Source organism: Micromonospora mangrovicola, assembly GCF_047200535.1.
Taxonomy (GTDB): Bacteria; Actinomycetota; Actinomycetes; order Mycobacteriales; family Micromonosporaceae; genus Micromonospora.
Window position 1 is genome coordinate 1 of sequence record NZ_JBJZOG010000031.1, and the last position, 56951, is coordinate 56951.

The 56951-nt window shown below is 72.6% G+C and carries 52 protein-coding genes and 1 pseudogene (1 of these 53 running past the window's edge); 33 read left to right on the forward strand and 20 right to left on the reverse strand.

The genetic code is table 11. From position 1 onward, the window contains the following. Positions 1–151: 151 nt before the first annotated feature. Positions 152–814, reverse strand: a complete 663-nt coding sequence (locus ACL02O_RS14995) for a hypothetical protein (protein ID WP_412818670.1) — start codon at positions 812–814, stop codon at positions 152–154. Positions 815–837: 23 nt separating this feature from the next. On the opposite strand from ACL02O_RS14995, the gene ACL02O_RS15000 reads away from it, so the two are divergent. Together ACL02O_RS15000 and ACL02O_RS15005 are read left to right on the forward strand one after the other, a co-directional pair. After that, positions 838–1356 (forward strand): acyl-CoA thioesterase, encoded by a 519-nt coding sequence (locus tag ACL02O_RS15000; protein WP_412818671.1) that lies wholly within the window; start codon positions 838–840, stop codon positions 1354–1356. Between the two features lie 181 nt (positions 1357–1537). After that, a complete protein-coding gene (locus ACL02O_RS15005; RefSeq protein ID WP_412818672.1) occupies positions 1538–3526 on the forward strand; it encodes an acetoacetate--CoA ligase in 1989 nt (662 codons plus the stop codon). Between the two features lie 109 nt (positions 3527–3635). Here the strand turns inward: ACL02O_RS15005 and ACL02O_RS15010 are convergent, their stop codons facing one another. Beyond that, positions 3636–4325, reverse strand: coding sequence for a TIGR03089 family protein (locus ACL02O_RS15010; RefSeq protein WP_412818673.1), 690 nt, complete (start codon positions 4323–4325; stop codon positions 3636–3638). A gap of 151 nt (positions 4326–4476) precedes the next feature. Here ACL02O_RS15010 and ACL02O_RS15015 point away from each other — a divergent pair, with 151 nt between their 5' ends. Then, entirely contained in the window at positions 4477–5622 is a 1146-nt protein-coding gene (locus ACL02O_RS15015; RefSeq protein ID WP_412818674.1) for a glycosyltransferase family 4 protein, read from the forward strand. Between the two features lie 64 nt (positions 5623–5686). Beyond that, a complete protein-coding gene (locus ACL02O_RS15020; RefSeq protein WP_412818675.1) occupies positions 5687–6778 on the forward strand; it encodes a mannose-1-phosphate guanylyltransferase in 1092 nt (363 codons plus the stop codon). Positions 6779–6853: 75 nt separating this feature from the next. Here the strand turns inward: ACL02O_RS15020 and ACL02O_RS15025 are convergent, their stop codons facing one another. Next, positions 6854–7429, reverse strand: a complete 576-nt coding sequence (locus tag ACL02O_RS15025) for an NUDIX hydrolase (protein WP_412818676.1) — start codon at positions 7427–7429, stop codon at positions 6854–6856. A gap of 422 nt (positions 7430–7851) precedes the next feature. On the opposite strand from ACL02O_RS15025, the gene ACL02O_RS15030 reads away from it, so the two are divergent. Then, positions 7852–8838 carry an ArsR/SmtB family transcription factor gene (locus ACL02O_RS15030; RefSeq protein ID WP_412818677.1) on the forward strand — a complete coding sequence of 329 codons (987 nt, stop codon included), beginning with the start codon at positions 7852–7854 and terminating at the stop codon, positions 8836–8838. Positions 8839–9017: 179 nt separating this feature from the next. Here the strand turns inward: ACL02O_RS15030 and ACL02O_RS15035 are convergent, their stop codons facing one another. Together ACL02O_RS15035 and cofD are read right to left on the reverse strand one after the other, a co-directional pair. Next, positions 9018–10106: a coenzyme F420-0:L-glutamate ligase gene (locus tag ACL02O_RS15035; RefSeq protein WP_412818678.1), complete on the reverse strand. Its 1089-nt coding sequence runs from the start codon at positions 10104–10106 to the stop codon at positions 9018–9020. Next, positions 10103–11095 (reverse strand): 2-phospho-L-lactate transferase, encoded by a 993-nt coding sequence (cofD, locus tag ACL02O_RS15040; protein ID WP_412818679.1) that lies wholly within the window; start codon positions 11093–11095, stop codon positions 10103–10105. The genes ACL02O_RS15035 and cofD overlap by 4 nt, the downstream gene beginning before the upstream one ends. Before the next feature lie 99 nt (positions 11096–11194). Between cofD and ACL02O_RS15045 the strand changes: the two genes are divergently transcribed. The 6 genes from ACL02O_RS15045 to ACL02O_RS15070 all read left to right on the forward strand — a co-directional run bounded on the left by ACL02O_RS15045 (position 11195) and on the right by ACL02O_RS15070 (position 17830). Next, a complete protein-coding gene (locus ACL02O_RS15045; protein ID WP_412818680.1) occupies positions 11195–12112 on the forward strand; it encodes a hypothetical protein in 918 nt (305 codons plus the stop codon). A gap of 188 nt (positions 12113–12300) precedes the next feature. Continuing rightward, positions 12301–14808, forward strand: coding sequence for a bifunctional FO biosynthesis protein CofGH (locus tag ACL02O_RS15050; RefSeq protein ID WP_412818681.1), 2508 nt, complete (start codon positions 12301–12303; stop codon positions 14806–14808). A 151-nt stretch (positions 14809–14959) separates the two neighbouring features. After that, a complete protein-coding gene (locus ACL02O_RS15055; protein ID WP_412818682.1) occupies positions 14960–15238 on the forward strand; it encodes a hypothetical protein in 279 nt (92 codons plus the stop codon). Positions 15239–15333: 95 nt separating this feature from the next. Further along, positions 15334–16731 (forward strand): DUF4331 domain-containing protein, encoded by a 1398-nt coding sequence (locus ACL02O_RS15060; RefSeq protein WP_412818683.1) that lies wholly within the window; start codon positions 15334–15336, stop codon positions 16729–16731. Between the two features lie 10 nt (positions 16732–16741). Next, positions 16742–17077 carry a phospholipase gene (locus tag ACL02O_RS15065; protein ID WP_412818684.1) on the forward strand — a complete coding sequence of 112 codons (336 nt, stop codon included), beginning with the start codon at positions 16742–16744 and terminating at the stop codon, positions 17075–17077. Positions 17078–17569: 492 nt separating this feature from the next. After that, positions 17570–17830, forward strand: a complete 261-nt coding sequence (locus ACL02O_RS15070; protein WP_013284161.1) for a WhiB family transcriptional regulator — start codon at positions 17570–17572, stop codon at positions 17828–17830. 69 nt (positions 17831–17899) lie between these two features. Here ACL02O_RS15070 and ACL02O_RS15075 read toward each other — a convergent pair whose 3' ends face one another. Continuing rightward, on the reverse strand, positions 17900–18349 hold the full coding sequence (locus ACL02O_RS15075) for a metallopeptidase family protein (protein ID WP_265005471.1): 450 nt from the start codon (positions 18347–18349) through the stop codon (positions 17900–17902). A 154-nt stretch (positions 18350–18503) separates the two neighbouring features. Between ACL02O_RS15075 and ACL02O_RS15080 the strand changes: the two genes are divergently transcribed. Continuing rightward, positions 18504–18872 carry a DUF3499 domain-containing protein gene (locus ACL02O_RS15080; RefSeq protein ID WP_412818685.1) on the forward strand — a complete coding sequence of 123 codons (369 nt, stop codon included), beginning with the start codon at positions 18504–18506 and terminating at the stop codon, positions 18870–18872. Positions 18873–18922: 50 nt separating this feature from the next. On the opposite strand, the gene ACL02O_RS15085 is transcribed toward ACL02O_RS15080, so the two are convergent. From ACL02O_RS15085 to ACL02O_RS15100, 4 genes are all read right to left on the reverse strand, one after another. Then, a complete protein-coding gene (locus ACL02O_RS15085; RefSeq protein ID WP_412818686.1) occupies positions 18923–20299 on the reverse strand; it encodes an NAD(P)/FAD-dependent oxidoreductase in 1377 nt (458 codons plus the stop codon). Then, positions 20299–20988, reverse strand: coding sequence for a pyridoxamine 5'-phosphate oxidase family protein (locus ACL02O_RS15090; RefSeq protein ID WP_412818687.1), 690 nt, complete (start codon positions 20986–20988; stop codon positions 20299–20301). Before ACL02O_RS15090 ends, ACL02O_RS15085 begins: the two co-directional genes overlap by 1 nt. Beyond that, positions 20973–22319 carry an aspartate aminotransferase family protein gene (locus ACL02O_RS15095; protein ID WP_412818688.1) on the reverse strand — a complete coding sequence of 449 codons (1347 nt, stop codon included), beginning with the start codon at positions 22317–22319 and terminating at the stop codon, positions 20973–20975. Before ACL02O_RS15095 ends, ACL02O_RS15090 begins: the two co-directional genes overlap by 16 nt. 260 nt (positions 22320–22579) lie before the next feature. Further along, a complete protein-coding gene (locus ACL02O_RS15100) occupies positions 22580–23092 on the reverse strand; it encodes an Lrp/AsnC family transcriptional regulator (RefSeq protein WP_412818689.1) in 513 nt (170 codons plus the stop codon). A 209-nt stretch (positions 23093–23301) separates the two neighbouring features. On the opposite strand from ACL02O_RS15100, the gene ACL02O_RS15105 reads away from it, so the two are divergent. The 7 genes from ACL02O_RS15105 to speB are packed head-to-tail and all read left to right on the forward strand — an operon-like array spanning position 23302 to position 31050. Beyond that, positions 23302–24486 carry an ABC transporter substrate-binding protein gene (locus ACL02O_RS15105; RefSeq protein WP_412818690.1) on the forward strand — a complete coding sequence of 395 codons (1185 nt, stop codon included), beginning with the start codon at positions 23302–23304 and terminating at the stop codon, positions 24484–24486. Between the two features lie 5 nt (positions 24487–24491). Then, positions 24492–25646: an ABC transporter ATP-binding protein gene (locus ACL02O_RS15110; protein WP_412818691.1), complete on the forward strand. Its 1155-nt coding sequence runs from the start codon at positions 24492–24494 to the stop codon at positions 25644–25646. Beyond that, positions 25643–26554 (forward strand): ABC transporter permease, encoded by a 912-nt coding sequence (locus ACL02O_RS15115; RefSeq protein WP_412818692.1) that lies wholly within the window; start codon positions 25643–25645, stop codon positions 26552–26554. Before ACL02O_RS15110 ends, ACL02O_RS15115 begins: the two co-directional genes overlap by 4 nt. Continuing rightward, complete coding sequence (locus ACL02O_RS15120) at positions 26554–27420, forward strand: ABC transporter permease (protein WP_412818693.1); 867 nt, start codon at positions 26554–26556, stop codon at positions 27418–27420. The genes ACL02O_RS15115 and ACL02O_RS15120 overlap by 1 nt, the downstream gene beginning before the upstream one ends. Further along, complete coding sequence (locus ACL02O_RS15125) at positions 27417–28838, forward strand: NAD(P)/FAD-dependent oxidoreductase (protein WP_412818694.1); 1422 nt, start codon at positions 27417–27419, stop codon at positions 28836–28838. Before ACL02O_RS15120 ends, ACL02O_RS15125 begins: the two co-directional genes overlap by 4 nt. After that, positions 28838–30040, forward strand: a complete 1203-nt coding sequence (locus ACL02O_RS15130; RefSeq protein WP_412818695.1) for a saccharopine dehydrogenase family protein — start codon at positions 28838–28840, stop codon at positions 30038–30040. Before ACL02O_RS15125 ends, ACL02O_RS15130 begins: the two co-directional genes overlap by 1 nt. Further along, the gene (gene speB / locus ACL02O_RS15135) at positions 30037–31050 is read left to right on the forward strand and encodes an agmatinase (protein ID WP_412818696.1); all 1014 of its coding nucleotides are present in this window, start codon (positions 30037–30039) and stop codon (positions 31048–31050) included. Before ACL02O_RS15130 ends, speB begins: the two co-directional genes overlap by 4 nt. Positions 31051–31103: 53 nt before the next feature. Here the strand turns inward: speB and ACL02O_RS15140 are convergent, their stop codons facing one another. From ACL02O_RS15140 to ACL02O_RS15150, 3 genes are read right to left on the reverse strand one after another with little or no spacing between them, the layout of a single operon-like run. Further along, entirely contained in the window at positions 31104–31466 is a 363-nt protein-coding gene (locus tag ACL02O_RS15140; protein WP_412818697.1) for a DUF779 domain-containing protein, read from the reverse strand. Continuing rightward, positions 31466–32971, reverse strand: a complete 1506-nt coding sequence (gene adh / locus ACL02O_RS15145; RefSeq protein WP_412818698.1) for an aldehyde dehydrogenase — start codon at positions 32969–32971, stop codon at positions 31466–31468. Before adh ends, ACL02O_RS15140 begins: the two co-directional genes overlap by 1 nt. Positions 32972–33012: 41 nt before the next feature. After that, positions 33013–34296 carry a GAF domain-containing protein gene (locus ACL02O_RS15150; RefSeq protein WP_412818699.1) on the reverse strand — a complete coding sequence of 428 codons (1284 nt, stop codon included), beginning with the start codon at positions 34294–34296 and terminating at the stop codon, positions 33013–33015. Between the two features lie 168 nt (positions 34297–34464). On the opposite strand from ACL02O_RS15150, the gene ACL02O_RS15155 reads away from it, so the two are divergent. Beyond that, entirely contained in the window at positions 34465–35322 is an 858-nt protein-coding gene (locus ACL02O_RS15155) for an SCO6745 family protein (RefSeq protein WP_412818700.1), read from the forward strand. A gap of 365 nt (positions 35323–35687) precedes the next feature. Beyond that, positions 35688–36371 carry a hypothetical protein gene (locus ACL02O_RS15160; protein WP_412818701.1) on the forward strand — a complete coding sequence of 228 codons (684 nt, stop codon included), beginning with the start codon at positions 35688–35690 and terminating at the stop codon, positions 36369–36371. A 69-nt stretch (positions 36372–36440) separates the two neighbouring features. On the opposite strand, the gene ACL02O_RS15165 is transcribed toward ACL02O_RS15160, so the two are convergent. The 5 genes from ACL02O_RS15165 to ACL02O_RS15185 form a co-directional block, all read right to left on the reverse strand. Continuing rightward, entirely contained in the window at positions 36441–37430 is a 990-nt protein-coding gene (locus tag ACL02O_RS15165) for a transporter (protein ID WP_412818702.1), read from the reverse strand. Further along, positions 37427–38314 (reverse strand): ABC transporter ATP-binding protein, encoded by an 888-nt coding sequence (locus ACL02O_RS15170; RefSeq protein ID WP_412818703.1) that lies wholly within the window; start codon positions 38312–38314, stop codon positions 37427–37429. The genes ACL02O_RS15165 and ACL02O_RS15170 overlap by 4 nt, the downstream gene beginning before the upstream one ends. Before the next feature lie 11 nt (positions 38315–38325). Continuing rightward, complete coding sequence (locus ACL02O_RS15175; protein ID WP_412818704.1) at positions 38326–38742, reverse strand: GntR family transcriptional regulator; 417 nt, start codon at positions 38740–38742, stop codon at positions 38326–38328. Positions 38743–39105: 363 nt separating this feature from the next. After that, entirely contained in the window at positions 39106–40377 is a 1272-nt protein-coding gene (gene gabT, locus ACL02O_RS15180) for a 4-aminobutyrate--2-oxoglutarate transaminase (RefSeq protein WP_412818727.1), read from the reverse strand. Positions 40378–40382: 5 nt separating this feature from the next. Then, a complete protein-coding gene (locus ACL02O_RS15185; RefSeq protein ID WP_412818705.1) occupies positions 40383–41819 on the reverse strand; it encodes a gamma-aminobutyraldehyde dehydrogenase in 1437 nt (478 codons plus the stop codon). A gap of 140 nt (positions 41820–41959) precedes the next feature. Here ACL02O_RS15185 and ACL02O_RS15190 point away from each other — a divergent pair, with 140 nt between their 5' ends. Continuing rightward, positions 41960–43399 carry an aldehyde dehydrogenase family protein gene (locus ACL02O_RS15190; RefSeq protein WP_412818706.1) on the forward strand — a complete coding sequence of 480 codons (1440 nt, stop codon included), beginning with the start codon at positions 41960–41962 and terminating at the stop codon, positions 43397–43399. A 37-nt stretch (positions 43400–43436) separates the two neighbouring features. On the opposite strand, the gene ACL02O_RS15195 is transcribed toward ACL02O_RS15190, so the two are convergent. Next, positions 43437–44669, reverse strand: coding sequence for a helix-turn-helix domain-containing protein (locus ACL02O_RS15195; RefSeq protein ID WP_412818707.1), 1233 nt, complete (start codon positions 44667–44669; stop codon positions 43437–43439). A 216-nt stretch (positions 44670–44885) separates the two neighbouring features. On the opposite strand from ACL02O_RS15195, the gene ACL02O_RS15200 reads away from it, so the two are divergent. Together ACL02O_RS15200 and ACL02O_RS15205 are read left to right on the forward strand one after the other, a co-directional pair. Continuing rightward, complete coding sequence (locus tag ACL02O_RS15200; protein WP_412818708.1) at positions 44886–45032, forward strand: hypothetical protein; 147 nt, start codon at positions 44886–44888, stop codon at positions 45030–45032. Between the two features lie 63 nt (positions 45033–45095). Beyond that, the gene (locus ACL02O_RS15205) at positions 45096–47264 is read left to right on the forward strand and encodes a CHAP domain-containing protein (protein WP_412818709.1); all 2169 of its coding nucleotides are present in this window, start codon (positions 45096–45098) and stop codon (positions 47262–47264) included. Between the two features lie 62 nt (positions 47265–47326). Here ACL02O_RS15205 and ACL02O_RS15210 read toward each other — a convergent pair whose 3' ends face one another. After that, on the reverse strand, positions 47327–48559 hold the full coding sequence (locus tag ACL02O_RS15210; protein ID WP_412818710.1) for an SUKH-3 domain-containing protein: 1233 nt from the start codon (positions 48557–48559) through the stop codon (positions 47327–47329). A gap of 80 nt (positions 48560–48639) precedes the next feature. On the opposite strand from ACL02O_RS15210, the gene ACL02O_RS15215 reads away from it, so the two are divergent. The 9 genes and pseudogenes from ACL02O_RS15215 to ACL02O_RS15255 form a co-directional block, all read left to right on the forward strand. Next, positions 48640–49053 carry a YbaB/EbfC family nucleoid-associated protein gene (locus ACL02O_RS15215; protein WP_412818711.1) on the forward strand — a complete coding sequence of 138 codons (414 nt, stop codon included), beginning with the start codon at positions 48640–48642 and terminating at the stop codon, positions 49051–49053. Positions 49054–49058: 5 nt separating this feature from the next. Then, on the forward strand, positions 49059–49415 hold the full coding sequence (locus ACL02O_RS15220) for a hypothetical protein (protein WP_412818712.1): 357 nt from the start codon (positions 49059–49061) through the stop codon (positions 49413–49415). A 19-nt stretch (positions 49416–49434) separates the two neighbouring features. Continuing rightward, the gene (locus ACL02O_RS15225; RefSeq protein WP_412818713.1) at positions 49435–53715 is read left to right on the forward strand and encodes a toxin glutamine deamidase domain-containing protein; all 4281 of its coding nucleotides are present in this window, start codon (positions 49435–49437) and stop codon (positions 53713–53715) included. Beyond that, positions 53715–54155, forward strand: a complete 441-nt coding sequence (locus ACL02O_RS15230; protein WP_412818714.1) for a hypothetical protein — start codon at positions 53715–53717, stop codon at positions 54153–54155. The genes ACL02O_RS15225 and ACL02O_RS15230 overlap by 1 nt, the downstream gene beginning before the upstream one ends. Before the next feature lie 57 nt (positions 54156–54212). After that, positions 54213–54488 (forward strand): annotated as a pseudogene (locus ACL02O_RS15235) (mycothiol transferase); the annotation flags it as partial. A 55-nt stretch (positions 54489–54543) separates the two neighbouring features. Beyond that, on the forward strand, positions 54544–54720 hold the full coding sequence (locus ACL02O_RS15240; RefSeq protein ID WP_412818715.1) for a hypothetical protein: 177 nt from the start codon (positions 54544–54546) through the stop codon (positions 54718–54720). 44 nt (positions 54721–54764) lie between these two features. Then, on the forward strand, positions 54765–55448 hold the full coding sequence (gene nfi / locus ACL02O_RS15245; RefSeq protein ID WP_412818728.1) for a deoxyribonuclease V: 684 nt from the start codon (positions 54765–54767) through the stop codon (positions 55446–55448). Between the two features lie 270 nt (positions 55449–55718). Next, entirely contained in the window at positions 55719–56714 is a 996-nt protein-coding gene (locus ACL02O_RS15250; RefSeq protein WP_412818716.1) for a hypothetical protein, read from the forward strand. A 195-nt stretch (positions 56715–56909) separates the two neighbouring features. Further along, positions 56910–56951: the start of a Trm112 family protein gene (locus tag ACL02O_RS15255; protein ID WP_412818717.1), read on the forward strand. 171 nt of this gene lie beyond the right edge of the window; the window shows 42 of its 213 coding nt (coding positions 1–42); its start codon is at positions 56910–56912; its stop codon lies off the right edge, out of view.

The following is a 56951-nucleotide window of genomic DNA, read 5'->3' on the forward strand; positions in this document are numbered from 1 at the left end:
GGGGTGGCGGGGGGGGGGGGGGGGGGGGGGGGGTGTCGGGAGGGCGGGGGGGGGGGGGGGGGGGGGGCGGGGGGGGAGGGGGGGGGGGGGGGGGAGGGTGGGGGGGGGGGGGGGGGGGGGGGGCGGGGGCCCCCGCCCCCCCCGCGGCGTTTCAACGGATTCCGGCGGTGCCCTCCGGCCGGCCGGTCGAGCGCGGGGGCGCGGACCATGGCGACTCGCCGCTGGCGCGGCGGGGCAGGGGTTCGGTGGGGGTGGGGTCGGGATAGCCCAGGGTGGGCGGGACGGTGTCGGCGTCCTTCGTCGCGTCGGTCGGGGGCCAGTCGCCGAACGAGTGGGGGGTCTCGATCGGCTTGTCGACCGGGGTCAGCTCCGCCTCGTCGGCCGGCTGCCCGGGCCACTGCCGCCAGCGCTGCACGCTGAACACGGCCATCAGCAGCAGCACGCCGATCAGGAACAGCGTGCCGTTCTCCAACGGCTGGCGCAGCGGCAGCGGATCCCCGAGCATCTTCCAGCCCGCGGGGATCCGGTCACGGATGGTGAACGGCGCGACGAACATCCCGAGGTACGGGACGGCCAGCAGCAGTCCGGCCACCAGCGGGCCGAGCGGCGAGAAACGCAGCGTGGCGAGCAGGCCGAGCAGGATGCCGGCGACGCCCAGATAGACGGCCGGCTCGATCAGGTTGGGCGTGCTGTACGTACCGAGTTCCACCCAGCGGTGGATGGTGCGTCCAGATCCATCCTGACCGAGGGTGACGAGCACCCAGGTGACGGGTGCCACCACCACCCCGGCGAGGAAGCTCCAGAGATGTCGCATCCGCGCACCGTACCGTTTCTGGCATGACAGATCACCCCTCCACCGGGCTGGCGGGCAAGCCGACCCCCTACTCGCGGGTCACGCTCAGCCGGATCATGACCGCGGTCGACGTCAATCTGTACGGCACCGTGCACGGTGGGGTACTGATGAAGTTCGTCGACGACGTCGCCGGGGCGGCCGCCGCGCGGCACAGCGGCGGGACCGCGGTCACCGCCTCGATCGACGAGATCGTCTTCTCCGAACCGGTCCGGGTGGGCGACCTGGTGCACGCGCACGCCCAGGTCAACTGGACCGGGCACACCTCGATGGAGGTGGGGGTGAAGGTGGTCGCCGAGCGCTGGGACTCGGCCGAGGACGAGCCGGTCCGGGTGGCCACCGCGTACCTGGTCTTCGTCGGGGTGGACGTGAGCGGCGCGCCCCGCCCGGTCCGGCCGGTGCTGCCGGAGACCCCCGAGGACCAGCGGCGCTACCGGGAGGCGGAGATCCGCCGGGCGCACCGGCTGGCCCGCCGCCGGGCGATCCAGGCGCACCGCGCCGGCTGAGACCGCGCGGCGGGGCGCCCGGGCGCGGGCGGGCGGCGGCCACACACCTGCGGGCCACGCGGTGTGGGCCGCCCACGCCCCCTCGGCGGCACCCGGTGCGGACAATGGCCTGGCGAGGTAGGGCAAGATGGCGCCACGGCCCATGCACAGTGTCGTGACGGGCCTCAGGGAGGGTGGAGCTGTGGGTGACGTGCTGTGGACGCCGCCGGTCGACGTGCGTGAGCGGTCCCGGATCGGCGACTACCTGCGCTGGCTGGCCGAGCACCGTGGTCTGGAGTTCACCGACTACGACGCGCTGTGGCGCTGGTCGGTGACCGATCTCGACGCCTTCTGGCAGTCGATCTGGGACTACTTCGAGGTGATCGCGCACACCCCGCCGGCCGCCACGCTCGCCGACCGGGGCATGCCGGGCACCCGGTGGTTCCCCGACGCCACGCTCAACTACGCCGAGAACGTGCTGCGGATGCCGGGCCGGGGCGACGACGAGCCGGTGGTGATCGCGCACGGGCAGACCCGCGCGCCCGAGACGTTGACCGCCGGGCAGCTGCGCGAGCAGGTCCGTCGGGTGGCGGCCGGGCTGCGCCGGCTCGGTGTCGGCCGCGGCGACCGGGTGGCGGCGTACGCGCCGAACATCCCGGAGACCTTCGTGCTGCTGCTGGCCACCAGCAGCCTGGGCGCGATCTTCTCCTCCTGCGCCCCCGAGTTCGGCACCCGCAGCGTCACCGACCGCTGGCAGCAGATCGAGCCGAAGGTGCTGGTCGCCGTGGACGGCTACCGGTACGGCGACAAGCCGGTCGACCGGCGGGGCGAGGTGGCCGCGATCCGGGCCGCCCTGCCGTCACTGGCGCACACCGTCAGCATCGCGTACCTCGACCCGGCCGGCTCGCCACCCGAGGGCGTGATCTCCTGGGCCGAGCTGGCGGCGGAGACCGATGAGCCGCTGACCTTCACCCCGGTGCCGTTCGACCACCCGCTCTACGTGCTCTACTCCTCCGGCACCACCGGCCTGCCGAAGCCGATCGTGCACGGCCACGGCGGCATCCTGCTGGAACACCTGAAGATGCTGGCCCTGCACCACGACCTGGGCCCGGCCGACCGGTTCTTCTGGTTCACCACCACCGGCTGGATGATGTGGAACTTCCTGGTCTCCGGGCCGGCGGTGGGCGCCACGATCGTGCTCTTCGACGGCAACCCGGGCCACCCGGACCTGGGCGAGCTCTGGCGGCTGGCCGCCGAGACCGGGACCACGTACTTCGGCACCTCGGCGCCGTTCCTGCTGGCCTGCCGCAAGGCCAACCTGGTCCCGAAGGCGATCGCCGACCTCTCCGCGCTGCGCGGGGTCGGCTCGACCGGCGCGCCGCTGCCCGTCGAGGGCTTCACCTGGGTGTACGAGAACGTCGGCGACCGCCTCCAGCTCCAGTCGCTCTCCGGCGGCACGGACGTCTGCACCGGCTTCGTGGGTGGTGTGCCGCTGCTGCCGGTGCACGCCGGGGAGATCACCTGCCGCGCGCTCGGGGCCAAGGTGGAGGCCCGCTCGGCCGACGGCACCCCGGTCGTCGGGGAGCTGGGCGAGCTGGTGATCACCGAGCCGATGCCGAGCATGCCGGTGGGCTTCTGGAACGACCCGGAGGGCAGCCGGTTCCGGGAGGCGTACTTCGAGGTCTACCCGGGCGTATGGCGGCACGGCGACTGGATCACCATCAACGAGCGGGGCGGCTGCGTGATCACCGGCCGCTCCGACGCCACGCTGAACCGGGGCGGCGTCCGGCTCGGCACCGCCGAGTTCTACTCGGTGGTCGAGGGGCTGGACGAGGTGGTCGACTCGGTGGTCGTGCACCTGGAGGACGACCAGGGCGGGGCCGGCGAGCTGCTGCTGTTCGTGGTGCTCGCCGAGGGCCTCGAACTGGACGACGAGCTGCGCAAGAAGATCAACCGTGAGCTGCGTACCGCGCTGTCGCCCCGGCACGTGCCCGACGAGATCCACCAGGTCCGCGCCGTTCCGCGCACGCTCTCGGCGAAGAAGCTGGAGGTGCCGGTGAAGAAGATCCTCACCGGCACCCCGGTGGACTCGGCGGCGGCCAAGGGCGCCCTGGCCAACCCCGAGTCCCTCACCGCCTTCGCCGCGCTCGCCCAGCGCCGCGCCCGCACCGGCGACCCCACCCCCGCCTGACCCCGGCACCTCGCGCCGGCGATCCCGGGGTTCCTGCCCCTTGGGTAGGGGGGTGAACGCGGCCTTCCGGGTGCCACGACTCCATCGTCGGGGGAGGCAGGGGCCGGGGTCAGAGAAAGGCGTGGTGGATGCGTTCGGCCTTGGCGCGGGATTCGAGCCGGGTGCGGTCGAGGTTGCCGCAGAGGACCATGCTGGCGCCGGACAGCAGGGGGGCGAGCAGCCAGTCGACCGGGTCGGGGTGGGCTGACACGTCGATCAGCACCCGGTCACCGGCGGCGAACCGCTCGTCCGACATCCGTCGGGCGGCCCGGGCCAGCAGCTCCGCGTCCGCCGCGCCGGGCTGCGGCACCGGGGTGAAGTGGTCGCCGTGCCCGCGCACCGTCGAGACGAAGTCGGCGAACCCGGCCGGCACCTCCCGCATCGGCAGGGCGAACGGGTCGAGCGCCAGGACGTACCGCTCGCCGGCCGACCAGCCCGCCGCCGCGTCGACCCGGGACGCGGCGGCGAAGAGCACGTCCACGTCGCCCGGGGCGTCGACCACGGTCAGCTTCGCCGACCAGCAGCCGAGCAGGACGGCGGCGGTCTGCCAGTGCGGAGGCAGCAGCACGGCCGCCGGGTCGCCGGGAGCGAGGGCGGCCTCGTCGACGAGCAGGTTGGCCGTCTTGGCCACCCAGTTCGCCAGCGTCGCGCCGGAGAGTTCGGTGCGCTCGCCGGTGGCATCGTCGTACCAGGTCAGCAGCGGTCGGGTCGGGTCGGTCGCGATCGCGTCGGCGAACACCCGGGCAATGTTGTCGGCCATCGGCGCGAACGATACGCGGTCGAAGTCCGTACTCGATGACAACGACAAGTCGGCGTACCGTCGGGTCGCAGTCAGCGTCGGGACCCCACCCCGGCGTAGGCTTGCCGACAGTGTTGTTCCCCACAGACCCGCCAGCCTGAGGAGTCGCCCCGTGACCGCCGGTCGCCCGCCCCGCGTGCTCATCGACGCCACGAGTGTCCCCGCCGACCGTGGCGGCGTCGGTAGATACGTCGACGGCCTGCTCGGCGCGCTCGGTGGCGTCTGCGGGTCCGCCGTGGACCTGGCAGTGGTCAGCCTCCGCACCGACCTCGAGCGCTACACCCGGATGCTGCCCGGCGCCGAGGTCATTCCCGCCCCGGCGGCGGTCGCGCACCGCCCGGCCCGGCTCGCCTGGGAGCAGACCGGCCTGCCGCTGCTGGCCCAGCAGGTCGGCGCCGAGGTGCTGCACTCGCCCTTCTACACCTGCCCGCTGCGGGCCGGCTGCCCGGTGACGGTCACCGTGCACGATGCGACGTTCTTCACGGAGCCGGAGCACTACGACAAGTCCCGCCGGACGTTCTTCCGCAGCGCGATCAAGACCTCGCTGCGCCGCGCCGACCGGGTGATCGTGCCGAGCAAGGCCACCCGCGACGAGCTGATCCGGCTGCTGGACGCCGACCCGACCCGGATCGACGTGGCGTACCACGGGGTCGACCACGCCGCCTTCCACGCCCCGGGCGAGGAGGAGAAGGCGCGGGTCCGGGCCCGCCTCGGCCTGGGCAGCAGCAGCTACATCGCTTTCCTCGGGGCGAAGGAGCCGCGCAAGAACGTACCCAACCTGATCCGCGGCTGGGCCCGCGCGGTGGCCGACCGGGAGAACCCGCCGGCGCTGGTGATCGCCGGTGGGCAGGGGCACGACGACGACATCGACCGGGCGGTGGCCGATGTCCCCTCGCACCTGCGGCTGCTCCGCCCCGGCTACCTCCGCTACGCCGACCTGCCGGGTTTCCTCGGCGGCGCGCTGGTCGCCGCCTACCCGTCGTACGGCGAGGGGTTCGGCCTGCCGATCCTGGAGGCGATGGCGTGCGCGGCGCCGGTGCTGACCACGCCGCGGCTCTCCCTGCCCGAGGTGGGCGGCGACGCGGTGGCGTACACCAGCGAGGACCCGGACCAGATCGCCACCGACCTGGCCGCCCTGCTGGACGACGAGCAGCGGCGGCTCGCCCTGGCCAAGGCCGGCTTCGATCGGGCCAAGGAGTTCACCTGGGAGTCCAGCGCGGAGGTACACATCGCCGCGTGGAGCCGGGCCCGCTCCTGAGCGTCCCGCTGCGGGTCGGCGTGACCACCGGTGGCCGGTCGCCCGCTTCGGGCATGATGTGCTGATGTTCTACGCCGTCATCCCGGCGGGTGGCAGCGGCACAAGGTTGTGGCCGCTGTCCCGTGCCGGCCATCCCAAGTTCCTCCACCCGCTGACCGGCACCGCCCGCTCGCTGCTGCAGGCGACGGTGGACCGGCTGGCGCCGCTGACCACACCGGAGCGCACGCTGGTGGTCACCGGGGCCGCGCACGTCGCGGCGGTGGCCCGGCAGCTGGCTGGCCTGCCCGAGGAGAACATCCTGGTCGAGCCCTCGCCCCGGGACTCCTGCGCGGCGATCGCCCTGGCCGCGGCGGTGATCGCCGAGCGCCACCCGGCCGCGGTGATGGGCTCGTTCGCCGCCGACCACCTGATCGGCGACCCAGCGCGGTGGGCCGAGGTGGTCCGGCAGGCGATCCGGGGTGCCGAGGAAGGGCTGCTGATGACGGTGGGCATCACCCCGACCCGGCCGGAGACCGGCTACGGCTATCTGGAGACCGGCGATCCGGTGGGGGCCGGCCCGCTGCGCCCGGTGGCCGAGTTCAAGGAGAAGCCGGCCGCGGAGGTGGCCGAGGTCTACGTCCGCTCCGGCCGGCACCTCTGGAACGCCAGCATGTTCGTCTGGCGGGTGGACGTGTTCCTGGCCGAGCTGGCCCGGCAGCAGCCGGCCCTGCACGCCGGCATCACCGCGATCGCGGCGGCGTGGGGCACGCCGGAGCAGGACGACGTCCTGGGCACCGTCTGGCCGACCCTGGCGAAGATCTCCGTCGACTACGCGGTGATGGAGGGCGCGGCCACCGCCGGCCGGGTGGCGACCGTGCCCGGCGACTTCGGCTGGAACGACGTCGGTGACTTCCACACCCTCGGCGAGGTGCTACCCGCCGATGCCCACGGCAACGTGGTGCTCGGCGGCGACGCCAAGCCCGGTGTGCTGCTGCACGACACCAGCGGCACCGTGGTGGTGCCGCAGTCCGGCCGGCTGGTCGCCACCGTCGGGCTCCACGACCTGATCGTCGTGGACACCCCCGACGCGCTGCTGGTCTGCCCGCGGGACCGGGCGCAGGACGTCAAGAAGGTCGTCGACGAACTCAAGGAACGTGGCGAGGAGAGCCTGATCTGATCGGGGGCGGCGGCCCCGTCGCCCACGCCCGTCCAACCGGCGGGGCGAAGGGGCCGCCGCGTCCGTGCCGGCGGCTCAGCTGTCGGCGCGGCGGGCCAGCGCGGCCAGCGCCGGCGCGACGAGTTGAGCGGTGGCGTCGGCCAGCGGTTCGGGCAGCCGGTCCGGCGGGAACCAGCCGAGAGCCTCGGATTCGTCGCTGACCCGCTCGGTCGCCCCGGCGGGGGCGAGCACGGCGAACCGGACGTCGTAGTGCAGCGAACCGCCCTGGCAGGACACCGGGTGGATGTCCACGTCGATCGGCACCGGGTCGACCACCAGACCGGCGATCCCGGACTCCTCGGTCGCCTCGCGCAGCGCCGCCGCCGCGAGGGTCCGGTCGCCGGGCTCGCAGTGCCCGCCGAGCTGCACCCACCTGCGGAACTTGCCGTGCAGGCAGAGCAGCACCCGGGCGCCGGTCGGGTCGAGCACCAGCGCGCTCGCGGTGACGTGGCCGGGCCGGTGACTCCGGCCCAGCGCCACCGGTCCGGCGGCCAGCAGCTCCAAGGTCCGGTCCCGGTGCGCGGCGGCGGCCGGGCTGGTCGCCGTCCAGCGACTCAGCACCGCGGTGGCGTCGGCGTGCAGGTCGGCGTACGTCCCCAGGTCGGTGTGCACCCCGACACTCTACGAGCGCGTGCTCCATGCTCTGGCTGTCGCCTCGCGGTGGGATCCCGCCCGGGACGCACTGGCCGGCGCCGGGCCGCGAGGGACCTGCCACCTCGTGGCCGACGGGACCACCGGATGGCTGGTACCCCGGATCGGCTGAGCCGGCCCGGTCCCGGGGGACGACCGGGTGCACCCCTGCGGAGAAAGCCGCAGACCCTCGTGGTGCCGCCCGGTCGTCCGTGCCCCCGATCTCCCGGTAGCCCTGGACCGGAGTGCGACCTCCGGCCCTGGCGGGCAACGGTAGTGTGCCGAACCGCCTCGGTCGCCGTCGAGGTTTTTCAGCCCAGGCTTAAAAGTGGAGATTAGTGCCGGCGGGTTACAGTGCCAGAGGAGGCGGGCAATCCCTCTGCCCGCCGCCAGGAGAGCGCTCCATGCTGAAGATCATCTTCTCGAGCGAGGACATCCTGCGTACCAGGGTGGCCCCCGCCGCGGACCCGGTCTGGGAACTGGTCCTCAGCCTGCACCTGCTTCAGGGCCGCGGGCGTGAACCGCTGCTGCTCGAATGGCGGCGCGCCGTGGCCCGCGCCCTGCATACGGAGAGCGACGGCGAGCAGTTCCGCCTCCTCTTCGCGCTCAATCCGCCCCGCGGCTACTTCCCCGACTTCCTCACCCCGTACGCCTCCCGAGACGGGTTCGAGGCGGGACTGGCCGCGGTCCGCGGCACCCCGGTCAGCCTGCTGCGCCGCGACCTGACCCTGCTGGCCGAGGAGAATCCGCTGCCCGCCCCGGCCGACGCGCTGGCCCGGGGCGAGCCCGAGGTGCTGCGCCACCTCACCGACTCGATGACGCGCTACCGGGCGTTCGCGGTCGCCCCGTACTGGTCGCGGATCCAGGCCGCGGTGGAGGCCGACCGGGCGAGGCGGGCCCGGGCCATGCTCGACGGTGGCCCCGAGGGGTTGCTCGCCAGCCTCCGGCCCAGCATGCGCTGGGCCGACGGGGTGCTCGAGGTGCTCGACTACCCGGACACCCGCGAGCTGCGCCTGGACGGCCGCGGCCTGCTGCTGGTCCCGTCCTTCTTCTGCGCCCGGACCCCGGTCGCGCTCCTCGACCCGGCACTGCCCCCGGTGCTGGTCTATCCGGTCGACCGGCTGGGCGGCCTGGCGACCCCCCGCGACACCGACGACGGCGACCGGGACGCCCTCGCCGCCCTGCTCGGCCGGACCCGGGCCGCCGTGCTGGCCGCCGCCGACAACGGCTGCACCACCGGGGAGATGGCCCGCCGGCTGAGCATCTCCGCCGCCGCGGCCAGCCAGCACACCAGTGTGCTGCGCAACGCCGGGCTGCTGGTCAGCCACCGCGACCGCAACACCGTGCTGCACACGCTGACCCCCCTCGGCCGCGCCGTCCTCGACGCCTGACCCGCGCTCGGCCCGCCGCGACGCCTGACCCGCGCTCGGCCCGCCGCGACGTCCGCCCCGCGCTCGGCCCGCCGCAGGCCCCGCCGCCTGATCAACTCGTCCTGCGGCAGGTCGGGCCATCAACCGTCGGGGAGGCCGCGGCCTGCCGCAACCCGAGTCGATCCAGGGTGGGCTCCCGGTCAGACAGCCAGGGTGGCGCTGGCGGTGCTGCCCGTTGGGGCCGCGAGCAGCGCGGAGGAGACGCCCTCGGCGGCCAGGGCGGTCCGCAGCCGCTGCAGGTCGGCGCCGAAGCGCACCAGGTCCGCCGAATCCACCGGGGTCGGTGGCGCGCCCAGCACCAGTCCGGTGGCCTGCTCGGGCCAGTCGGGCACGGTTTCGACCAGCCCGGCGCGTACCTCCTCGTCGGTGACGTGGGTGAAGACGGTGCCGGGCGCGACCACGTCGGCGACCGCGGCGATCGCCCGGTCGACGGCGGCCGGGTCGGCCGGCGTCCCGCCAGGGCCGTCGGCAAGGGTGGCGGCCTCCCGGAGCCCGGCGGCCTTCGCCTCTGCCGTGCCCAGCGAGAAGAGGTCCAGGGCGGCGTCCCGGACCAACGCCCGGGCGCCGTCGCCGTCCGCCGAGCCCGCCACGCCCGGGTAGCCCCGGACGACGGCCACCGGCACCTGGTCGCACTTGCCCTTGATCAGCTCGGCGGCGCCGGCCAGTTCGTCCACCACGGCGAGCTGGGTCAGCTGGAGCTCGTTGCCGTACGGGTCGATCTCGCCACGGTGGTCGCGGATCGCCGGCATCCCGGCGACCCCGAGCGCCACATCGGTGAGGCCGTTGCGCCACGGCCGGCCCATCGTGTCGCTGATGATCACCGCGACGTCGAGGTGGTACTGCTCGCGCAGCGCGGCCCGCAGCGCCCGGGCGGAGGCGTCCGGGTCCCTCGGCAGCAGCACCAGGCGGGTCTTGTCCACGTTCGACGCGTCGATCCCGGCGGCGGCCATCACGAAGCCGTGGTGGGTCTGCACGATCCGGGTCGCGCCCCGGGTGGCCACCACCCGGGCCGTCTCCCCGGCGAGCACCTCGTCCCGGGCGGCGAGCCGGTCGGGACCGTCCGCCGGCACGTCGACCAGCCGACCTTCCGCCTTCGACACGATCTTGCTGGTCACCACCAGCACGTCGCCGTCGCGCAGCCACGGGGCGGCGGTGGCGATCAGCGCCGCCAGGTCGTCGCCCTCGGTCACGTCGCCGATGCCCAGCACCGGCAGGATCTCCAGCCTCACACCAGCTCCAACGCGGCCCGGACCATCGTCGCCGTGGCCGCCTCGTCGGTCATTCGCAGCGGCGCCGAGCGTACGGTCACGTCCGGCACCACCGTTCCCTCGTCCTCGGGCGCGACCAGCCAGCCGTCCAGCAGGCCGCCGGCCGACCGGCCACCGTAGAGGCCGCCCACCCCCGCCGCGCTGCACTCCACGCCGAGCACGGCGAGGCAGCGGTCGGCCATGCCGCGCACCGGCGCGCCACCGATGATCGGGGACACCCCGACCACCGGGGCCGGCCCGTCGGCCACCGCCTCCCGCAGCCCCGGCACGGCCAGGATCGGGGCGATGCTCACCACCGGGTTGCTCGGCGCGACCAGCACCACGTCCGCCGCGCCGATCGCCTCCAGGACGCCCGGCGCGGGCTTCGCGGTCTCCGCCCCGACGAAGACGAACCGGTGGGTCGGTATCTCCGCCCGGTGGCGCACCCACCACTCCTGGAAGTGGATCGCGCGCTGGCCGCCGTCGGCGCCCACCGGGTCGGCGCTGCTCGCCACCGCGGGCTCACTCCGTCCGCTCACGACCACGTGCGTCTCCAGCCGGTCGTCGGTCGCCGGCAGCAGGCGCACGCCGGGCTGCCAGCGGGTCGCGAGCGCCTCGGTCACCTGGGACAGCGGGTAGCCGGCGTTGAGCATCGTCGTCCGGACCAGGTGGGTGGCGATGTCCTTGTCGCCGAGCCCGAACCAGGTCGGCTCCGCCCCGTACGCGGCCAGCTCCGACTTGACCGTCCAGGTCTCGCCCACCCGGCCCCAGCCCCGCTCCGGGTCGGCGCCGCCGCCCAGCGTGTACATCACGCTGTCCAGGTCCGGGCAGACCTTCAGTCCGTGCAGCAGCAGATCGTCGCCGACGTTGACCACGGCGGTCACCTCGGCCCCCACCTCGCGGGCGTACGCCCGGACGCCGAGCAGGAACCGGGCACCCCCGATTCCGCCGGCCAGAACCACGATGCGCATGGTGTCCATCCTTCCCCACGCGCGGCCGTCGATCGGCTGCCGGCCGGGGAGACTAGGCTCACGTCGGCAACTGTCCGTTTTCGTCCTCAGGGGGAGTTCGTGACCAGCCCCGCCGAGCCCGCGTCCAGCGACGCGACGCAGGCCAGCCAGGTGACCAAGCCACTGCGCGAACTGGCCGCGCTCGTCCTGCTCGGCGCCAACGCCGTGCTGCTCTTCGTCGGCCTGCTCCGGCTGCTGGTGCCGATGGACAACTACAGCACCTTCAGCGGCCGGGCCGGAAGCACCTTTTTCGCCTTCATCGGCGCCGAGGCGGCCGTGCTGCCGGTGCTGGCCGTGCTGCTCGCCACCCACGTCCGTCCGGTGCTGCCCAAGGCAAAGCTGATCACCCAGGCCGCCCTCGGCGAGTACGCGTTCGCCGCCCTGTTCGGCGCGCTCACCCTGCTGATCTGGCTGGTCGGTCGGCTCGCCGACGCCGCGGTGCTGGACGCCTTCCTCGGGCTGCTCACCCGGCTGGCCTGGCTGGCCGTCTTCGGGATCGCCGCGTTCGTGGTGTTCAAGATCTGGCGCACCCTCTACCACGTCCCGAAGCCCACGCCGCAGCCCGGTGTGTACGGACAACCGCAGCCGGGTTGGCCGCAGCAGTCGGGCGGCTACCCCGGCCAGCCGGGCGGTTACCCGGCTCCCGGCCCCGGCGGGTACGCCCCCGGCGGCCAGCCGAACCAGCCCGGCGGCTATCCGGTGCCCGGCCAGTACGGTCCGCCGCAGTCGGCCCCGCCGTTCAACGCCGCCCCACCGCACGCCCCGCAGTCCGCCCCACCGCAGTCCGCCCCACCGCACGTCCCGCAGTCGGTGCCGCCGTTCGGCACTTCGCACCCGGCCCCGCCGTTCGGCCAGCCGCCGTCGGCGGACCCGACCCAGGCCATCCCGCGCCAGCCGGCCGAGTTCGGCCAGCAGGCGCCGCAGGACAGTGACCGGACCCAGCGCTTCGACCGGGACGACCCGAACAACCCGCGCTGACGCCGGCGCCCTCGCACACGCTCCGCCCGACCAGGCGACTGTTTCAGGGAAAGAGTGGCTTCCCCGCCCCGGGTGGCCACTCTTTCCCTGAAACAGTCGCGTCGAACTCGGAAGAGGTGGCCTTGCCGGCGAACGCCGGGCGGGCGGGGTCGGGTGGGCGCGGGTCGACCAGCGCCTAGGCTGGACGGATGGTTGATCGCACCGAGGCCGTCCCGACGGAGGCGAGTGTCCAGCGGGCGCTGCGCCGGGCCGCGACGGGGCGGGCGCTCGACGTCGCCGAGGTGTGCGCCCTGCTGGCCGCGCGCGGCCCCGCGCTGGAGGAGCTGCTCCGGATCGCCGGTGAGGTGCGCGACGCCGGGCTGCGCGAGGCCGGCCGCCCGGGCGTGGTCACCTTCTCCAAGAAGGTCTTCATCCCGCTGACCCGGCTCTGCCGGGACCGTTGCCACTACTGCACCTTCGCCACGGTGCCGCACCGGCTGCCCGCCGCGTACCTGGAGAAGGACGAGGTCCTCGCCATCGCTCGGGAGGGCGCCGCGCAGGGCTGCAAGGAGGCGCTGTTCACCCTCGGCGACCGTCCGGAGGAGCGCTGGCCGGCGGCCCGGCAGTGGCTGGACGAGCGGGGCTACGACTCCACCGTCGACTATCTGCGCGCCTGCGCGGTGGCGGTGCTGGAGGAGACCGGCCTGCTGCCGCACCTCAACCCGGGCGTGCTTTCCTGGGCGGAGCTGCAACGCCTCAAGCCGGTGGCGCCGAGCATGGGCATGATGCTGGAGACCACCGCGACCCGGCTCTGGTCCGAACCGGGCGGACCGCACTTCGGCTCTCCGGACAAGGAGCCCGCCGTCCGGCTCCGGGTGCTCGACGACGCCGGCCGGGTCGGTGTGCCGTTCACCACGGGCATCCTGATCGGCATCGGGGAGACCCTGGCCGAGCGGGTGGACGCGCTCTTCGCGATCCGCCGGCGGATGCGGGAGTACGGCCACCTCCAGGAGCTGATCGTGCAGAACTTCCGTGCCAAGCCGGACACCGCGATGCGCGGGATGCCGGACGCTGAGCTGCACGACCTCGCCGCCACGGTGGCGGTGGCCCGCGTTCTGCTCGGCCCGAAGGCCCGCGTCCAGGCCCCGCCGAACCTCATCGAGGGGGAGTACGACCTCCTCCTGCGCGCCGGCATCGACGACTGGGGCGGCGTCTCTCCGGTCACCCCGGACCACGTCAACCCGGAGCGGCCCTGGCCCCAGCTCGACGAGCTGGCCCGGCGCACGGCCCGGGCCGGCTTCACCCTGCGCGAGCGGCTGACCATCTACCCCGAGTACGTCCGGGCCGGCGACCCGTGGCTGGACCCGCGCCTGCTGCCGCACGTCACGGCTCTCGCCGACCCGGCGACCGGGCTCGCCGTCGAGGCGGCCCGTCCGGTGGGCCGGCCCTGGCAGGAGCCGGAGGAGGTGTTCGGTGGGCGGACCGATCTGCACGCCACCATCGACACCAGCGGACGGACCGGGGACCGGCGTGGTGACTTCGACAGCGTCTACGGTGACTGGTCGGCGGTGGCCGGCCGGGTCAGCGCCCCGGCGGGCGGGTCGAGCGATCCGGACCTGCGGGCCGGCCTGCGGCTGGCGGCCGACGACCCGGCGGCGCTGCTCGCACCGGGGCACGAGGCGAAGGCGCTGGCGCTGTTCGGCGCGGACGGGCCGGCGCTGGACGAGCTGTGCCGGATCGCCGACGACGTCCGCCGGGGCGCGGTCGGCGACGACGTCACCTACGTGGTCAACCGCAACATCAACTTCAGCAACGTCTGCTACGTCGGCTGCCGGTTCTGCGCCTTCGCGCAGCGGGAGACCGACGCCGACGCGTTCCGGCTCTCCCTGGACCAGGTCGCCGACCGGGCGGAGGAGGCGTGGGCGGCCGGTGCCAGCGAGGTCTGCCTGCAGGGCGGCATCGACCCGAAGCTGCCGGTCACCGGGTACGCCGACATCGTCCGGGCGATCAAGGCCCGGGTACCGGGGATGCACGTGCACGCGTTCTCCCCGATGGAGATCGTCACCGCGGCGGCCAAGGCCGGCGTGCCGGTGAAGGAGTGGCTGCTCCAGCTCCGCGAGGCCGGGCTGGACACCATCCCGGGCACCGCCGCGGAGATCCTCGACGACGATGTGCGCTGGGTGCTCACCAAGGGCAAGCTGCCGGCCGCCGCCTGGGTGGAGGTGGTCAGCACGGCCCACGAGCTGGGCATCCGGTCCAGCTCCACGATGATGTACGGCCACGTGGACCACCCGGGCCAGTGGCTCGCCCACTTCCGGGTGCTGGCCGGGGTGCAGGACCGCACCGGCGGCTTCACCGAGTTCGTGGCGCTGCCGTTCGTGCACACCAACGCGCCGATCTACCTGGCCGGGATCGCCCGCCCCGGGCCGACCTGGCGGGAGAACCGGGCGGTGCACGCGATGGCCCGGCTGCTGCTGCACGGCCGGATCGCCAACATCCAGTGCTCCTGGGTGAAGCTCGGCGACGAGGGCACGGCGGCGATGCTCCGGGGTGGCTGCAACGACCTGGGCGGCACCCTGATGGAGGAGACCATCTCCCGGATGGCCGGCTCGGGCAACGGCTCGGCCCGGACCGAGGAGCAGCTCAGGGCGATCGCGGCGGCGGCCGGTCGACCGGCCCGCAAGCGGACGACCGCGTACGGTCACACCCCCGCCTGACGTCGAACCTTTCCCCGCCGCCGGCCGTACCAGTGGATGCCGGCGGCGGTTGCGGCGAGGACCGCCGCCGGTGCCCCCACGGGACACCCGGCGGTGACCGGGTCTCCCGCCCCACCGCGGGCGCTGCGGCGCCGGCCCGGAAAGGTTGCCCATGACCAGTGATCAGCGGAAGCGGCCCTGGCCGCGACTGACCCGCCGGCAGACGTTGACCGCCGCCGCGAGCGCCACCCTGGGTGCCGCCGCCCTCACCGTGCCGGGCCTGTCGGCCGCACAGAACACGCCATCCTCAGGCCGCCGGGACGAGCCGATCGTGGTCCACCTCCGCGACGCGGCCTCCGGCGCGATGGACGTCTTCGTCGGCACGACCCGGGTCCAGGTCCGCGACCGGGCCCTGGCGGACCGGCTGGTGCGCGCCGCCGGTCGACACTGACCCGCCCGCGCCGCCGTCCGCGGCGCGACCGCCTCCCGGCGCGGCTCCCGGCGCCGGTCTCTTCCCGACTTCCCTCGACGAAGGTGTGGTCCGCCATGTCCTCTCACCGTGAAGCCCCGGAGATAGCCAAGGATCCGGTCGCCGACAGTTCCGACCTGTACGCGTTCGTCACTCCCGACCACCCGGACACGGTGACGCTGATCGCCAACTACGTGCCGGTGCAGCTCCCGTCCGGCGGCCCGAACTTCTTCGAGTTCGGTGACGACGTCCGGTACGAGATTCACATCGACAACGACGGAGACGGTTATCCGGACGTCACCTATCGTTTCGAATTCACCACCGAGATCACGAATCCGAACAGTTTTCTTTACAACACCGGGCCGATCGAGTCGCTGGACAGCAAGAACTGGAACCGGCGGCAGTTCTACCGGCTGACCCGGGTGGTGGCCGGGCGGGAGCGGGTGCTCGCGCACAAGCTGCCCTGCCCCCCGTGCAACGTCGGTCCGCTCTCGACGCCGAAATACCACGAGCTCGTCCGGCAGGCCACGTACCGCCTGTCGACGGGGGAGAAGGTCTTCGCCGGGCAGCGGGCGGACGGCTTCTTCGTCGACCTGGGCGCCATCTTCGACCTCGGCATGCTCCGGCCGTTCCAGCAACTCCACGTCGCCGGCAAGAAGATTTTCAAGACCGAGGGGGAGCCGGTCAACGCGCTGGACCGGACCAACGTGCACAGCATCGCGGTCCAGGTGCCGTTGAGTTCGGTGCGCCGCAGGGCCGGCCGGTACGGCTACGCCGACCGGGCCTCGACCATCGGCGTGTGGACCACCGCGTCCCGCCAGCAGGTCCGGGTGCTCGGGGACCGGGTGGCCGCGGACACCGACGCCGGTCCCTTCACCCAGGTGTCCCGGCTGGGGAACCCGTTGTTCAACGAGGTCATCGTGCCGATGTCCAAGAAGGACCTGTGGAACACCCTGCCGCCCACCGAGGACAAACGCTTCGCCCGGTTCGTCGAGCATCCCGAGCTCGCCGCCCTGCTGCCCGCGCTCTACCCGGGCGTCTTCGGAAACCTGGACGCGCTGAACAAGACCGGGAAGCCCCGGGCCGACCTGGTGGCGATCCTGCTCACCGGTATCCCGGCCGGGCTGATCGACGGCTTCGCCAACACCACCGGCGACGTCCAGGCAGACATGCTGCGGCTGAACACCGCCATTCGCCCGAACCGCAAGCCGGACCGGTTCGGCGTACTCGGTGGCGACCTGGCCGGCTTCCCGAACGGCCGGCGGGTCGGCGACGACGTGGTGAGCATCGCGCTGCGGGCGGTCGCCGGGCTCACCGTGCCGTTGGTGGACAAGACGTTCAAGCCGGACGCGGCGGCCGCCGCGCTCACCCCCGGGCTCAGCGCGGCCGACGTGACCGCGCCGTTCCTCGGCGGCTTCCCGTTCCTCGGCACCCCGTACGACGGGTTCAACAACCCGCCGGCGAAAAAGTCCTGAGGGGCCGGCTGTGCACGAGCACACCCTGGGGCCGTCGGAGACCGGCAGTGTCGTGCTCGACCTGGGCGGCGACTCCGGCGCACTGATCATCTACACCGGCCGCGAGCTGCGCGGGCGCGAGATCGAGATCAGCCGCGCCGACGGGGGCGGATCGCGTACCCACTCGGCCGTGCGGGAGCGTCACGTCCGCGACGGGGTCATCCACAGTGCTGTCTACCCGGACCTGGAGGCAGGTCTATATACCGTCTGGTGGGACGACCGGACGCCCGCCGGGGCGATCTCGGTCACCGGTGGCGCGGTTGCCGAGTTCGTCTGGCCGACCAGCTCACCGCCGGCGGTCGGCTGACCGTACGCCCGCTCTGCCCGCCACGCCCCGTCCATCAGTTGGACGGGGCGTCGTCGGCGTTCGTCGGCTCGACGGGCGGTTGCGCGCCGGGCGGGTTAACCTTTGCCCCACCACAATGCTGATCTTGGAGCGTGTCGCGAAGGCCGCCCGGGTACGGCCCGCCGGAGCCTCCAGCGGGGACCGCCGAGCGGTCCGGTGCCGCATGCGCCACGGCGAAAATCTCGGGCAACTCGCCGGGAAGGGCGTTACTCGTCCGGGGTCTGAATCGATAGGGCAGGTTGCGAGGCTCGGGCGACCCGGATGGTCGCCGGTACGTGTCGGGAGGGCGACTCCATTATCAAGTTTGGCTTGACGGCGCACGCATTACACGCGTGTAATTTGAATGGGGTTGTTCACGCGGAACGCAACAAATTGCGACCGGACGGACAAGCACGCCTTTCGCGTGGGGGGTTGCAGCGGCGATGACGCCGGTGCGCGACAAGGAGGCAACTGATGGACGGCCAGCTCGAGGTGGCCGACCTGCTCGGAAACGCGCCGGAGTGGCAGGAGCGGGCGCTCTGCTCGCAGACCGACCCGGAGGCGTTCTTTCCCGAGAAGGGCGGCTCGACCCGCGAGGCGAAGCGCATCTGCTCGCGGTGTGAGGTCAAGACGGAATGCCTGGAGTACGCCCTCGGCCACGACGAGCGGTTCGGGATCTGGGGCGGGCTCTCGGAGCGGGAGCGGCGCAAGCTCAAGCGGCGGGTCGCCGCCTGACGCGATCCGGGCCGGGGCGGTGGGGGCCGCCCGGGCCCGGAACGACCGGCGGAGTCGGCGGGGGAGGGCTCAGGCCAGTTCGTCGGGGTCGACGCCGAGCAGGTTGGCCACCTGCTCGATGATCACGTCGTGCACGAGGTCCGCGAGGTCCTCGCGATCCATCGCGCGGAACTCCAGCGGCCGCCGGTAGAGCACGATCCGCGGGGGCACCTCCTGCCGGCCCGGCCGGCCGGGCAGTAGCCGTGCGAGCGGCACCTCGCCGTCCTCCAGGACGTCGGAGTCGTAGACGTTCAGGTCCGGCGGGACGTCCTCGACGGCGAACTCGACGCCGGCCAGTTCCTTGGCGAAGCGGCGCTCCAGGGTCTCCACCGTGTCCAGCACCAGGTCGTCGAAGATCTCGGCCTTCGTCCGGGCCAGCGGTACGGTGGCCGGCACCAGCCGCCCCCGCAGCCCTCGACCGTGGCGGTCGCGGTGGGTGCGCCGGCCGGAGCCGGGGCGGCGGTTCTCCGGGCTCGTCATGACGCAAAGGGTAGCCCGCCCGTCCCGGCGGCCCGTCGATGCGCCGACGCAGCGGCGCGCCGGTGATCCGATCGGGCGAATTGTGATCACCATGACGGGCGTGTCGTAACGCGAAGCGGTGCGCCGGACCCGGTAATGGAGATACCCTGCCGCCGTGAGGTCACCACGGCGCTGCTCCCGTAACGGCTGCCCCCGGCAAGCGGTCGCCACATTGACCTATGTCTACAACGAGTCCACCGCCGTGGTGGGTCCCCTGGCGGCCTTCGCCGAGCCGCACACGTACGACCTCTGCGAGCCGCACGCCCGTAGCCTGACCGCGCCGCGCGGCTGGGACGTGGTCCGGCACGAGGGTGAGTTCGAGCCGCCGCCGCCCACCACCGACGACCTGGTCGCGCTGGCCGAGGCGGTCCGCGAGGCCGCCCGCCCCGCGCCGCCGCGCCCACCCGAGAGCGACCACCCCGCCCCGCAGACCCCGCAGCAGGGCCGCCGCGGCCACCTCCGCGTCATCCCTCCCAACCACTGATCACCGCCCGGCGCCGACCGATCCGGTGATCAAGGAGCCGGGGCGGCCGGTCAGTGGCCGAGGAGGCGGGAGAAGACGGCGGCGCGGCGGGACGGGCGGCCGGTGCGCAGCTCGGCCTCGTCGGCGGAGAACATCACCTTGAGGCCGGCGTTGATCGCCAGCCAGCGCAGGGGTTCCGGCTCCCACCGGGGGGAGCGGTGGTTGACCCAGGGGAGCGCAGTCAGATCGCTGTCCACGCCCCGGATCAGGTCGGCGAGGGTACGCCCGGCCAGGTTGCTGGTGCCGACGCCGTCTCCGACGTAGCCGCCGGCCCAGGCGAGACCGGTGCTCCGGTCCAGCCCCACCGAGGCGGCCCAGTCCCGGGCGACGCCGAGCGGCCCGCCCCAACTGTGGCTCACCGGCACCTCCGGCCCGAGCACCGGGAAGAGTTCGCCCAGCACCCGCCGCAGCGCGGCGAAGACCCGGGGCTCCCGGTCGTAGCCGGGGCGGACCCGGGAGCCGAAGTGGTAAGGGGCGCCCCGCCCGCCGAAGGCGAGCCGGCCGTCGGCGGTGCGCTGGCCGTAGATGATGACGTGCCGGTAGTCGGAGAAGGTCTCCCGCTCGGCCAGCCCGATCTCCGCCCAGGTCGACTCGGGCAGCGGTTCGGTGGCCACCATCAGCGAGTAGACGGGCGCGACGGCCCGCCGCTGCCCGGGCAGGGCGGGGGTGAAGCCCTCGGTCGCCCGGACCACCACCGGCGCGCGGACCACCCCGGCGGGGGTCACCGCGGCACCGGAGCGCACCGCCGTGACCGGGGTCCGCTCGAAGATCCGTACGCCCCGGCGCTCGACCGCCCGGGCCAGGCCGCGGACCAGTTTCGCCGGGTGCACCGCGGCGCAGTGCGGGGTGTACGTGCCGCCGCGTACCCCGTCGACGTGGCAGCGGGCGGCGGCCTCGGCGGCGTCGAGCAGCACCAGGTCTTCCTCGGCGAGCCCGTACTCGCGGGCCTCGGCGACGGCGGCCCGGGCCCGGCCGAGCTGGACCTCGCTGCGGGCCAGCACCACCGTGCCGCCGGCCCGCCAGTCGCAGTCGATCCCCTCGGCCGCGACCACCCGGCCGACCTCGCGGACGGTCTCCTGCATGGCCCGCTGCATCGCCAGGGCGCGGTCCCGGCCGTGCCGGCGGGCCAGCGCCGGCAGCGAGGTGGGGAAGAGCGCCGAGCACCAGCCGCCGTTGCGCCCGGAGGCGCCGTACCCGGCGATCGCCTGCTCCAGCACCACGATCCGCAGCGTCGGGTCCGCGTCGGCGAGGTGGTACGCCGTCCACAGCCCGGTGTAGCCGGCCCCGACGATCACCACGTCGGCGTCCGTGTCACCGGGCAGCCCGGGGCGCGGGGTCAGCGGCTCGTCCACGCCGGACAGCCAGTACGACAGCTCGTGGTAGGGCATCACCACTCCGGTGGGGGCAGGTCGTGGCGCAGCCGCGGGTCGGGCTGCGGGGTGCCGTACGCCTCGACGACCGGCACCACCCCGGCCCAGACCGGCCGGTCGAGGTCGTCCTCGGGATCGTCGGGCGGGCCGGCGCTGACCTTCACCGAGCACTCCGCCAGTGGCAGGGAGAGCACCAGCGTGGCGGCCAGTTCCTTCGTCGAGGGCGGCCGGATCTGCGCCCAGCGGCCGGGGAGCAGGCGCTCGGAGAGGCGTTCGAGAGCGGCCAGCTTCTCGGGGCCGTCCAGTGCCGTCAGCCGGCCGAGCACCATCGCGCAGCGGTAGTTCATCGAGGACTCGAAGGCGCTGCGGGCCAGCACCAGGCCGTCGAGCAGGGTGACGGTGAGGCAGGCCGGGGCGCCGGCGGCGAGGTGCCGGAACAGTCGGCTGCCGGTGGAGCCGTGCACCAGCACCCGCTCGCCGTCGCGGGTGTAGGCGACCGGCAGCGCGTACGGCTGGTCGTGGTCGGCGATGGCCAGGTGGCCGACCCGGCCGGCGTCGAGCACGGCGTGCAGGGTCGGCCGCTCGTGGACGGCGAGGTCGGGCAGGCGGCGTACCCGGGTGCGGTCGGTTCCGCCGACGGGAGCGGGCCGCGACCCGTGGGTCCCGGCCCCGTCCGACCCTGGGCCGCCGGTCAGAGGCGCGACCATGCCTCGGTCAGCACCGCGCGCAGGATCTGCTCGATCTCGTCGAACTGCTCCTGCCCGGCGATCAGCGGCGGGGCGAGCTGCACCACCGGGTCGCCGCGGTCGTCGGCGCGGCAGTAGAGGCCGGCCTGGAAGAGCGCGGTGGAGAGGAAGCCGCGCAGCAGCCGCTCGGACTCGGCCTCGTCGAAGGTCTCCCGGGTCGCCTTGTCCTTGACCAGTTCGATTCCGTAGAAGTAGCCGTCGCCTCGGACGTCGCCGACGATCGGCAGGTCGGTGAGGCTCTCCAGGGTGGACCGGAAGGCGCCCTCGTTGGCCCGGACGTGCCCGACCAGGTCCTCGCGGGCGAAGACCTCCAGGTTGGCCAGGGCCACCGCGCAGGAGACCGGGTGCCCGCCGAAGGTCACCCCGTGGGCGAACATGCCGGTCTCGGTGAGGAACGGTTCCATCAGCCGGTCGCTGGCGATCATCGCGCCGAGCGGGGCGTAGCCGGAGGTGATGCCCTTGGCGGTGGTGATGATGTCGGGCTGGTAGCCGTAGCGGGTGGCGCCGAAGTACTCGCCGAGCCGGCCCCACGAGCAGATCACCTCGTCACTGACGAGCAGCACGTCGTACGCGTCGCAGATCTCCCGGACCCGCTGGAAGTAGCCGGGCGGCGGCGGGAAGCAGCCGCCGGAGTTCTGCACCGGCTCCAGGAAGACCGCGGCCACGGTGTCCGGCCCCTCCCGCTCGATGGCGCGGCCGATCTCCTCGGCGGCCCAGCGGCCGAACGCCTCGGGGTCGTCGCCGTGCTCGGGGGCCCGGTAGAAGTTGGTGTTGGGGACCTTGATGCCGCCGGGCACCAGCGGCTCGAAGTCGCTCTTGATGCCGGGCAGGCCGGTGATCGACAGCGCCCCCATCGAGGTGCCGTGGTACGCGATGTACCGGCTGACCACCTTGTACTTGTTGGGCTTGCCGGTGCGCTTGAAGTAGGCCCGGGCCAGCTTCCACGCCGCCTCGACGGCCTCCGAGCCGCCGGTGGTGAAGAAGACCCGGTTCAGGTCGCCGGGGGCCAGCGCGGCGACCTTCTCGGCCAGCTCGACGGCGGTCGGGTGGGCGTACGACCACAGTGGGAAGTAGGCCAGTTCGGCGGCCTGCTTGGCGGCCGCCTCGGCGAGCTCGGTCCGGCCGTGGCCGGCGTTGACGACGAAGAGCCCCGCGAGTCCGTCCAGGTAGCGGCGGCCCTGCGAGTCCCAGACGTACGCGCCCTCGCCGCGCACGATCGTCGGTACCTCGCCGGCGGAGTAGCTGGCCATCCGGGTGAAGTGCATCCAGAGGTGGTCGGTGGCGTTGGCCATGTCAGCCCCATCGGGTCTCGGGCCGGTCAGGGGTGACACCGGCCGCTCTGCCCACGGTTATCCCACAATCAATGCTGATAACGCAAGCAGTAGCGGTCTTAGGCAACGAATTCAGCAGGACGCCATGACTGATGCAACGGATTCCGCATCGCCGTCTCCGTCTGGTCGCACTCGGGCCGCGGACCGTCCGGCCGGACCGTGACCGGCCTCGCGGGCCGGCCGCCCGACGCGCGTTCCTGGCCACCCCGAAACCTCGCCGATCAGGCCGTGCCCCAGCTGTAGGTCTGCTTGCGCAGCTTGAGGTAGACGAACGCCTCGGTGGACAGCACGCCGGGGACGGTGCGCAGCTTCTGCAGGATCTCCAGCAGGTGCGCGTCGTTGCGGCAGACCACCTCGGCGAGCAGGTCGAACGAGCCGGCGGTGATCACCACGTAGTCGATCTCCTCGAACTCGGCGAGCCGGTCGGCCACGGTCTCCAGGTCGCCGTCGGTGCGCAGGCCGATCATGGCCTGGCGGGGAAAGCCGAGCTGGAGCGGATCGGTGACCGCGACGATCTGCATGACCCCGGCGTCGAGGAGCCGCTGCACCCGCTGCCGGACCGCCGCCTCGGAGAGGCCGACCGCCTTGCCGATGGTCGCGTACGGGCGCCGGCCATCCTCCTGCAGCTGCTCGATGATCTGCTTCGCGACGTCGTCGAGCAGGGCGTGACTGGCTCCTTCGCGCACCGTGACGCGGCGTGCACCGTTGCCGTTCTCCAGTTGCCGGTTGACCATCGTCCGCTCCCCATGTCCGAGTCCTTCGCGCTGAGCGTAGTGCCTCGCCGCAGTCTGGCGTATTTCGTGGTCCGTGGCTATTCCCGCAACGGAATCCCTTGTAAGGGAGTGCCCCTCATGTCAGGATCAGTCGTCCATCGCCATTGACCCTCCCGCCGGCGCGCCACCCCCGTCCCGCCGCCGACGATGACCCCCCTAGGAGTCGTCACATGCGTAGTTCCCAGCGGTCCCTCACCCGGCGTGGTCTGCTCACCGGCACCCTCGGTTCGGCCGCACTGCTCGCCACGGCGGGCACCCTGGCCGGCTGCGGCACCAAGGGCGCCCAGCAGACCGAGGCCGGCTGCAAGAGCGATGACCTCTCCGCCACAGAGCAGAAGCTGGCGTTCTCCAACTGGCCCCAGTACATGGACGTCGACGAGAAGGACGAGTCCAAGCGCCCCACCCTGGACGCGTTCATCGCCAAGTCCGGCATCCAGGTGACCTACACCGAGGATGTCAACGACAACAACGAGTTCTTCGGCAAGGTGCAGAACCAGCTCGCCGGTTGTCAGCCCACCGGGCGGGACGTCATGGTCCTGACCGACTGGATGGCGGCCCGGATGATCCGGCTCGGCTGGATCCAGAAGCTGGACAAGGCGAAGCTGCCCAACGTCGAGGCGAACCTGCTGCCCTCGCTGCGCAACCGCTCCTTCGACAGCGACAACCAGCTGGCCATCCCGTGGCAGTCCGGCCTCGCCGGGATCGCCTACAACGGCAAGGTGGCCAAGGAGGTCCGCACGATCGACGAGCTGCTCGCCCGCCCCGACCTGAAGGGCAAGGTGACCGCGCTGTCGGAGATGCGCGACACCATGGGCCTGCTGCTCCAGTCCAACGGGCACGACCCGGCGAACTTCACCACAGCCCAGTTCGACGACGCGCTGAGCAAGCTGAAGAAGGCCGTCGACAGCAAGCAGATCCGCAAGTTCACCGGCAACGACTACGCCCCCGACCTGGCCAAGGGTGACATCGCCGCGTGCATCGGCTGGTCCGGCGACGTGATCCAGCTCGGCTTCGACGACGAGAAGATCAAGTTCGTGGTGCCGGAGTCCGGCGTGATGCTCTGGTCGGACAACATGCTGGTGCCCAACAAGGCCAGCCACAAGGCGAACGCCGAAGAGCTGATCAACTACTACTACGACCCGGCGGTGGCCGCGCAGCTCGCCGCGTACGTCAACTACATCTGCCCGGTCAAGGGCGCGCAGGCCGAGATGGAGAAGATCGATCCGGACCTGGCCGCGAACCCGCTCATCTTCCCCGACGAGGCCATGCTGTCGAAGTCCAAGGTCTTCATGGCCCTGTCGGAGAAGCAGGAGAAGGAGTACGAGGCCAAGTTCCAGCAGGTCATCGGGGCGTGAGAACGATGGGACACGAGACACCGGCCGGCGATCTGCGGCTGGCCAACCTGACCAAGCGGTTCGGCGTCTTCACCGCGGTGGACGACCTCAGCCTGACCGTCCCGCAGGGCTCGTTCTTCGCCCTGCTCGGTGCCTCCGGCTGCGGCAAGACCACCACCCTGCGGATGATCGCCGGACTGGAGGAGCCGACCAGCGGGCAGGTGCTGCTCGGTGACCGGGACATCGCCGGGCTGCGGCCGTACAAGCGGCCGGTGAACACCGTGTTCCAGAGTTACGCCCTCTTCCCGCACCTCGACATCCACGAGAACGTGGCCTTCGGGCTGCGCCGGCGCGGCATCCGCAAGGTGACCGACCAGGTGGAGCGGATGCTGGCGCTGGTGCAGCTCGAAGGCTACGGCCGGCGTAAGCCCGCCCAGCTCTCCGGCGGCCAGCAGCAGCGCGTCGCGCTGGCTCGCGCCCTGATCAACCACCCGCAGGTGCTGCTGCTCGACGAGCCGCTCGGCGCGCTCGACCTGAAGCTGCGCCGGCAGATGCAGATCGAGCTGAAGCGGATCCAGACCGAGGTCGGCATCACCTTCGTGCACGTCACCCACGACCAGGAGGAGGCCATGACCATGGCCGACACCGTCGCGGTGATGAACGCCGGCCGGATCGAGCAGCTCGGCGCCCCCGCCGACCTGTACGAGTACCCGGCCACCGCGTTCGTGGCGAACTTCCTCGGCCAGTCCAACCTGCTGGCCGGCGAGGCGGGCGGGCGCAGCGGGGGCGACGTGCTGGTCACCGCGCACGGCTCGCGGTACTCGGTCCCCGCCGAACGGGCCCGCGTCGACCACGGTCCGGTCTTTCTGGGGGTACGCCCCGAGAAGCTGCACCTGGTCGAGGACGCCGACCCGGTGCCGGTCACGCATCAGCACGTCGGCGGCGTGGTGACCGACGCCTCGTACGTCGGGGTGAGCACCCAGTACCTCGTGCGGACGGCGTGGGGCAGCGAGCTGTCCGTGTTCGCCGCGAACAGCGGACTCGGCGGGCGGCTGGCCGTCGGCACCCCGGTGACCGCCCACTGGGAACCGCGGCACGCCTTCCTGCTGCCCCGGGAGTCCGACGAGGACGACCAGACCAGCCCGCTGTTCGACGAGCCGCCGGTCGGTGTCGGGTCATGAGCGCGCTGGCCCACGCACCGGCCGCGTCGGGAGAGCCGGCAGCGCCGCCGGCGCCCCGGCGGGCACGCCACCGGCTGCTGCCGTACCTGTTGCTGCTACCGGGCGCGGCCTGGCTGCTGATCTTCTTCGCCCTGCCGCTGCTCCAACTCGCCGCAGCCAGCCTCTACGACCCGGGCGGATCGCTCTCCACCGGGTACGCGATGACCTGGGCGTTCGGCAACTACCCGACGGCGTTGCAGGCGTACTGGCCGCACTTCGTGCGGTCGTTCACCTACTCGGCGATCGCGTTGGCGCTGGCCCTGCTGATGGGCTACCCGCTGGCGTACGGGATCGCGCAGAAGGCCGGACGGTGGAAGAACCTGCTGCTGGTGGCCGTGGTCGCGCCGCAGTTCACCAGCTTCCTGGTCCGGACGCTGGCGTGGAAGACCATCCTGTCGGACAACGGCGCTCTGGTCGGGCTGCTGCGCGACGTGCACCTGCTCGGGCCGGACGGCCGGCTGCTGGCCACCCCGTTCGCGGTGGTGCTCGGCCTGACGTACAACTTCCTGCCCTTCCTGGTGCTGCCGCTGTACGCGAGCCTGGAGCGGCTCGACCCCCGGCTGCTGGAGGCGGCGAGCGACTTGTACGCGAGCCCGCTGCGGGCCTTCCAGAAGGTCACCCTGCCGCTCTCCATGCCCGGCCTGATCGCCGGCACGCTGCTCTTCTTCATCCCGGCCACCGGCGACTACATCAACGCCGAACTGCTCGGCACCCCGAACGAGTACATGATCGGCAACGTCATCGACTCCGCGTTCCTGGTCCGGCTGGACTACCCGCAGGGTGCGGCCCTGTCGTTCCTGCTGATGGCGGCGATCCTCGCGATCGTCTTCGGCTACCTGCGCAAGGCCGGCACGGAGGAGGTGCTCTGATGAGCGCGAGGAGTGCAGCGCTGATGCGTACCTCACGGTGGATCGCCGACCGGTGGGTGATGGGCGTGGCCCTGCTCGTTCTCGGCTACCTCTCGCTGCCGATCGTCGTGGTCGCCGGGCTCTCCTTCAACCGGCCCTCCAGTCGGCTGTCCTACGACTTCAACGAGTTCACCCTGGACAACTGGACCCGGCCCTGCGCCACCTCAGACATGTGCGACGCGGTGGTACGCAGCATGGAGATCGGCCTGATCGCCACGGTGGTCTCCACCATCCTCGGCACGCTGATGGCGTTCGCCCTGGTGCGGCACGGGTTCCGGGGTCGGTCCGGGATCAACGGCCTGATCTTCCTGCCGATGGCCACCCCGGAACTGGTGATGGGCACCTCGCTGCTCGCCCTCTTCGTCGCCGCCGGAGTGCCGCAGGGGTTCTGGACCATCGTCATCGCCCACGTGATGTTCTGCGTCTCGTTCGTGGTGGTCACCGTGAAGGCCCGCCTCTCCGGCATGGACCGGCGGCTGGAGGAGGCCGCCATGGACCTGTACGCCAGCGAGTGGCAGACCTTCCGCCGGATCACCCTGCCGCTGGTGCTGCCCGGCATCATCGCCGCCGCGCTGCTGGCCTTCTCGCTCAGCTTCGACGACTTCATCATCACGAACTTCAACGCCGGCACCACCGTCACCTTCCCGATGTACGTCTGGGGTGCCGCCCAGCGGGGCATCCCGCCGCAGGTCAACGTCATCGGCACGGCGATGTTCGGGATAGCGCTGCTGCTGGTCGGCGCCAGCACGCTGCGCGGGCGGCGGGCCCGGCGGGCGGCTCTGGTGGCCCCCGTCGCGTCCGGACGGACGGCGAAGAGCGGATCATGAAACTCCCGCATACCGGCCGGGCGCTGGCCGACGCCGCGCCCGTCCCGTACTGGCTCGACCGGCCGGAACGCCCCGACCCGCTGCCGCCGCTGGCCGGCGCGCATGACACCGACCTGCTGGTGGTCGGCGGTGGGTACTCGGGGCTCTGGGCCGCCCTGCTGGCCAGGCAGGCCGATCCGGGGCGGGACGTGCTCCTGGTCGAGGCCGGCAGCTGCGGCTGGGCGGCGTCCGGGCGGAACGGCGGGTTCTGCGCCGCATCGCTCACCCACGGCCTCGCCAACGGCGTCGACCGGTTTCCCGGTGAGATCGACGAGCTGGAACGGCTCGGCCGGGAGAACCTGGACGCCATCGTCGCCACCGTCGCCGAGCACGGCATCGAGTGCGACCTCGAACGCACCGGCGAGCTGGCGGTGGCGGTCGAGCCGTACCAGCTCGCCGGGCTCGCCGAGGACGCCGAGCTGGCCCGCCGGTACGGCCACGACGTCCGCCTGCTCGACGCCGACGAGGTGCGCGCCGAGGTGGACTCGCCCACGTACCTGGGCGGGATGTGGGACCGGGACCGGGTGGCCATGCTCGACCCGGCGAAGCTGGCCTGGGGGCTCCGCCGCGCCGCGCTCGACCTGGGCGTACGGATCCACGAGCACACCCGGGTCACCGGGCTGCGCCGGGACGGCGGGGCGCTGCGCGCCGCCACGGCGGGCGGCCCCGACGGCGCGCCCGGCACGGTCCGGGCCGGGCAGGTGGTGCTGGCCACCAACGCGTTCCCGCCGCTGCTGCGCCGGCTGCGCGCCTGGCTGGTGCCGGTCTACGACTACGCGCTGATGACCGAGCCGCTCTCCGCGGCGCAGCGGACGGCGGTCGGCTGGGCGAACCGGCAGGGGCTGGCCGACGTCGGCAACCAGTTCCACTACTACCGGATCACCACCGACGGTCGGATCCTCTTCGGCGGCTACGACGCGGTCTACCACTACGGCAACCGGGTGGCACCGGAGCTGGCGCAGCGGCAGGCCACCTTCACCGCCCTCGCCGACCACTTCTTCGCCACGTTCCCGCAGCTCTCCGACGTCCGCTTCAGCCACCGCTGGGGTGGCGTCATCGACACCTGCACCCGATTCTGCCCGTTCTTCGGCACCGCCTACGAGGGGCGGCTGGCGTACGCGGCCGGGTTCACCGGTCTCGGCGTCGGGGCCACCCGCTTCGGCGCGCGGGTCATGCTCGACCTGCTCGGCGGCGCGGACACCCCGCTGACCCGGCTCGACCTGGTGCGCAGCAAGCCGTTGCCGTTCCCGCCGGAGCCGTTCCGGGCCACCGGCATCAACCTCACCCGGTGGTCGCTCGCCCGCGCCGACGCGCGCCAGGGGCGCCGCAACCTGTGGCTCCGTACTCTCGATCGTCTTGGACTGGGGTTCGATTCCTGATGCGCATCCTGCTCGTCGGTGCCGGCGGGGTCGGCTCCGCCGCCGTCGCCATCGCCGCCCGCCGCTTCTTCTTCGAGACCGTGGTGGTCGCCGACCACGACCTGAGCCGCGCCGAGCGGGCGGTCGCCGGCCACGGCGACCGCTTCGTCGCCGCCCAGCTCGATGCCGCCTCTTCCGAGGCGGTCACCGCGCTCTGCCGTACGCACCGGATCACCCACGTGCTCAACGCGGTCGACCCCCGCTTCGTCATGCCGATCTTCAACGGCGCCTACGCTGCCGGGGCCGACTACCTGGACATGGCGATGTCCCTGTCCCACCCGCACCCGACCGCGCCGTACGAGCAGACCGGGGTGAAGCTCGGCGACGAGCAGTTCGCTGCCTCCGAGCAGTGGTCCGCGGCCGGCCGGCTCGCGCTCTGCGGCATCGGCGTGGAGCCCGGCCTCTCCGACGTCTTCGCGCGCTACGCCGCCGACGAGCTCTTCACCGAGATCGACGAGATCGGCGTACGTGACGGGGCGAACCTGACCGTCGACGGCTACGACTTCGCCCCGTCGTTCTCCATCTGGACCACCATCGAGGAGTGCCTGAACCCGCCCGTGGTCTGGGCGGAGGGGCGGGGCTGGTACACCACCGAGCCGTTCAGCGAGCCGGAGGTGTTCGAGTTCCCCGAGGGGATCGGCCCGGTCGAGTGCGTCAACGTGGAGCACGAGGAGGTGCTGCTCGTCCCGCGCTGGGTCAAGGCGAGGCGGGTCACCTTCAAGTACGGCCTCGGCGACGAGTTCATCGAGGTGCTGAAGACCCTGCACAAGCTCGGCCTGGACTCGACTTCACCGGTGCGCGTGGGCGGCGCCTCGGTTTCTCCCCGCGATGTCGTCGCCGCCAGCCTGCCCGACCCGGCAGCCCTGGGCGACAGGATGCGGGGCAAGACCTGCGCGGGGACGTACGTGACCGGCACCGGCCGGGACGGCCGGCCCCGGAAGGTGTACCTCTACCACGTGGTCGACAACGAGTGGTCGATGCGGGAGTACGGCCACCAGGCGGTGGTCTGGCAGACCGCGGTCAACCCGGTCGTCGCGCTGGAGCTGCTCGCCACCGGCGGCTGGTCCGGCGTCGGCGTGCTCGGTCCGGAGGCGTTCCCCCCGGTACCCTTCCTCGACCTGCTGAGCGGCTACGGCTCGCCGTGGCGGATGGAGGAGCGGTGACCCGGTACGGCCCGATGTTCGGCCCCGACGTCACGTTCCTCGGGGTGCCGCCGTGCACCATCGAGGAGCCGGTGACGTACGCCGACGCCGACGTGGTGATCGTCGGTGCGCCCTTCGACGGCGGCACCTCGCACCGGCCGGGCACCCGGTTCGGCCCGTCCGCCATCCGGCAGGCCTGCTACCTGCCGCACGACGGCTCCCGCCCGTCGCTCGCGATGCGCGTCGACGGGTTGCAGGACCTCTGCGTCTACGACGCGGGCGACGTGGAGATGTTCTCCGGCGACATCGAACGGTCGCTGTCCGCGCTGGAGTCGGCGGTGCACGCGGTGGCGGCGGCCGGGGCTATCCCGATCGTGCTCGGCGGCGACCACTCCATCGCCCTGCCCGACGCCACCGGGGTGGCCCGGCGGTACGGCTTCGGCCGGGTGTCGCTGGTGCACTTCGACGCGCACGCCGACACCGGGGACATCGAGTTCGGCTCGCTGCACGGGCACGGCCAGCCGATGCGCCGGCTCATCGAGTCCGGTGCGGTACGCGGCGACCGCTTCCTCCAGATCGGCCTGCGCGGCTACTGGCCCGGCCCGGAGACCCTGTCCTGGATGGCCGAGCAGCGGATGCGCTCGTACGAGATGACCGAGGTGGTTGCCCGCGGGCTCGACGAGTGCCTGTCGGAGGCGTTCGGGATCGCCACGGACGAGTGCGAGGGGGTCTTCCTCTCCGTCGACGTCGACGTGGTCGACCCCGGCATGGCCCCCGGCACCGGCACCCCGGAGCCGGGCGGGTTCACCTCCCGGCAGCTCCTCGACGCGGTCCGGCGCTGCTGCTACGAGCTGCCCGTGGTCGGGGTGGACGTGGTCGAGGTGGCCCCGCCGTACGACCACGCCGACATCACCGCGTACCTCGGCAACCGGGTGGTCCTGGAGGCCCTGTCCGCGATCGCCCGCCGCCGCCGCGACGCCGCCGGCGGCCCACCCTGGGACCCGAGGCAACCCCTCCTGGAGGGTCGCTGACGAGTGGTGGGTGAGTCCCGGGCGACCGTGACGCAGTGGCGAGGCCCGGCCGTTCAGGCGATCCGGGAGCGGATGAGGAAGCGGACGCCCTCCGGGGCCTCCAGGGAGAAGCCGCTGCCCCGGCCGCGCACCACGTCCACCGTGAGGCGGGTGTGTTTCCACAGCTCCCACTGGCTCGCCGACATCCAGAACTCGACCGGTTCGGGGACGTCGTCCACCTCCAGCGACGCCAGGAGGACGTCGGACGAGCCGGTGCGGAACTCGCCGGCCGGGTAGCACATCGGGGCGCTGCCGTCGCAGCAGCCGCCGGACTGGTGGAACATGAGTGGCCCGTGCTGCCCCCGCAGCGACCGGATCAGCTCGGCCGCCGCGGGGGTCAGGGTCACCGGCGCGACGCCGCCCTCGAGGTGCGGCATCAGAAGAAGCCCAGCTTCTTCGGGGAGTAGCTGACCAGCAGGTTCTTGGTCTGCTGGTAGTGCTCCAGCATCATCTTGTGGTTCTCCCGGCCGATGCCGGACTGCTTGTATCCGCCGAACGCGGCGTGCGCCGGGTAGGCGTGGTAGCAGTTCGTCCAGACCCGGCCGGCCTGGATCGACCGCCCGGCCCGGTACGCGGTGTTGATGTCCCGGGTCCAGACCCCCGCGCCGAGGCCGTACAGGGTGTCGTTGGCGATCTTCACGGCGTCGTCCAGGTCGGCGAAGGAGGTCACCGAGACCACCGGGCCGAAGATCTCCTCCTGGAAGATCCGCATCGAGTTGTCGCCTTCGAAGATGGTGGGCTGCACGTAGTACCCGCCCGACAACTCGCCGCCCAGGTCGGCCCGCTCGCCGCCGGTCAGCACCTTCGCGCCCTCCTGCCGGCCGATGTCCAGGTAGGAGAGGATCTTCTCCAGTTGGTCGTTGGACGCCTGGGCGCCAATCATCGTGTCCGTGTCCAGGGGGTGGCCCTGCTGCACCGCCTTGGTCCGCTCGACGGCGGCGGCGAGGAAGTCCGAGTAGTGGCCCTGCTGGATCAGCGCCCGGGACGGGCAGGTGCAGACCTCGCCCTGGTTGAGGGCGAACATGGTGAAGCCTTCGAGGGCCTTGTCGTAGAAGTCGTCCCGGGACGAGCTGACGTCGTCGAAGAAGATGTTGGGGCTCTTGCCGCCCAGTTCCAGGGTGACGGGCTTGATGTTCTCGCTGGCGTACTGCATGATCAGCCGCCCGGTCGTGGTTTCGCCGGTGAACGCCACCTTGGCCACCCGGGGCGAGGACGCGAGGGGCTTGCCGGCCTCGACGCCGAAGCCGTTGACCACGTTCACCACGCCGGCCGGGAGCAGGTCGGCGACGAGCGACAGCAGGTAGTGGATCGACGCCGGGGTCTGCTCGGCGGGCTTGAGCACCACCGCGTTGCCGGCCGCGAGCGCCGGGGCCAGCTTCCAGACGGCCATGAGCAGCGGGAAGTTCCACGGGATGATCTGCCCGACCACGCCGAGCGGCTCGTGGAAGTGGTAGGCCACGGTGTCGTCGTCGATCTCGCCGAGGGACCCCTCCTGCGCCCGGATCGCCCCGGCGAAGTAGCGGAAGTGGTCGATGGCGAGGGGGATGTCGGCGGCCAGGGTTTCGCGGACCGGCTTGCCGTTCTCCCAGGTCTCGGCGACGGCCAGTGATTCCAGGTTCTCCTGCATCCGGTCGGCGATCTTGTTGAGGATCAGGGACCGCTCGGCGACCGAGGTGCGGCCCCACGCGTCGGCCGCGCCGTGCGCGGCGTCGAGGGCCCTCTCGACGTCCTCGGCGGTGCCCCGGGCCACCTCGCAGAAGGTCTGCCCGGTCACCGGGCTGGGGTTCTCGAAGTACCGGCCGCCGTGCGGCTTCACGTACTCCCCGCCGATGAAATGGTCGTAGCGGGACTGCCAGTGGGTGGGGGCGTCGTAGCGCGTCATGGGTACCTCCGCCGTCCGTCAGGGAGTGGACGGCGGGGACGTTAGTTTCGCGGACGTTGCAGGAACGTTGCGCGCGGCAGGTCGTACTCCTGGGCGAGCTGGTGGGCGCGCGCGACGGCGAGCGGCCGGCGGGGCGCGCCCACCGGCAACGCCCGGGCCAGGGCCTGCCAGGCGGTCAGGTCGTCGGCGCCGGCGGGCGTCGCGGTCCAGGCGGCGAGCAGCGCCGGGTCCGCGGCGGCCAGCACCGCCGCGCGCAGTTGCCCGTCGACGAGGCGGCGCAGTCGGCGCACTCCCGGCGCGTCCGACCCGGGCAGCAACGGCCCGGCGTACGCCTGGAGCGCCCCCGCCGGGTCGCCGCGCTCCAGCAGTTCGGTGACGGTGCGGAAGTCGGCGCGGACGGTCGCCCGCAGCCGGTACGGGCGGGAGTCGAGCAGTTCCTCGCCGAGCGCCCGGCGCAGCCGGGAGAGTTCGGCGCGGAGGGTCACCGGGTGCAGCCGGTCGTCGCCGTAGAGGTCGAGGCCGAGCTGCTCGCCGGTGCGCCCCTCAGGGTGGTCGAGCAGGAGCACCAGCAGCTCGCTGTGCCGCCGGCCGAGCCGGATCCGCCGGCCGCCGACCCGTAGCTCCGCCTCGTCGCGGCCGAGCGCGGCGACGTGCAGCACGCCGGGCTCGGCCGGTGCGGCGGCGGCCAGGAACGCCTCGGCGGCCCGGGCGGTGGCCCGGACCAGGGCGAGGCTCTGCGGGGTGGCCAGGTGGTCGCCGCCGGTGATGTCGACGGCCCCGAGCAGCCGGCCGGTGGCCGGGTCGTGGATCGGGGCGGCGGCGCAGGTCCAGCGCTGCACGGGCCGGACGAAGTGTTCGGTGGCGAAGATCTGCACGCTGTGGTCGACGGCGAGCGCGGTGCCGGGGGCGTTGGTGCCGGCGTGCGCCTCGTCCCACCGGGCGCCGGGCACGAAGTTCATCCGCTCGGCGTGCCGGAGCACGCCCGGATGTCCCTCCACCCAGAGCAGCCGCCCGTACGCGTCACAGACGGCCATCAGGTGCGCGCCGTCCTGGGCGATCCCGCCGAGCAGGTCGCGGAAGAGCGGCAGCACCCGGGCCAGCGGATGGGCGGCCCGATAGCTCGCCAGCGCGTCGTCGGTGAGGTCGACCGGTGCGGTGGTCTCCGGGTCGAGCAGCGCGGACCGTTCCCACGACCGGCGGACCACGTCCCGGACCCGGTCCGGGGTGACGTGTCCGGCGAGGAACGCTTCGTGGGCGGCACCGACCTGCGCGATCCGCTCCGCCGGATCGGCGCCGAACTCCAGGGCGAGCCACGGGTCAGCCATCGGCGACCTCCTCGCGCCCATGGTGACCCAGCTCACCCGTGATCGCCAATACCGGCGTGAGTTCTCCCGTGCTGGGGCCGGCGCCATGCCGCACCTATCTTGTCATTGACAAGTTAAGGTTCCGAGGTCAAACTTGACAGCGACAAGATGACGTACCGGGAGGCTGGCGTGGAACTGACGATGGTCCGGAAGATGTGGCAGCTCATCGAGCCCGTGCACGCGCTGGTCTACTACGCGCCCGAGCTGACCGAGGAGGCCGCCGCGCTCGGCCTGCCGACCGACGAGCGCTGGCCCGGCTACTTCGCCCTCCGGTCGGCGCCGCTCGGCGCGGCCGGTCCAGCGCTGGTCACCGCCACCTACTACAGCTTCAGCCCGCGGATGATCGCCGAGTACCTGCCGGCGATCTGGGCCACCGCCGAGCCGGCCAAGGTCCTCGCCGCCCGGACGTCCGGGGTGGACCGTGCGCTGCGCCGCCTGCTCGGCGACCGGGTGGACTCGCCCGAGCTCGCCGAGGCGGCCGTGCTGGCCCGCCGGGCCGTCCGGGCCGCCGACCTGGCCGGGTGTCCGCTGGCCGCGGCCAACGCTGACCTGCCCTGGCCGGACGCGCCGCATCTCGCGCTCTGGCAGGCCGCCACGATCCTGCGCGAGCACCGCGGCGACGGGCACGTCGCGGCGCTGCTCACCGCCGGGCTCGACCCGACCGAGGCGCTGGTCTCCTTCGCGGCCGTCGGTGCCGCCCCGGTGGAGGTCTTCGCCAGCCGGCGCTGGACCGGGGAGGAGTGGGCCGCCGCCCGCGAGCGGCTCGCCGCCCGCGGCCTGGTCGACGCCGACGGTGCCGCCACCGACGCCGGCTGGCGGCTCCGCGACGAGGTCGAGCGGCGTACGGACGAACTGGCCGCCGCTCCGTGGCGGGCGCTCGGTCCCGCGGTCGGCCGGTTCGCCCAGCTCGTCGCCCCGCTGACCGGGGCGGTGGTGGCCACCGGGATGCTGCCGGAGCGCAGCACGCTGGGCATCCGGCGCGACTGACGGGTCGACCGGTCCGGGCGGGGCGCACCTCCACCGCCCGGACCGGTCCGTAGAGCGCTCAGCCCGGCCCGTTGGCCGGGGTGCCGCCGGACCTTCGCCGGTCCGTGCCGGGCCACCGGGAAGACGGCGTGGCTGAGCGGGTCGTTGCCGGTCACCCGGCCGGGCCGGCCCGGGCGGCGGGTGGGATGCGAGTCATCAGGAAGCCTCTGTCGGTAGGAGGAGCCGCAGAGGCCATCAGACGTCACAAATAGGCGGTAAGCGGATAAAAATCAAGATTGTCCTCCGGTCGGGTCGTGTTGAACGATGCAGCGCTCCCACGCCGTACCAGCCGGCGTGGTCAACCCAGGCGAACGACAGGAGTTGCGGTGAGGGTGCAGCGGACGCACGTACTGGCGGGTGGTGTGGCGGCGGTCGCCGCGGCGGTGGTGGCGGTCGGCACGGGGCTGGGTTTCGCCGACACCACCTCGCCCCGGCCGAGCGTGTGCCAGGGCTCGGTGACCTTCTCGGCCGAGGGTGGGGCCCCGGCGGCGACCAGTGACCGGTTTCCGGTGGGCACCCGGCTGCGGGTGACCAACCTGGACAACGGCAAGGCGGTGACGGTGGTGGTGACCGGACCGTCGGGCAGCTGTGTGCTGCTCAACGCCGCCGCGATGGACCTGGTCCGCGAGCCGGGCAGGAACGTGATCCGCCGCAACGTGGTCGAGCCCCTCGACGCCGGGTCGCCGGGCCGACCGGGCGCCGGCGCCCCGGCCGGTGGCGACACCCGCCCGGGCGACGCCCGGCCCGGTGCCGGCGCGCCGGCCGGCGGCAGCGCCTGCACCGGAGCGATCACCTTCTCGGCCGAGGGCGGGGCGCCGGCCGCCGCCAGTGGCCGGTTCCCGGTGGGCGCCCGGCTGCGGGTGACCAACCTGGACAACGGCCGGGCGGTGACCGTGACAGTGACCGGGCCGTCGGGCAGTTGTGTGCTGCTCAACGCCGCCGCGATGGACGCCATCCGCGAGCCCGGCAAGAATCTGGTCCGCCGCAACACGGTGGAGTTGCTCCGCTGACCGGGTGGAACGCCATGGAGGTCTCCGGTGCGGGATGACCTCCCTGGCGTGCCACCTGAGTGCCAGGCGCTAGGCGATGCGGCGGATCCGGCGGAGGGCGAGGTAGAGCAGGGCGGCGGCGAGGGCCACGAAGATGCCGGTCTCGATGCCCTGGAACAGCCAGAACCGGTCGGCCGGCTGGTAGAGCTGCCAGTTGTAGGCGCCGGGGTGGATTCCCAACTCCGCCCCGCACGCACCGCCGCCCGGTCCCTTGGCGCCGGGCGGACACATGATCTGGGCGTCGGGTGCCACCATCCTGCCGTCGGCGTCGCGGACCCCGCTGGAGAGGACCCAGTCGCCGCGGCCCTGCGCCAACGGGCCGTCCCCCGTCACCGGGAACGTGAGGGTTCGGGCAGGCTGGTAGTGCGGCCTGGCCAGGACCGCCACGGCCGCCCGCACCCCGACGAATCCGACGAGGGTGACGGTCATGGCGGGCAGCATCCGCCGCCAGACGGTGCCGGCGAAGACGCCGAGCGCCACGGCGAAGAGGCTGTAGCCGATCGGGGCGACGCCCTGCAGGTCGAAGACGATGAAGCCGAGCCGGCCCTCGCGTGCCGCGTGGGTCAGTGGGTCGACCCACCACGACATGCCCAGCCCGTAGCAGACGGCGGCGGTCAGCGTGACCGCGACGACCAGCCCGAACTTCACCAGCGCCCAGTGCCGCCGGCCGACGCCCTGGGTCCAGGCGAACCGGTGCGTGCCCTGCTCCACCTCCCGGGCGACCAGCGGGGCGCCCCAGAACAGGCCGACCAGCATCGGCAGCACGAGCAGCAGAACGGCTACCAGGTTCAGGCTGCCGTACCGGTTGGTGAACTGGCGGAACGCGCCCTCGCAGGTGTCCACCGTCTGCGGGGCCACGTCGCTGCGGGCCAGCTGACGGACGCAGTCCGGTAGCCCGAGGTCGGCGAACGTGTGGCGCATCGACAGCCCGATCGGGATCATCAGCGCGGCGAGCGCCGCGAACCCGATGAAGGTGACCAACAGCTGTTTGCGGTGCTGCCGCCAGGCCAGCCAGATCACGCGGGCACCCCCCACTCCGTGCGGCGGGATGTGGTCTCACCGTCGTCGAGGTACGCCAGGATGACGTCCTCCAGGCCCACGTCGTGCACCGTCCACTCCGGGTCGACCACCCCGTCGACCCGGGCCAGGAGAGTGGATTGGCGGCCGGTGTGGCTGGCCCGCAGCACGGCTGCCACCCCGGCGATCGGCTCGCCGAGGTGCCGCGGTCCGACCAACTGCCGGTGCGCGGCGACCAGGTCGTCGACCGCGCCTTCGAGCCGTACCCGGGAGGCGTGCAGGACGATGAGATGGTCGCAGACCCGTTCCAGGTCGGCGAGCAGGTGCGAGGAGAGCAGGACGGTGGTCCCGGACTCCGCGACGCTGCCCATCAGCGACTGGAGAAACTCGCGGCGGGCCAACGGGTCGAGGCTGGCGACCGGCTCGTCCAGCAGCAGCAGCCGCGGCCGTTTGGCCAGGGCCAGGGCCAGGGCAACCTGGGCGCGCTGCCCACCGGAGAGCTTGCCGACCGGCAGCTTCGGCGGGATGCCGAGCTGGGCCAGCCGTTCCCGGGCCAGCGCCGCGTCCCAACGCCGGTTCATCCGGCCGCCCAACTGGACCAGCTCGGCCGCGGTGAAGTCGCGGTAGAGCGGGGTGTCCTGGGCGACGAAGCCGATCTCGGGCAGGACCGCCGGATTGTCGTACGGCGAGCGGTTGAAGATCCGCACCTCGCCCGCGTCCGGGTCGAGCAGCCCGACGGCGAGGTGCAACAGGGTGCTCTTGCCGGCACCGTTGGGGCCGACGAGTCCGGCGATCCGGCCGGCGGGCAGGCGGAGCGAGCAGTCCTGCAACGCCCACCGCCGCCCGTACCGTTTGCCGAGCCGGTCGGCCTCCAGCGCGATCTCCATGGGGCTTCCTCTCATCGGGCTGCCGCGGGCCGGGTGGCTGCCGCCTCGGCGGCGAGCGTGGCCCGCAGGGTGGTCTCGACCAGGGCGGTGACGTCCTCCGGGGTGAGCCCGGCGGCACGGGCGCGGCGCAGCCAGGCCACCAGCTCCGCGCGCAGCTCGGCCTGGTCGGCCAGGGCCGGGCCGCCGAGCGTGCGGCGGACGAACGTGCCCACCCCGGGCCGTCCCTCCACCAGGCCCTCGATCTCCAACTCCCGGTACGCCTTCAGCACCGTGTTCGGGTTGATCGCCAGCGCCTGCGCCACGGTGCGGACCTTGGGCAGCTGGTCGCCGGGCACCAGCAGCCCCACCCGCAGGGCCTGTTTCACCTGCTGGATCAACTGCACGTAGGTGTTCACCTTGGACCGAGCGTCCAGTACGAACTCGATCACGGCATCTCCCTCTATTGTCCTATGACAGTAGGACTATAGGGCAGGATTGGTCGTTGCGGTGCCCATCGGGACGGAGATGTCGGGCGTGGACCGTGGCGTGCCTCGGGTGGGCCTCCTGACGGAGTGCTTCGCGGCCACCCCGACCAGGCGCGAACCGCCGCCGGCCACGGCCCGGGAGACGAGCTCACGCCGGTGCGACGCGTACTGCTGGATCTGCCTGTAGCGGCCGGTGTCGCGCGATGCAGGGCGCGACACCTCCCCGTACCCGGCGACGCCGGTCACGGCGGTGGGTGGAACACCATGGGCGGCACCTGGGGGAGATCGACGCCCATGGTGTTCCACGAAAGGAGGCTGACCGGGTGGTCAGCCGAAGGCGGCCTCCAGGATGTCCAGGCCGCGGCCCAGCTGGTCGTCCGAGATGACGAGCGGGGGCAGGAAGCGCAGCACGTTGCCGTACGTGCCGCAGGTGAGGGTGAGCAGGCCCGCGGCGTGGCAGGCCGCCGAGATCGTCGCCGTGGCGGCCGGATCCGGGGTGCGGGTGCCCGGCTGCACCAGCTCGACCGCGAGCATCGCGCCCCGGCCGCGCACCTCGGCGATGCGCGGGTCACGGGCGGCGATCGCCCGCAGCCGGTCGCCCATCACCTGGCCGATCCGCCGGGCGGCGGCCGCCAGGTCCAGCTCGTGCATGGTCTCGATGGCGGCCAGGGCGGCCGCGCAGGCGATCGGGTTGCCCCCGTACGTGCCGCCGAGGCCACCGACGTGCACCGCGTCCATCAGCTCCGCCCGGCCGGTCACCGCCGCCAGCGGCAGGCCGCCGGCGATGCCCTTGGCCAGCGTGATCAGGTCCGGTTCGACGCCCTCGTGCTGGCAGGCGAACCAGTCGCCGGTGCGGCAGAACCCGGTCTGGATCTCGTCGGCGATGAAGACCACCCCGGCGGCCGTCGCCCACTCGCGCAGCGCCGGCAGGAACCCGTCGGCCGGTACGACGAAACCACCCTCGCCCTGGATCGGCTCGATCAGCAGCGCGGCCACGTTCTCCGCACCGACCTGTTTCTCCACCATCTCGATCGCCCGGGCCGCCGCGGCCGCCCCGTCCAGCCCGCCGTCGCGCAGCGGGTACGACATCGGCACCCGGTAGATCTCCCCGGCGAACGGTCCGAACCGGTGCTTGTACGGCATGTTCTTCGCGGTCAGCGCCATGGTCAGGTTGGTCCGACCGTGGTACGCGTGGTCGAAGACCACCACCGCGGGCCGCCCGGTCGCGTGCCGGGCGATCTTGACGGCGTTCTCCACCGCCTCGGCGCCCGAGTTGAACAGCGCCGAACGCTTCTCGAAGCCGCCCGGGGTGAGCGCGTTGAGCTGCTCGCAGACCGCCACGTACGACTCGTACGGGGCGACCATGAAGCAGGTGTGGGTGAAGCGTTCGACCTGCGCCCGCACCGCCGCGACCACCCTGGGGGCGGAGTTGCCCACGTTGGTGACCGCGATGCCGGCGGCGAAGTCGATCCACTCCCGCCCGTCGACGTCGGTGATCGTGCCGCCGCCCGCGCGGTCCACGTACGAGGTGATCGTGCTGCCGACGCCCCGGGCGACCGCCGCCCCGCGCCGCTTGTGCAGCTCGTCGGAGGAAGCCATGGCCATCAGCCCTCGATGTTGTGCATGACGTGCTTGATCCGGGTGTAGTCCTCCAGGCTGTAGACCGAGAGGTCCTTGCCGTGCCCGGAGTGCTTGAAGCCGCCGTGCGGCATCTCCGAGACGAACGGGATGTGGGTGTTCACCCAGACGCAGCCGAAGTCGAGCCGGCGGGTCATCCGCATCGCCCGGCCGTGGTCCTTCGTCCACACCGAGGCGGACAGGCCGTAGTCCACGCCGTTGGCCCAGCGCACCGCCTCGTCCTCAACGGAGAACCGCTGCACCGTGATGACCGGGCCGAACACCTCGTCCTGGATGATCTCGTCCTGCTGGCGTACCCCGGATACCACGGTCGGGGCGTAGAAGTAACCGCGCTCGCCGAGCTGCGAGCCGCCGGTCTCGATGCTCGCGTGGTCGGGCAGCCGGTCCACGAACCCGCGTACCCGGGAAAGCTGGTTGGCGTTGTTCAGCGGGCCGTAAAGCACGTCCTCGTCGTCCGGCGCGCCGGTCTTCGTGTTCCGGGCCTGCTCGGCGAGGGCGGCCACGAAGTCGTCGTGGATGCCGGGGCCGGCCAGCACCCGGGTGGCGGCGGTGCAGTCCTGTCCGGCGTTGAAGTAGCCGCCCACCGCGATCGCCTCGGCCGCCGCCGCGACGTCGGCGTCGTCGAAGATCACCACCGGGGCCTTGCCGCCCAGTTCCAGATGGGTCCGCTTGAGGTCCGGGGCCGCCGCGGCGGCGACCTCCATGCCGGCCCGGGTCGAGCCCGTGATCGACACGAACTGCGGGGTCGGATGGGCGACCAGCGCGCGTCCGGTGTCCCGATCACCGCAGACCACGTTGAACACGCCCGGCGGCAGGAACTCGGACGCGATCTCGGCCAGCAGGAGCGTCGACACCGGCGTGGTGTCCGAGGGCTTGAGCACCACCGTGTTGCCGGCCGCGAGGGCCGGGGCGATCTTCCAGACCGCCATCATCAGCGGGTAGTTCCACGGGGTGACCTGGGCGCAGACGCCGATCGGCTCGCGCCGCACGTACGAGGTGTGGCCCGCCATGTACTCGCCGGCCGAGCGCCCCTCCAGCAGCCGCGCGGTGCCGGCGAAGAAGCGGAACTGGTCCACCGCCGGCGGCAGCTCCTCGTCGGCGGTGAGCTGGCGGGGCTTGCCGGTGTTGCGCACCTCCGCGTCGACCAGGTCGGCCGCCCGGGCCTCCACCGCGTCGGCGAGCTTGAGCAGCGCCTTCTGCCGCTCACCGGGAGTGGCGTCCCGCCAGCCCTCGAAGGCGGCGGCGGCGGCCTTCATGGCCGCGTCCACGTCCGCCGCCCCGGAGACCGGCGCCTGGGCGAACACTTCGCCCGTGCACGGGTCGATCAGGTCGGCGTAGCCGCCGTCCACCGGTTCGACGTACTCGCCGTTGACGAAGTTGCGCAGCTGCTGCTGATCGCTCATCAGAAGTCTCCGAGGGTGGCCGGGGGCAGGGGAAGCGGAGGTTATCGCAATCTGACTGCCATCTTGGCTACTGAATTCGCGGCAGACAAGGGCTTGAGCAACTGTTTCCGCGCGAGCGCGGGTGGTCTACGCTGCCGGACGTGGAGCCGAAAGCCTTCTATGTCGCCGGCCGCCCCACCCACGGCGCGGGCGAACTGACCGTCACCCACCCGTACGACGGCCGGACGGTCGGGCGTACCACCCTCGCCACGCCCGACCAGGTCGAAGCCGCCGTCGCGGCCGCCGCCCGGGTGGTCGCGGCGGCCGCGGCCCTGCCCGCGCACGTCCGCGCCGCCGCCCTGGACCACGTCTCCCGCCGGCTCGCCGAACGGGCCGACGAGGTCGCGGCGCTGATCACCGCCGAGAACGGCAAGCCGGTCAAGTGGGCGAAGGCCGAGGTGGGCCGGGCCGTCTCCACCTTCCGGTGGGCGGCCGAGGAGGCCCGGCGCTTCTCCGGCGAGTTGCAACGACTCGACACCGACCCGGCCGCCACCGGACGGATCGCGCTGGTCCGGCGGGTGCCCCGGGGCCCCGTGCTGGGCATCGCGCCGTTCAACTTCCCGCTCAACCTGGTCGCGCACAAGGTCGCCCCGGCCATCGCCGTCGGCGCGCCCATCGTCGTGAAGCCCGCCCCGGCCACCCCGCTGTCGGCGCTGCTGCTCGGCGAGATCCTGGCCGAGACCGGGCTGCCCGAGGGGGTCTTCTCGGTGCTGCCGCTGCCCAACGAGCGGGCCGCCGAACTGGTCGCCGACCCCCGGCTGCCGGTGGTGTCGTTCACCGGCTCCGGGCCGGTCGGCGCGGCCATCCGGCGGGCCGCCCCGGAGAAGCACGTCACCCTTGAACTGGGCGGCAACGCGGCCGCGGTGATCTGCGAGGACTGGTCGTCCGACGAGGACCTGACCTTCGCCGCGCACCGGATCGCCACCTTCTCCAACTACCAGGCCGGGCAGTCGTGCATCGCCGTCCAGCGCGTCTACGTGCACGAATGGCTCTACGACGGCTTCCTGCCCCGGCTGGTCGCCGCGGTGCAGGAGTTGCGCACCGGGGACCCCGCCTCGGAGTTGACCGACGTCGGGCCGCTGGTCTCCGAGGACGCGGCGCGCCGGGTCGAGGAGTGGGTGGACGAGGCGGTCGCCGCCGGGGCCACCATCGAGGTCGGCGGACGCCGGGACGGCGCCACCTACCCGCCGACCGTGCTCTCCGGCGTGCCGGCGTCGGCCAGGGTCTGTCGGGAGGAGGTGTTCGGGCCGGTGCTGGTGGTCGCCCCGGTCGCCGACGACCAGGCCGCGTTCGCCGCCGTCAACGACTCCGCGTACGGGTTGCAGGCCGGCGTCTTCACGCACAATCTGCAGACCGCCTTCCTCGCCTCCCGGACGCTGGAGGTCGGCGGGGTGATCGTCGGGGACGTGCCGTCGTACCGGGCCGATCAGATGCCGTACGGCGGGGTGAAGGGCTCCGGCGTCGGCCGGGAAGGGCTGCGCAGCGCGATGGAGGACTACACCGAGCCGCGGGTCACGGTCCTGACCGGGCTGGCGCTGTAACGCCGGGCCCTCCGGCCCCGGAAACGGCCAGCGGTGGCTACCCGTCCGGGTAGCGGCAGGCCGCCCGGGCGGCGGCGGTACGGTCCTCGACGCCCAACGTCGCCGGAGCGAGCCCGGTGAACTGCCCGCCCGTGGTCCGCCCGAGGTCGAGGACCTGGGTCGGGCCGTCGCCACCGAGGCAGGCCACCGCCGCCAGCAGCACCGGAGTGCCGGTCGGCAGCGGCGCGGGCAGCCGATCGGGCTGCCACGGTGTCTCGAACGTGCCCCCGCTCCGCTCCGTCATGGCGATCTGGTGCCACGTCACCCGGTCGGGGAGCGCCGGGTCGGCGGGGTAGCGGGCCGCGAAGCCGACGATGTCCACGTGGGTGCCGGTCGCCCGCAGCCGCCATTCGCTCCCCTGTCGAGTGGCCCGCAACCGGATGTCGGTGGGCGCCGGACGGCCCCCGGGACACGGCGAGGGGACCGCTTCGGGCGGCGGGTTTCCGTGTACGACGCCGGAGGCCACCACCCCGCCGCCGGACACCATGAACCAGCGGACGTCCGGGCTGCCGGCGGTCATGTCAAAGACCATCGCGCCGAGGCAGAAACCGGTGAAGGCGAGCTGGCAGCCCGCCGGCACGGTCGCCACCAGGGGAGCGTTGAGGGTGACGGCGGCACGGATCCGCGTTGTGCCCGCGTACGTGGAGCCCGTGAAGACGGCTGGCCCGGCACCGGCCGGCAGGCAGTCCGGCCTGGCGGCCGGTGCCGTCGTGGACCCGGCCGACGGGTGCCGGCCGGCTTCGGCCGATGTGCCTCCCGTGGCGGCGACGGCGGCGGCGACGGCGACACCAGCGGCCAGCACCATCGCCGTGGCCGCCGCCATGACAAGCTGCCGCCGCCGTGCCCGGCCGAGGTCGGCGGACGGTTCCGCACCGTCTGCCCCGGCTGTCGCCGCTGTCCGACCGGACGGTTCGGGCTGATCTGTCGCCGCATCCTCTGCCATCCGGGCGGACGCTTCCGACTCGCGCAGCACGGCGTCGAGCTGCTGCCACCGGGCACGCCACTCCGCCGCGTCGCCGCCGCAGGCACCGACGTAGGCGAGCACCACGTCCAGGCTCGGTCGCCGGGTGCCCGCCGCCGCCTCGGAGAGGGTTGTCGCACTGAACCCGGCCAGCCGGGCCATCGACCGGTACGTCGGGTTGCCGGCGGCAACTCGCAGCTCGCGTAGCCCGTGTGCGAAGCGGGGAAGGGGGCCGGTGGTGGGATCGAGAGGGCGTTCCCGGCGGGCCACGTGCTCTCCTTTCGACGCCGGCCCGCACCCGCTCGGGCCGGGAGTGCCGCGCACCGCTCGGATTGTACGAAATTGATTGATCGGCGTCCGACTCCCTGTTGGAGAACGGCCCGGGGTCCTAGACAGGCATCGGATGCCGGCGCAGTGCGGCATCCAGCCGCCCACCGCGCCCCATCGCCTGCCTCGGTGCAAGGTGCCGACCACTTCGGAGGAGACATGAGACTGCGCCGGCCCGCATCCCGGGCCGAACGGCCGGTGACCGCCGGCCACCACCCTTACACCGCCGCCCCGGCCAACCCGTACCGCGCCGTCGCCAACCGCAGCCGGGACAGCGCCTGGCAGTCAGCGGCCCGGCGCGGCTGATCCCCGGCGGACAGGGTTGACGACCCCGACCACCCGTACGCGATGACGAGGGAGAGAGACATTTTGACGGCACGACGACGAACGGGCCGCCGCGCGCTGGCGACCCTGCTGGCGACGCTGGTCTGCGCCGCCACGGCCACGGTGGCCGGTGGCACCGCCGCGTACGCGGCCACCGGCCCCGGGCCCTACCCGGCGAAGGTCGACATCGACGGCCGGGGCAGCATGGACCCCAACGACCGGATCAAGACGGACGCCTACCTCACCGGCGACCCGATCCTGCTGCGCTGCCAGGACACCGGCCCGGCGGTCGGCGGCAGCACCACCTGGGACTACACCACCGACGGGTACTGGATCCCGGACACCTACGTGAAGACCGGCACCGACGGGTTCGTCAGCGGGGTGCCCCGCTGCCTCGCCCTGGGCATCGACGGGCACTCCGGAGTGGGTGGAATCTTCGGGCCGTACACCGCGAAGGTGGACCTCGACGGCCGCGGCAGTGCCGTGGTGAGCGACCGGGTACGCACCGACGCCTATCTGGCCGGGAGCACCATTTACCTGACCTGCCAGGACTACGGCGAGTCGTACGGCGGCAGCACGCTGTGGGACCGCACCACAGGCGGCTACTGGATCCCCGATGCCTACGTCACCACCGGCACCGACGGACGGATCCCCGGCGTGCCGACCTGCTCGTCGATCGGGATCGGCGGCGGCGGGGCCAACGCCGGTGGCGGGCAGCAGTTCCTGGCCAAGGCGACGCTGAACGGCTACCACGCCAAGAGCCTGTCGGCGTCCCGGGTGGAGGACAGGTACGCCGACGGCAGTTACGTGACGGTGATGTGCCAGGCGTACGGCGAGGCCAATTACGGTGGCTCGACGGTCTGGGACTACACCAGCGACGGGCTCTGGGTGGCCGACTACTACGTCAAGACCAACTCCACCGGGATCGTGATGAGCCGGTGCGACGGCGACGGGCCGTCCGGTGGCGGCAACGGCCGCTACCTGGCCAAGACGACGCTGAACGGCTATCACGCCAAGAGCCTGTCGGCGTCCCGGGTGGAGGACAAGTACCCCGGCGGCAGCTATCTCACCATCGTCTGCCAGGCGTACGGAGAGTTCAACTACGGTGGCTCGGCGGTCTGGGACTTCACCAGCGACGGGCTCTGGGTGGCCGATTACTACGTCTACACCGGCTACACGGACATCGTGCTGAGCCGGTGTGACAGCGACCCGAAGCCCACCGGCGGGTCAGGCAATCCGACGGTGCCGGGGACGCCGGGGACCGGCAGCGTGACGGCCACCAAGATCCGTGACGCCATCGTGAGCGCGGCCACCGGCCAGATCGGCACCGAGGAGTGGGGCGACAACTGCAACCCGTACGGCCTCAGCGGGGTCAAGTGCGGTGACCCGTGGTGCTCGATGTTCGCCAGCTGGACGTGGCGGCAGGCCGGCATCAACGTCTACCTGCCGTACAGCGGTGACTTCTACTGGTGGGGCAAGCAGCGTGGCCTGCTCCGCTCGAAGACCAACATCCGGCCTGGCGACCTGGTGCTCTTCGGCAGCGGCCCGGGGCAGAGCAACCACATCGGTGTGGTCGCGTACGTGCTGGACGACGGCAAGATCGTCACGGTCGAGGGGAACTGGGGCAACAAGGTCTCGGTCGTCGGGCCGTGGGATCCGTCCAGCCCGGGTCCGACCCATGAGAACGTCTTCGCGGTCGTCGCGCCGGTCAACGACGCCGCCATGTCGCACACCAGTGACGCCACCGCGGAGAACCCGGTGCAGCTCGCCTCGTACAAGCTGGACGCCACCCGGGAGTGCCTGTTCCAGACCTTCCGCGCCGAGCCGACGGTCAACGACCTGCACCTGGGCTACATCGACTACCACTTCGAGATCTGCCGTGGACGGGAGCCGTTGCTCTGGTCCGCCGAGGTCAAGAACGAGGTGAGCAGTTCACTCGGCAAGGTTATGGGCAACACCATCGACAACACGTCGATCGTCCGAACACAGACCCGCGGGGACGGCAACACCTGGAGTTCGGCGGGCTACCTCGGCAAGTTCGACATCGTGTTCTCCCTGCCGGTCTTCTCCAGCTGGTCCTGGTTCGAGGAGACCCGGGTGCCGATCAACATCCAGTTCTACGCGGTGATGAGCGGCGATGCGATCACCATCGACGTGGTCGACTACCAACCGCACGACCGGGCCTACTGGATGGACATCCATCCGGTCACCTGATCCGGACCCCGGCTAGTGCTGTCCGGCCCCGACCGCAGCCTGCGGTCGGGGCCGGACCACGGTCACCAGGTGCCGTCGTTGCGCACGTGGGCGGGAGCGCGGCCGAGCAGGAGAGTGGTGAGGGCGGCGTCGATGTCCGGGCCGAGGAACCACTCACCGGCCTGGTCGAGCGCGAAGATTCGCCCCTGCTCGTCGACCGCGATGATGCTGTCGCCACGCTCGGTGCCGAGCGGGAACAGCCGGACGCCGAGCACCGCGCCGAAATCGGCGAGGGTGTCGGCGGTGTGGGCGACCTGGCGGGGACGGATGTTGAAGCGGGAGATCCACACCTGCTGACCTGGCCCCTTGCGTCCCGTCACGAGCCCGGGAAACGAGGTGAGGGTCGACACGGCAGCCGGGAAGGTCGGATGGGAGTGCGCGCTGCCGGCTACGGCGGTGACCTCGCGGATGGATGCGGCGGCCAGTACCTCGTCACCGAAGTGAGGACGCCAGCCGGCAAGCACCAAAGCGTCGGTGACGGGTTGCGGAAAGCGTCCCGGCTCGGGGTAGGTCTGCGCCTCCGACAGCCACTCCTCGGTGTAGGCGAGGTCGGACCAGGGCAGCGCGTTGAAGTGGACCAGGAAGTTGATGCACGAGTCGCAGGGCAGGTCTGCCGAGCCAGCAGCCGGATCACCGGCCTCGCGAATGCGAAAGAACTCGATCCGACTCCTGTCGAGGAGTGCTCGGCCCTCCTCCAAGGTCAGCGGGGGAAGGCCGCTGCCGGCCCGGAGGTGGTCCTGCTCGTGCAGCAGGTCGGAAACGACGATCATCTCGGCGTGTCGCTCCCCGCCCCGAACGAGGTGACCGGCCGGCAGTCCGTCCAGGTAGGACCGGACGAGCGGGTGGTGGCGCAGCTCGATCTCTCCCTTCGCCCCGTGGGCGACGTGGACCCGGCCGTCGATGGTGAGGTGCGCGGCAGCACCGGGGGTGGGGAGCCGGGTGAGCTCGCGGAGCAGCTGACCGGCGGGGTCGACCGTGCGTGGCGCGCGCGGCTCCGGTGGCCGACGTTGGCGGAACAGCTGCGCGACCGCGGGGAAGGGCAGCCGTGGCCAGGTCGACACCTCGCCGGTCTCCTTGTCCACGACGGTCGTGGGCAGGTCGCCGGGGAGGGCGCGGGCGTCGGTCGACACTCGTGAGGTGATCAGGTAGCCCAGGTCGAACTCCTCCACCACCGGCGAGCACGGGAATCCCAGGCGTTCGGAATCCCGCTGCGCCCAGACGGCGGCGAGTTGCTCGGCCTGCTGTCGCTCGATCACAGCCTGAAACTACCGGACCCCACGGATTCCGTGGCGCCCGGTATGGTCTGCCCTACCGACGGTGACGGAGAGGGGCGGCGGTGGCCGAGATTGCGGACCGGGACGCCAACCACGCGCTGCGGGCGCGGTTCGACGAGGTGTACGGCCAGTACCAGCGACTTCGCTCCGGACTGGACGAACTTCAGGCCAAGCTCGCCGAGTTGCGGGTGACCGAGCGCTCCGACGACGGGCAGGTGACCGCCGTGGTCGGGGCCCGGGGTGAGCTGATCAGCGTGGACGTCTCCCCGTCGGTCTTCCACGACCGCGACGCCAAGGCGCTCAGCCGGAAGATCACCGCGACGTTGCTGCGCGCGTCCGCCGCCGCGACCGCGGCCACCCGCGAGCTGGTCGCCAACTACCTGCCGCCCGGCTCGCCGTCTGTGGAGTTCCTGCGTACGAACGATGTCGGCGCCCTGTTCGGCCGGGCCGACGCCGTGCTGCCCCGTGAAGTGTGACGGCGGTGGCCGACAGGCAGATCTGGCTGGACCCTGACCGGGCCCGCCGGGGCGGCGCCGACCTGACCCTGGCCGGCGAGGCGGTCAGCACCTCTGGGCGGGAGATCGGCGGGGCGATCGCCGAGGCGAGTGCCCGGCGACCGTGGGGCCGCGACGACATCGGCGCCGCCTTCGAGAAGCAGTACCGCGGCTACGAGGAAATGCTGCTCAAGGCGTGGGAGGTGCTCGGTCGGTCCCTGCAGGAGCTGGGCACCGACGTGGCCCGCTCGGTGGCGGCCACCGTCGAGACCGACGGGGCGAATGCCCGGCAGCTCGGCGAGATCCCGCAGCAGCACCACAATCCGCATCGGCACCGGCGCTGACCTCCGGAGGGATCCGCGCGTGACTCTGCTGCCAAGCCCGATCCCGCACCCGCTCGACTACTGCCCCTGGGACGTACCAGGCTGGATCTACGAGGCACTCGACTGGGTCGTCGGAGTGGAGTGGCCGGAGGGCGACGAGCGAGCCGTCTGGGACCTGGCCGACCAGTGGTACGGGGTGGCCGACGTGCTCGGCATCCCCAGGGACGACGCGATCGCCGCGGCGGGCGAGGTGCGCAGCGGCTATGGCGGCGTCGGTCTGGTCGCGAGAACCTTCGACATCGCCTGGCACAAGGTGGCGGAGGGCGAGGACGCGCCGCTGCACGCCGTCCTCGCGTTCACCGGCGAGCTGGGCAAGGTCGTCGAGTCGTGCGGCTGCGACATCGAGGGCGCCAAGCTGGAAGCCTGGATCGAGTTGGGCATCCTGGTCGTCGAGCTGCTCTCGCTGGCGGCCCTGACCGTGGTCACCGCCGGTGTCGCCTCGCCGGCCGTCGGCGCGGCCACCACGGCCAGCCGCCTGGTCGTACAGCAGATCTTCAAGCGGCTCGTGGCGCAGTTGGCCCGCAAGGCCGTCAAGGAGGGACTGAAGGAGGCGGGCGAGCGGGCCGCGAAGGAGGTCGTCAAGAGCGGGGCGCGGGGGTTGGCCCGACGAGCCGTCGTCGGTGGCCTCGTCGAGGCCGGCCAGGAGGCGGGCACCAACCTGGCGACGCAGGCGTACCAGAACTCCACCGGCCGCCGCGACGGCCTGGACCTGGCCGACGCGGGGAGGTCCGGGCTGGGCGGCTTCGCCGGTGGCGCGGCGGCCCCCCTCGCCGGCCTGGGCGGCCACGCGCGCGGGCGCCTCACTCAGATCGGGGAGCACCTGGGCCGGGAGATGGCCGGCGAGACCATCGCCGAGAGCGCTGCGGGCCTGGCCACCGGGCAGGGGGCGTCGCTGGAGGATCTGGCCCGGGCAGCGGTCTCCGGGGTCAGCGGGTCGGCCACCGGCCAGGCTGACGTGGCGATGCACCACCGGCTCGACGGCAAGCTGGCTGGTCTCGGGCAGCCGATGGACCTCGCGCTGCCGTCACCGACGGACGTCAGTGATGTGGCCGCGACCATGCCGACCCAGCCGACGCCCGACCTGCCCGGACCGGGCGGCGCCGCGCGGCCCGACGCCGTTCAGCATTCCGCCGCGCTGGCCGACGCCCCGTCACGAGCCGAGGGAGCAGCGGAGGAACACCATCCACCAACGGTGCAGGTGGAACCCCCGGTGACGGACCTCGCCGCGCACCCGATGCGGCCGGACGCCGACCAGGGCACCCACCAGCCACACCTAGAGGCGACGGCGAGCCCCACGCTGTCCTCGGTGGCCGTCGAGTCGCCGGTCCCGGCCACCCACCCCCTCGCCACCGATTTGAGGCTCGGCCCTGGCCCCGTCCACTCGTCGGCGGACTTCGGCTCGCCGAGCCAGCCGACTCCGAGCCCGGCGAACGCCGCCCCGGCGGTGGCGAGCGGGCCGGTGCCCGCCGCCCCCCAGCCGAACGGACCACCACCGGCCCTCGCGGACCGGGTATCCGCCGGCCCGGCGGCGCCGCAGCCCGGGTCGCCGACCACGCCGTCGTCTCACCCGTACGTCGGGCCCGCCGTCGACCCGGCCGCCGGGCCATCGGTCACCGGACCGGACGGCCGACCGACCCCGAACCCACGATTCCCGCAGTTGGAGGCACTTGCCCCGACACCGCGACATCCCGCGCACGACCCTGCGCCGGCCCTGCCGGGGCCGCTGGATCCGCTACCGCCACCCCGGACAACTCCCGAGGAGCGGGCCGCCCGGCTGGCGGCCGACCGGGAAGCCCTCGACCGGCGTCGCTATCAGAGCTATCTCCAGTCGCAACGGCAGTGGTACGAGGAGAACCGGCGTCAGCAGCGAGCGGAGTGGCTCCGCGAGCGTGCCGACTACCACGAGGAGCAGGCCAACGAGTGGAACGGGCAAGCTGCGGATTGCAGACGTGCCGGCCGTGAGCTGCTCGCGGAGCGGTATCGGCGGGAAGCCTACGAGTCGAGCAAGGAGAGCCACGAGCTGCGAGAGCTGGCCCGGCAGGTGCTCGCCGGATCGGTGGTGCCCGACGAGGTCAGGGTCGAGATCCGATCCGACTTCGACCGGATCAACGATGACGTCGCGGATCTCGCGCCCGGCGCGGTGGAGACGGCGGACCGTTCGGCCCTGACCGGTGACGGCCACCCGCCGCCAATCGACCGTTCCCGTCGCTACGGCATACCAGGTGGGCTTCGGCCTCCGCTCGCGCTGCACCAGACCGACCTGGAGCGGCAGATGCCGCGCAACCCGGACGGCAGTGTCGTGCGTACCGCTGATCCCCGCCACGGCGGCTGGTTCCAGCTTGCCAACGACGGCGGTCCGCAGGCGGATGCGACCAGGGGCATCAACTGCCTCGACTGCACCCTGTCGCTCTACGAGACGTGGATGCACGGGCGGCCCCGGGTCTCCGCGCCGCGCACCTTCGACGGGTACCTGCAGGGAGACGTCGACTCTCCGGTCGATGGCGAGATGGACGGGCCGAAGCGGGTCGAGGAGGTCACCGGCGGCTGCTTCCAGAACCTGTGCAGCGGGCCTGACCCGACGAGTGACCTCGAAGCGCGGCAGCAGGTCGAGCGCGGCTACCGCGACCTGCACCGGCAGTTGCTCGGTGGTGGCCACGGCAGCTACGCCTTCCTCGTCACGAGGTATGAAGCCGGCGGCGCCCACGCCTGGGTGGCGTTGAACCAGCACGGCACCGTGCTCTACCTGGATCCGCAGAGCGGCTCCATCTGGGACCGTCCGCTCTACACCCACAGCGGGGTGCCCCAGGCCCACAACACCGTCGGCGTGGACGCCCTGGTGCTCGGCCCCGACGGCCGGCCGATGCCGCTTGCCGGCCGGCCGCCCGGCATCTACAACGTGCTGCCCGAAGTGCGGGACCGGCCGGAGCCACCCCGGCCCCCGGACCCGCCGACCCTGTACGAGGACGACGGAGACGCGCCGGACTTCAACCACGTTCACCTGCTCGGTGAGGACACCACGTTCCACCGGTCGGGAGATCCGTCGCCGAGCGGAAGCAGGTCAGAATCGGGCCCACAGGATCTGCGGAACACCCATCGTGACGCCCATGCCGAACGAATTGCGGCCGGGCTCTTCGTCCGGGACGCCGTCGCGAGCAGCGGCAGTGTCGGCGAGGTCTTCGCCGCCGGGGTGACGCCGGTCGAGTTGGCGCAGCACGTCGATGCGGCGACGTTGCGACGGCTGGTACCGGGGTTGGGCGAGGCGGCGGCCGGGGACGTCGCGCGGCTCCTCGACGATCCCCGGGTCCAGCAGATGCTCGACCAGACCTGGGAGGCGCCACCCCGGGGCGAGCCGTTGCTCGCAGAGACGCTGCTGCACCAGTTCACCCAGCGTCCGGATCTGGCTCGGATGATCCTGGCGACGCCCGAGCTGGCTAATTCGCTGACGGCCAGGCCGATGACGCTGCACCGCCTGGCCAGTCATCAGAAAGCGATCGACGTGCTCGGCGACGTCCTCGACGAGATCGCAGAACGGGGCGCGGCGGTGGTCGCTGCGGCACCGACACCTCCCTTACTGCCCACCCCGCTCACGGCTCAGCAGTTGGAGGTCAGCTCTCACTTCAATATCGCCCGTCCGCGCGCGATTCAACCTGGCTTTGATCAAGCCAGGAAGACCGACGTCGCGTACCAGCGTCAGTACCTTGACGGTTTGTACGCAGCCGCTGCCGACGCGCAGCTTGAGGTCGACGCACTGGGGCACAGGTTGGCCGAGGCATCGCGCAGCGCGGAGTATCGTCCGAGGCCAGGGCCAAAGGAACGGACGCGGGCCGAAGACAAGGTCGCGCAGTACGACGGCGACGCCTCTCGCCTGAAGGACCTGGCAGCGGGCAGCATCTCCTACCGGCGACTCGACGACCTTTATGCGGCTCTGGCGGCGCTGCGCGCTGATCCCGGGGTGTGGATCGCCAAATTTGAGGACCGTTTCCTAGCCCCGGAGAAGGGCGGCTACCGGGACGTGCAGATAATGCTGCGAACATCCTCCGGGCATATAGCAGAGTTCCGGTTGCAGCTCACCGCACTCGACGAGGTCGCACAGTGGGAGCATTCCTTGTTCGAGGTGAGTCGCGACCTGAAAGCGGTGGCCCGGGAGCAGGGACGTGGCGTGTCGGATATGGAGTCGGCCATCCGCAAGGGCGTCATCCGGAGGCAGCGCGAACACTTCTGGGCTGCCCTCCAGCCGACTCTGATAGAAGGACAAGAATGATGAGCGACCTGCAGGACACGGAACTGGCGGGGTACTACGACTACTACGAAACGCCGGTAAAGATGGTGCCGACGCCCGAGGGCGGGCTCATCGCTTGGCGTTTGGACAGGAACACGGGTGGCTGGAAGCCGGCCAACGACATCGTGGACGAGATTCTCTTCGCCATGGGCGGAGACATCTTCGTGCGTACAGCGGAACAGTTCGTCCAGCGGACCGAGGAGGAACGGGGGCACTACCTCAAGGGCGATGGGCCCATTTTCGCCCTCTACGAGACGGTCAAGGCGATCGAGGATGTCGCTGTTGCCGAAAGCCGTCCGTACACGGTCGAAGAGGCGGCGCTGATCGCGGGGATCCGGCGGAGGACGTTCGTGATGTTCGAGGAGCAGTTGCAGCAGGCCGGCGACCCGGGTGCGGACCCGACCATCGCCACCGCGTCCTGATGCCGGGCCGCCCGCTGACGGGATTGCGTCGCGGGCGGCGGGGCGGCGGACGCGCCCCGGATCTGGTGCACGGAGGTGGACCCGGACGCGGACTTCGACGGGGCGGTGGCGGACCCGGCGGTGGTCGAGGAGTGGTGGGCGGCCCGGCGGGCGGAGGTCGCGTACGCCGAGCGGTTCGTCGCCGAGGCTGCCGGCCTCGGGGCGAAGGGACACCGCGGGGACCTGGCGATCTCGCTGCGCGAGCTGCTGGTGCACATGATCGAGGAGTACGCCCGGCACAGCGGCCACGCCGACCTGCTCCGCGAGCGGACCGACGGCCGGATCGGGCAGTGACCGGGGTGGCTCGAGAGAGCCGACGTGAGGCGGTCGTGCTGGCTACGGTGAGCGGATGACGGGTTCACCGATTCGGCAGCAGGCCCCCTTCTGGGTGGCGGGCATCGTGCTCGGACTGGTGATCGGGTGGCTCACCATCGGTGGGGCCGCCGGGATCGCGGTGGGCATCGGCCTCGGGGTGGCCTTCGGGCTCGCGTTCGGCCGGGCCGGACGGAGGTCCGGCCGGTCGTGACGGCCGGGGGGACGGCCGCCGGCAGGCAGACGGCCGGGACGCAGGTGGCCGGGGGAGTCCGGTACGTACCCCCGGCCGACGTCGCGGCGGCGCTGCGCGTACAGGAGGAGTTGCGGTCGCGGGTGGACCTGGTCGGTCCGGGGCCGTCCTCTCCCGCGACGGTGGCCGGCCTCGACGTCGCGTACGCGGAGAGCGGCGACCGGCTCGCGGCGGCCGTCACGGTGCTCGACGCCGCTACCCTGGCCGTGGTCGACGAGGCGGTCAGCGTGGGCCGGCCGGCGTTCGGGTACGTGCCGGGGCTGTTCGCCTTCCGCGAGCTGCCGGCGCTGCTCGACGCTCTGGAGCGGTTGACCGTCCGGCCCGATCTGCTGGTCTGCGACGGGCACGGGCTGGCGCACCCGCGCCGGTTCGGGCTGGCCTGCCATCTCGGCCTGGTCACCGGCCGGCCGGCGATCGGGGTGGGGAAGACGCCGCTGGTCGGCGAGTGGGTGGAGCCGGGTCCGCGCCGGGGTGACTGGAGTCCGCTGCGGGACGGCGGTGAGGTGGTCGGCCGGGTGCTGCGTACCCGGGACGGCGTCAGGCCGGTGTTCGTCAGTGTCGGCCACCGGATGAGCCTGGACAACGCCGTGGACCGGGTGCTGGCGTTGACGCCGCGCTACCGGCTGCCCGAGACCACCCGGACCGCCGACCGGCTGTGTCGGCAGGCGCTGGCCGCCGCTCCCGCCTGACCGCCGTCGACCCGCCGGCCGTCCTGGTCGGAGGAGGGATTCCGGAGGGCGAAGGATCTTCCCGGGCGCCCTCCTGCCAAGATCCCCAGGGCTGCCGGACAGGTCGGGGCCGCGGTGGGTGATCATGTCCGCGCCGGGAGCCGCGCCGATGATGGACGAGGCGCTCGGCGTGTCGCGGCACACATGCGGAGCGCTCAATGCGCGGGTACCCCTTTGGGCCGGTAGTAACCTACCGGCGGACCCGGCAGGGGTGGACACGGTGAGGTGGAGATGTCGGTGAGGCGGGGCGCGACGCGGGTGGCGACGGTCGGCGCGATGCTGGGCGGCCTGCTGGCCGTCGGGGCGTCCCCGGCGCTGGCCGACGGCGATCAGGTGCAGGTGCGTTCGGCGAGCAGCTTCACGGCCGGTGGGTCCCCGGGCACCGTTGCCGTCGAGGTACGCAAGCGCACCGACGGCTGCGTGATACTCCGCACCGGTCTGATGCTGCGACTGGACGGCGTCCAGCCGCAGCAGGTCCGGGTGCAGGTGAACAGCGGCGGCCGGTGGTGGCCGGTGCCGGTCTCCGGCCGCTCCGGCGCGCTCGCCACGGCCCGGACCTCGCCGGCCGAGCCGAACCTGTGCAAGGGGAAGGGCAAGACGGTCCGCTACCGGGTCGCCTTCCTGGCCGGCGCGCCCGCAGGTCGGCTGACCGTGGTCGGTGAGGCGACCACCGCGGCGGGCCGGCTGATCGGCCGGGCCGCCACCACGGCGCGGGTGGGCGGGGCGAAGGCCGCGACGCCGACGCCGACGCGCACGCCCTCCCCGACGCCGACCCCGAGCGCCGAGGAGACCACGCCGGGCGCCGACGACACCAGCTCGGCCGTCGCCGCGCTCGCCCCGGTCGCGGGGGCCAGCGCCGCCGCGGCCGACGGTTCCTCCGGAGGTTCCCCGTTCATGTGGCTCGGCATCCTGCTGGTGCTCGTCGGTGCCGCCCTGATCGCCCTGCTGGTCCGGCGCAACCGCGTGGAGAAGGTCGACGAACAGGCGGACCACGGGTCGGTTCCGCTGCCGCGCGGCACCGGCGGCACCACCTACCGCTCCGGGGGTCCGGCCGGCCAGGTGTACGGGCAGCAGCCGCCCGCCCCGACCGTCTACGGCGGGCCCACGGCTCCCCGTCCCGCCGGCAACGTGTACGGCGCTGCCGCCCCCACCTCGGGCTGGCCGGGCGGCGAGCCGCCCGCCGCCGGCCCGGACGGCACCAGCGTGCTGCCCCGCCCACCCCGCTGAGCCCGGGTCCGGCTGCCCGCCGGGCGTTACGGTGACGGTGTGGTGACGACCTGACCCGGGTGGTCGCCGCGTGGACCGGCGGGTGCCGTTCGTGCCGAGCCGTGGCACGGCGCGGGCGTCGGGTCGCCGATAAGATCGCGTGCGCCGGGCGGCACCGCCGACCGGTGAGACCGCATACGTGGAAGGAGCCGCACAGTGGCCCTGGACCCGCAGTTGCTCGAGATCCTCGCCTGCCCG

Excerpts from the sequence above, each read along its gene's own strand:
- ACL02O_RS14995 (WP_412818670.1), bottom strand. The coding sequence starts at position 814 with ATGCGACATCTCTGGAGCTTCCTCGCCGGGGTGGTGGTGGCACCCGTC.
- ACL02O_RS15000 (WP_412818671.1), top strand. The coding sequence starts at position 838 with ATGACAGATCACCCCTCCACCGGGCTGGCGGGCAAGCCGACCCCCTAC.
- ACL02O_RS15010 (WP_412818673.1), bottom strand. The coding sequence starts at position 4,325 with ATGGCCGACAACATTGCCCGGGTGTTCGCCGACGCGATCGCGACCGAC.
- ACL02O_RS15020 (WP_412818675.1), top strand. The coding sequence starts at position 5,687 with ATGTTCTACGCCGTCATCCCGGCGGGTGGCAGCGGCACAAGGTTGTGG.
- ACL02O_RS15030 (WP_412818677.1), top strand. The coding sequence starts at position 7,852 with ATGCTGAAGATCATCTTCTCGAGCGAGGACATCCTGCGTACCAGGGTG.
- cofD (WP_412818679.1), bottom strand. The coding sequence starts at position 11,095 with ATGCGCATCGTGGTTCTGGCCGGCGGAATCGGGGGTGCCCGGTTCCTG.
- ACL02O_RS15050 (WP_412818681.1), top strand. The coding sequence starts at position 12,301 with ATGGTTGATCGCACCGAGGCCGTCCCGACGGAGGCGAGTGTCCAGCGG.
- ACL02O_RS15055 (WP_412818682.1), top strand. The coding sequence starts at position 14,960 with ATGACCAGTGATCAGCGGAAGCGGCCCTGGCCGCGACTGACCCGCCGG.
- ACL02O_RS15060 (WP_412818683.1), top strand. The coding sequence starts at position 15,334 with ATGTCCTCTCACCGTGAAGCCCCGGAGATAGCCAAGGATCCGGTCGCC.
- ACL02O_RS15070 (WP_013284161.1), top strand. The coding sequence starts at position 17,570 with ATGGACGGCCAGCTCGAGGTGGCCGACCTGCTCGGAAACGCGCCGGAG.
- ACL02O_RS15075 (WP_265005471.1), bottom strand. The coding sequence starts at position 18,349 with ATGACGAGCCCGGAGAACCGCCGCCCCGGCTCCGGCCGGCGCACCCAC.
- ACL02O_RS15085 (WP_412818686.1), bottom strand. The coding sequence starts at position 20,299 with ATGCCCTACCACGAGCTGTCGTACTGGCTGTCCGGCGTGGACGAGCCG.
- ACL02O_RS15090 (WP_412818687.1), bottom strand. The coding sequence starts at position 20,988 with ATGGTCGCGCCTCTGACCGGCGGCCCAGGGTCGGACGGGGCCGGGACC.
- ACL02O_RS15095 (WP_412818688.1), bottom strand. The coding sequence starts at position 22,319 with ATGGCCAACGCCACCGACCACCTCTGGATGCACTTCACCCGGATGGCC.
- ACL02O_RS15100 (WP_412818689.1), bottom strand. The coding sequence starts at position 23,092 with ATGGTCAACCGGCAACTGGAGAACGGCAACGGTGCACGCCGCGTCACG.
- ACL02O_RS15105 (WP_412818690.1), top strand. The coding sequence starts at position 23,302 with ATGCGTAGTTCCCAGCGGTCCCTCACCCGGCGTGGTCTGCTCACCGGC.
- ACL02O_RS15110 (WP_412818691.1), top strand. The coding sequence starts at position 24,492 with ATGGGACACGAGACACCGGCCGGCGATCTGCGGCTGGCCAACCTGACC.
- ACL02O_RS15115 (WP_412818692.1), top strand. The coding sequence starts at position 25,643 with ATGAGCGCGCTGGCCCACGCACCGGCCGCGTCGGGAGAGCCGGCAGCG.
- ACL02O_RS15120 (WP_412818693.1), top strand. The coding sequence starts at position 26,554 with ATGAGCGCGAGGAGTGCAGCGCTGATGCGTACCTCACGGTGGATCGCC.
- ACL02O_RS15125 (WP_412818694.1), top strand. The coding sequence starts at position 27,417 with ATGAAACTCCCGCATACCGGCCGGGCGCTGGCCGACGCCGCGCCCGTC.
- ACL02O_RS15130 (WP_412818695.1), top strand. The coding sequence starts at position 28,838 with ATGCGCATCCTGCTCGTCGGTGCCGGCGGGGTCGGCTCCGCCGCCGTC.
- ACL02O_RS15140 (WP_412818697.1), bottom strand. The coding sequence starts at position 31,466 with ATGCCGCACCTCGAGGGCGGCGTCGCGCCGGTGACCCTGACCCCCGCG.
- adh (WP_412818698.1), bottom strand. The coding sequence starts at position 32,971 with ATGACGCGCTACGACGCCCCCACCCACTGGCAGTCCCGCTACGACCAT.
- ACL02O_RS15150 (WP_412818699.1), bottom strand. The coding sequence starts at position 34,296 with ATGGCTGACCCGTGGCTCGCCCTGGAGTTCGGCGCCGATCCGGCGGAG.
- ACL02O_RS15170 (WP_412818703.1), bottom strand. The coding sequence starts at position 38,314 with ATGGAGATCGCGCTGGAGGCCGACCGGCTCGGCAAACGGTACGGGCGG.
- gabT (WP_412818727.1), bottom strand. The coding sequence starts at position 40,377 with ATGGCTTCCTCCGACGAGCTGCACAAGCGGCGCGGGGCGGCGGTCGCC.
- ACL02O_RS15185 (WP_412818705.1), bottom strand. The coding sequence starts at position 41,819 with ATGAGCGATCAGCAGCAGCTGCGCAACTTCGTCAACGGCGAGTACGTC.
- ACL02O_RS15200 (WP_412818708.1), top strand. The coding sequence starts at position 44,886 with ATGAGACTGCGCCGGCCCGCATCCCGGGCCGAACGGCCGGTGACCGCC.
- ACL02O_RS15230 (WP_412818714.1), top strand. The coding sequence starts at position 53,715 with ATGAGCGACCTGCAGGACACGGAACTGGCGGGGTACTACGACTACTAC.
- ACL02O_RS15240 (WP_412818715.1), top strand. The coding sequence starts at position 54,544 with ATGACGGGTTCACCGATTCGGCAGCAGGCCCCCTTCTGGGTGGCGGGC.
- ACL02O_RS15250 (WP_412818716.1), top strand. The coding sequence starts at position 55,719 with ATGTCGGTGAGGCGGGGCGCGACGCGGGTGGCGACGGTCGGCGCGATG.